The organism is Pseudomonas sp. RIT623 (assembly GCF_004519305.1).
Taxonomy (GTDB): domain Bacteria; phylum Pseudomonadota; class Gammaproteobacteria; order Pseudomonadales; family Pseudomonadaceae; genus Aquipseudomonas.
In genome coordinates, this window is record NZ_SOZA01000029.1 from 1 (window position 1) to 54,586 (window position 54,586).

At 65.4% G+C, this 54,586-nt stretch carries 53 protein-coding genes, 5 tRNA genes and 1 pseudogene (1 of these 59 cut by a window edge); 40 read left to right on the forward strand and 19 right to left on the reverse strand.

Going from position 1 to position 54,586, the window contains the following annotated elements:
* The 3 genes from E3U47_RS18170 to E3U47_RS18180 all read left to right on the forward strand — a co-directional run.
* A partial coding sequence (locus E3U47_RS18170) for an ATP-binding cassette domain-containing protein (RefSeq protein WP_134693066.1) occupies positions 1-561 on the forward strand: 561 nt, incomplete at its 5' end.
* Complete coding sequence (locus tag E3U47_RS18175; protein ID WP_134693067.1) at positions 558-1,850, forward strand: HlyD family type I secretion periplasmic adaptor subunit; 1,293 nt, start codon at positions 558-560, stop codon at positions 1,848-1,850. The genes E3U47_RS18170 and E3U47_RS18175, both read left to right, overlap by 4 nt.
* Before the next feature lie 9 nt (positions 1,851-1,859).
* Positions 1,860-3,212: a TolC family outer membrane protein gene (locus tag E3U47_RS18180; protein ID WP_134693068.1), complete on the forward strand. Its 1,353-nt coding sequence runs from the start codon at positions 1,860-1,862 to the stop codon at positions 3,210-3,212.
* Positions 3,213-3,341: 129 nt separating this feature from the next.
* Here the strand turns inward: E3U47_RS18180 and E3U47_RS18185 are convergent, their stop codons facing one another.
* Together E3U47_RS18185 and E3U47_RS18190 are read right to left on the reverse strand one after the other, a co-directional pair.
* Positions 3,342-4,541, reverse strand: a complete 1,200-nt coding sequence (locus E3U47_RS18185) for an MFS transporter (protein WP_134693069.1) — start codon at positions 4,539-4,541, stop codon at positions 3,342-3,344.
* 169 nt (positions 4,542-4,710) lie between these two features.
* The gene (locus E3U47_RS18190) at positions 4,711-5,460 is read right to left on the reverse strand and encodes a 3-oxoacyl-ACP reductase family protein (protein ID WP_134693070.1); all 750 of its coding nucleotides are present in this window, start codon (positions 5,458-5,460) and stop codon (positions 4,711-4,713) included.
* Between the two features lie 124 nt (positions 5,461-5,584).
* Here E3U47_RS18190 and E3U47_RS18195 point away from each other — a divergent pair, with 124 nt between their 5' ends.
* A complete protein-coding gene (locus E3U47_RS18195; RefSeq protein ID WP_134693071.1) occupies positions 5,585-6,514 on the forward strand; it encodes a LysR family transcriptional regulator in 930 nt (309 codons plus the stop codon).
* A gap of 7 nt (positions 6,515-6,521) precedes the next feature.
* On the opposite strand, the gene E3U47_RS18200 is transcribed toward E3U47_RS18195, so the two are convergent.
* Positions 6,522-7,004, reverse strand: a complete 483-nt coding sequence (locus tag E3U47_RS18200; RefSeq protein WP_134693072.1) for a GreA/GreB family elongation factor — start codon at positions 7,002-7,004, stop codon at positions 6,522-6,524.
* 2 nt (positions 7,005-7,006) lie between these two features.
* Positions 7,007-7,405: a hypothetical protein gene (locus E3U47_RS18205; protein ID WP_134693073.1), complete on the reverse strand. Its 399-nt coding sequence runs from the start codon at positions 7,403-7,405 to the stop codon at positions 7,007-7,009.
* A gap of 135 nt (positions 7,406-7,540) precedes the next feature.
* Between E3U47_RS18205 and earP the strand changes: the two genes are divergently transcribed.
* Positions 7,541-8,674, forward strand: a complete 1,134-nt coding sequence (gene earP / locus E3U47_RS18210) for an elongation factor P maturation arginine rhamnosyltransferase EarP (RefSeq protein ID WP_134693074.1) — start codon at positions 7,541-7,543, stop codon at positions 8,672-8,674.
* A 48-nt stretch (positions 8,675-8,722) separates the two neighbouring features.
* Positions 8,723-9,292, forward strand: a complete 570-nt coding sequence (gene efp / locus E3U47_RS18215; protein ID WP_060483780.1) for an elongation factor P — start codon at positions 8,723-8,725, stop codon at positions 9,290-9,292.
* Positions 9,293-9,420: 128 nt separating this feature from the next.
* On the opposite strand, the gene E3U47_RS18220 is transcribed toward efp, so the two are convergent.
* The 3 genes from E3U47_RS18220 to E3U47_RS18230 all read right to left on the reverse strand — a co-directional run bounded on the left by E3U47_RS18220 (position 9,421) and on the right by E3U47_RS18230 (position 11,444).
* The gene (locus E3U47_RS18220; protein WP_134693075.1) at positions 9,421-9,849 is read right to left on the reverse strand and encodes an organic hydroperoxide resistance protein; all 429 of its coding nucleotides are present in this window, start codon (positions 9,847-9,849) and stop codon (positions 9,421-9,423) included.
* 127 nt (positions 9,850-9,976) lie between these two features.
* On the reverse strand, positions 9,977-10,432 hold the full coding sequence (locus E3U47_RS18225; RefSeq protein WP_134693076.1) for a MarR family winged helix-turn-helix transcriptional regulator: 456 nt from the start codon (positions 10,430-10,432) through the stop codon (positions 9,977-9,979).
* 58 nt (positions 10,433-10,490) lie between these two features.
* Positions 10,491-11,444, reverse strand: a complete 954-nt coding sequence (locus E3U47_RS18230; protein WP_134693077.1) for a LysR family transcriptional regulator — start codon at positions 11,442-11,444, stop codon at positions 10,491-10,493.
* A 113-nt stretch (positions 11,445-11,557) separates the two neighbouring features.
* Here E3U47_RS18230 and E3U47_RS18235 point away from each other — a divergent pair, with 113 nt between their 5' ends.
* Positions 11,558-12,307, forward strand: coding sequence for a sulfite exporter TauE/SafE family protein (locus E3U47_RS18235; RefSeq protein ID WP_134693078.1), 750 nt, complete (start codon positions 11,558-11,560; stop codon positions 12,305-12,307).
* A gap of 28 nt (positions 12,308-12,335) precedes the next feature.
* On the opposite strand, the gene E3U47_RS18240 is transcribed toward E3U47_RS18235, so the two are convergent.
* Positions 12,336-13,187: a LysR substrate-binding domain-containing protein gene (locus E3U47_RS18240; RefSeq protein ID WP_134693079.1), complete on the reverse strand. Its 852-nt coding sequence runs from the start codon at positions 13,185-13,187 to the stop codon at positions 12,336-12,338.
* A gap of 96 nt (positions 13,188-13,283) precedes the next feature.
* On the opposite strand from E3U47_RS18240, the gene E3U47_RS18245 reads away from it, so the two are divergent.
* Positions 13,284-13,502 (forward strand): DUF1127 domain-containing protein, encoded by a 219-nt coding sequence (locus E3U47_RS18245; protein ID WP_031316004.1) that lies wholly within the window; start codon positions 13,284-13,286, stop codon positions 13,500-13,502.
* Between the two features lie 70 nt (positions 13,503-13,572).
* Positions 13,573-14,793 (forward strand): winged helix-turn-helix domain-containing protein, encoded by a 1,221-nt coding sequence (locus tag E3U47_RS18250; RefSeq protein ID WP_134693080.1) that lies wholly within the window; start codon positions 13,573-13,575, stop codon positions 14,791-14,793.
* Here the strand turns inward: E3U47_RS18250 and E3U47_RS18255 are convergent.
* Complete coding sequence (locus E3U47_RS18255) at positions 14,774-16,120, reverse strand: class II 3-deoxy-7-phosphoheptulonate synthase (RefSeq protein WP_134693081.1); 1,347 nt, start codon at positions 16,118-16,120, stop codon at positions 14,774-14,776. The two genes, E3U47_RS18250 and E3U47_RS18255, sit on opposite strands and share 20 nt — an antisense overlap.
* Before the next feature lie 117 nt (positions 16,121-16,237).
* On the opposite strand from E3U47_RS18255, the gene E3U47_RS18260 reads away from it, so the two are divergent.
* Together E3U47_RS18260 and E3U47_RS18265 are read left to right on the forward strand one after the other, a co-directional pair.
* Complete coding sequence (locus E3U47_RS18260; protein WP_134693082.1) at positions 16,238-16,993, forward strand: spermidine synthase; 756 nt, start codon at positions 16,238-16,240, stop codon at positions 16,991-16,993.
* 315 nt (positions 16,994-17,308) lie between these two features.
* Positions 17,309-19,019 (forward strand): annotated as a pseudogene (locus E3U47_RS18265) (DEAD/DEAH box helicase).
* A gap of 84 nt (positions 19,020-19,103) precedes the next feature.
* Here E3U47_RS18265 and E3U47_RS18270 read toward each other — a convergent pair.
* Positions 19,104-19,856, reverse strand: a complete 753-nt coding sequence (locus tag E3U47_RS18270; RefSeq protein ID WP_134693084.1) for a class III extradiol ring-cleavage dioxygenase — start codon at positions 19,854-19,856, stop codon at positions 19,104-19,106.
* A gap of 100 nt (positions 19,857-19,956) precedes the next feature.
* On the opposite strand from E3U47_RS18270, the gene E3U47_RS18275 reads away from it, so the two are divergent.
* A complete protein-coding gene (locus E3U47_RS18275) occupies positions 19,957-20,607 on the forward strand; it encodes a thiopurine S-methyltransferase (protein ID WP_134693085.1) in 651 nt (216 codons plus the stop codon).
* A 172-nt stretch (positions 20,608-20,779) separates the two neighbouring features.
* On the opposite strand, the gene htpX is transcribed toward E3U47_RS18275, so the two are convergent.
* Together htpX and E3U47_RS18290 are read right to left on the reverse strand one after the other, a co-directional pair.
* On the reverse strand, positions 20,780-21,667 hold the full coding sequence (gene htpX / locus E3U47_RS18285) for a protease HtpX (protein WP_134693086.1): 888 nt from the start codon (positions 21,665-21,667) through the stop codon (positions 20,780-20,782).
* A gap of 278 nt (positions 21,668-21,945) precedes the next feature.
* Positions 21,946-23,157 (reverse strand): pyridoxal phosphate-dependent aminotransferase, encoded by a 1,212-nt coding sequence (locus tag E3U47_RS18290; protein WP_134693087.1) that lies wholly within the window; start codon positions 23,155-23,157, stop codon positions 21,946-21,948.
* A 167-nt stretch (positions 23,158-23,324) separates the two neighbouring features.
* On the opposite strand from E3U47_RS18290, the gene msrB reads away from it, so the two are divergent.
* Together msrB and E3U47_RS18300 are read left to right on the forward strand one after the other, a co-directional pair.
* Positions 23,325-23,720: a peptide-methionine (R)-S-oxide reductase MsrB gene (gene msrB, locus E3U47_RS18295; protein WP_134693088.1), complete on the forward strand. Its 396-nt coding sequence runs from the start codon at positions 23,325-23,327 to the stop codon at positions 23,718-23,720.
* 25 nt (positions 23,721-23,745) lie between these two features.
* The gene (locus E3U47_RS18300; protein WP_134693089.1) at positions 23,746-24,234 is read left to right on the forward strand and encodes a glutathione peroxidase; all 489 of its coding nucleotides are present in this window, start codon (positions 23,746-23,748) and stop codon (positions 24,232-24,234) included.
* On the opposite strand, the gene E3U47_RS18305 is transcribed toward E3U47_RS18300, so the two are convergent.
* Entirely contained in the window at positions 24,224-26,578 is a 2,355-nt protein-coding gene (locus E3U47_RS18305; RefSeq protein ID WP_134693090.1) for a response regulator, read from the reverse strand. The two genes, E3U47_RS18300 and E3U47_RS18305, sit on opposite strands and share 11 nt — an antisense overlap.
* 108 nt (positions 26,579-26,686) lie before the next feature.
* Here E3U47_RS18305 and E3U47_RS18310 point away from each other — a divergent pair, with 108 nt between their 5' ends.
* Together E3U47_RS18310 and E3U47_RS18315 are read left to right on the forward strand one after the other, a co-directional pair.
* A complete protein-coding gene (locus E3U47_RS18310) occupies positions 26,687-27,574 on the forward strand; it encodes an ATP-binding protein (protein WP_134693091.1) in 888 nt (295 codons plus the stop codon).
* Positions 27,575-28,057 (forward strand): GAF domain-containing protein, encoded by a 483-nt coding sequence (locus tag E3U47_RS18315; RefSeq protein WP_134693092.1) that lies wholly within the window; start codon positions 27,575-27,577, stop codon positions 28,055-28,057. It abuts the gene before it with no gap.
* A gap of 123 nt (positions 28,058-28,180) precedes the next feature.
* Here the strand turns inward: E3U47_RS18315 and E3U47_RS18320 are convergent, their stop codons facing one another.
* Positions 28,181-28,948, reverse strand: a complete 768-nt coding sequence (locus tag E3U47_RS18320) for a hypothetical protein (protein ID WP_134693093.1) — start codon at positions 28,946-28,948, stop codon at positions 28,181-28,183.
* Between the two features lie 367 nt (positions 28,949-29,315).
* Between E3U47_RS18320 and E3U47_RS18325 the strand changes: the two genes are divergently transcribed.
* From E3U47_RS18325 to E3U47_RS18345, 5 genes are all read left to right on the forward strand, one after another.
* Positions 29,316-29,391 (forward strand) — tRNA-Glu (locus E3U47_RS18325).
* Positions 29,392-29,395: 4 nt separating this feature from the next.
* Positions 29,396-29,471 (forward strand) — tRNA-Gly (locus E3U47_RS18330).
* Positions 29,472-29,565: 94 nt separating this feature from the next.
* Positions 29,566-29,641, forward strand: a tRNA-Glu gene (locus E3U47_RS18335).
* Between the two features lie 4 nt (positions 29,642-29,645).
* A tRNA-Gly gene (locus tag E3U47_RS18340) sits at positions 29,646-29,721 on the forward strand.
* An 81-nt stretch (positions 29,722-29,802) separates the two neighbouring features.
* Positions 29,803-29,878, forward strand: a tRNA-Gly gene (locus E3U47_RS18345).
* Positions 29,879-29,973: 95 nt separating this feature from the next.
* On the opposite strand, the gene E3U47_RS18350 is transcribed toward E3U47_RS18345, so the two are convergent.
* Both E3U47_RS18350 and E3U47_RS18355 read right to left on the reverse strand, forming a co-directional pair.
* Entirely contained in the window at positions 29,974-30,384 is a 411-nt protein-coding gene (locus E3U47_RS18350) for a PA2817 family protein (RefSeq protein WP_134693094.1), read from the reverse strand.
* A 117-nt stretch (positions 30,385-30,501) separates the two neighbouring features.
* Complete coding sequence (locus E3U47_RS18355; protein WP_134693095.1) at positions 30,502-32,949, reverse strand: acyl-CoA dehydrogenase; 2,448 nt, start codon at positions 32,947-32,949, stop codon at positions 30,502-30,504.
* A 221-nt stretch (positions 32,950-33,170) separates the two neighbouring features.
* Here E3U47_RS18355 and E3U47_RS18360 point away from each other — a divergent pair, with 221 nt between their 5' ends.
* From E3U47_RS18360 to E3U47_RS18370, 3 genes are all read left to right on the forward strand, one after another.
* Positions 33,171-33,794: a glutathione S-transferase gene (locus tag E3U47_RS18360; RefSeq protein WP_134693096.1), complete on the forward strand. Its 624-nt coding sequence runs from the start codon at positions 33,171-33,173 to the stop codon at positions 33,792-33,794.
* 132 nt (positions 33,795-33,926) lie between these two features.
* Positions 33,927-34,859 (forward strand): ABC transporter ATP-binding protein, encoded by a 933-nt coding sequence (locus E3U47_RS18365; RefSeq protein ID WP_134693097.1) that lies wholly within the window; start codon positions 33,927-33,929, stop codon positions 34,857-34,859.
* Positions 34,856-35,635 carry an ABC transporter permease gene (locus E3U47_RS18370; protein WP_134693098.1) on the forward strand — a complete coding sequence of 260 codons (780 nt, stop codon included), beginning with the start codon at positions 34,856-34,858 and terminating at the stop codon, positions 35,633-35,635. Before E3U47_RS18365 ends, E3U47_RS18370 begins: the two co-directional genes overlap by 4 nt.
* On the opposite strand, the gene E3U47_RS18375 is transcribed toward E3U47_RS18370, so the two are convergent.
* Entirely contained in the window at positions 35,519-36,160 is a 642-nt protein-coding gene (locus E3U47_RS18375; RefSeq protein WP_134693099.1) for a DUF2062 domain-containing protein, read from the reverse strand. The genes E3U47_RS18370 and E3U47_RS18375 overlap by 117 nt on opposite strands.
* A 144-nt stretch (positions 36,161-36,304) precedes the next feature.
* Between E3U47_RS18375 and E3U47_RS18380 the strand changes: the two genes are divergently transcribed.
* The 8 genes from E3U47_RS18380 to murB all read left to right on the forward strand — a co-directional run bounded on the left by E3U47_RS18380 (position 36,305) and on the right by murB (position 43,161).
* The gene (locus tag E3U47_RS18380) at positions 36,305-38,521 is read left to right on the forward strand and encodes a DNA internalization-related competence protein ComEC/Rec2 (RefSeq protein ID WP_134693100.1); all 2,217 of its coding nucleotides are present in this window, start codon (positions 36,305-36,307) and stop codon (positions 38,519-38,521) included.
* 103 nt (positions 38,522-38,624) lie between these two features.
* Positions 38,625-39,260 (forward strand): MotA/TolQ/ExbB proton channel family protein, encoded by a 636-nt coding sequence (locus E3U47_RS18385; RefSeq protein WP_028690976.1) that lies wholly within the window; start codon positions 38,625-38,627, stop codon positions 39,258-39,260.
* A complete protein-coding gene (locus E3U47_RS18390) occupies positions 39,257-39,691 on the forward strand; it encodes a biopolymer transporter ExbD (RefSeq protein WP_134693101.1) in 435 nt (144 codons plus the stop codon). Before E3U47_RS18385 ends, E3U47_RS18390 begins: the two co-directional genes overlap by 4 nt.
* Entirely contained in the window at positions 39,691-40,701 is a 1,011-nt protein-coding gene (lpxK, locus tag E3U47_RS18395; protein ID WP_134693102.1) for a tetraacyldisaccharide 4'-kinase, read from the forward strand. Before E3U47_RS18390 ends, lpxK begins: the two co-directional genes overlap by 1 nt.
* A 33-nt stretch (positions 40,702-40,734) precedes the next feature.
* The gene (locus tag E3U47_RS18400; protein ID WP_003247142.1) at positions 40,735-40,920 is read left to right on the forward strand and encodes a Trm112 family protein; all 186 of its coding nucleotides are present in this window, start codon (positions 40,735-40,737) and stop codon (positions 40,918-40,920) included.
* Positions 40,917-41,681, forward strand: coding sequence for a 3-deoxy-manno-octulosonate cytidylyltransferase (kdsB, locus tag E3U47_RS18405; RefSeq protein ID WP_134693103.1), 765 nt, complete (start codon positions 40,917-40,919; stop codon positions 41,679-41,681). Before E3U47_RS18400 ends, kdsB begins: the two co-directional genes overlap by 4 nt.
* Positions 41,681-42,145, forward strand: coding sequence for a low molecular weight protein-tyrosine-phosphatase (locus E3U47_RS18410; protein ID WP_134693104.1), 465 nt, complete (start codon positions 41,681-41,683; stop codon positions 42,143-42,145). The genes kdsB and E3U47_RS18410 overlap by 1 nt, the downstream gene beginning before the upstream one ends.
* Complete coding sequence (gene murB / locus E3U47_RS18415) at positions 42,142-43,161, forward strand: UDP-N-acetylmuramate dehydrogenase (protein ID WP_134693105.1); 1,020 nt, start codon at positions 42,142-42,144, stop codon at positions 43,159-43,161. The genes E3U47_RS18410 and murB overlap by 4 nt, the downstream gene beginning before the upstream one ends.
* Positions 43,162-43,341: 180 nt before the next feature.
* Here the strand turns inward: murB and rne are convergent, their stop codons facing one another.
* Positions 43,342-46,581 (reverse strand): ribonuclease E, encoded by a 3,240-nt coding sequence (gene rne, locus E3U47_RS18420; protein WP_134693106.1) that lies wholly within the window; start codon positions 46,579-46,581, stop codon positions 43,342-43,344.
* Positions 46,582-47,374: 793 nt separating this feature from the next.
* On the opposite strand from rne, the gene rluC reads away from it, so the two are divergent.
* From rluC to E3U47_RS18440, 3 genes are read left to right on the forward strand one after another with little or no spacing between them, the layout of a single operon-like run.
* Positions 47,375-48,328 (forward strand): 23S rRNA pseudouridine(955/2504/2580) synthase RluC, encoded by a 954-nt coding sequence (rluC, locus tag E3U47_RS18430; RefSeq protein ID WP_134693107.1) that lies wholly within the window; start codon positions 47,375-47,377, stop codon positions 48,326-48,328.
* A gap of 3 nt (positions 48,329-48,331) precedes the next feature.
* Positions 48,332-49,021 (forward strand): HAD family hydrolase, encoded by a 690-nt coding sequence (locus tag E3U47_RS18435; RefSeq protein WP_134693108.1) that lies wholly within the window; start codon positions 48,332-48,334, stop codon positions 49,019-49,021.
* Complete coding sequence (locus E3U47_RS18440) at positions 49,014-50,000, forward strand: S49 family peptidase (protein ID WP_134693109.1); 987 nt, start codon at positions 49,014-49,016, stop codon at positions 49,998-50,000. Before E3U47_RS18435 ends, E3U47_RS18440 begins: the two co-directional genes overlap by 8 nt.
* Before the next feature lie 374 nt (positions 50,001-50,374).
* Here the strand turns inward: E3U47_RS18440 and E3U47_RS18445 are convergent, their stop codons facing one another.
* Positions 50,375-50,953 carry a nucleoside triphosphate pyrophosphatase gene (locus E3U47_RS18445; RefSeq protein ID WP_134693110.1) on the reverse strand — a complete coding sequence of 193 codons (579 nt, stop codon included), beginning with the start codon at positions 50,951-50,953 and terminating at the stop codon, positions 50,375-50,377.
* A 96-nt stretch (positions 50,954-51,049) separates the two neighbouring features.
* On the opposite strand from E3U47_RS18445, the gene E3U47_RS18450 reads away from it, so the two are divergent.
* The 5 genes from E3U47_RS18450 to fabG all read left to right on the forward strand — a co-directional run.
* Positions 51,050-51,577, forward strand: a complete 528-nt coding sequence (locus E3U47_RS18450) for a YceD family protein (RefSeq protein WP_134693111.1) — start codon at positions 51,050-51,052, stop codon at positions 51,575-51,577.
* A 13-nt stretch (positions 51,578-51,590) separates the two neighbouring features.
* Positions 51,591-51,773, forward strand: coding sequence for a 50S ribosomal protein L32 (gene rpmF, locus E3U47_RS18455; protein ID WP_134693112.1), 183 nt, complete (start codon positions 51,591-51,593; stop codon positions 51,771-51,773).
* Positions 51,774-51,776: 3 nt separating this feature from the next.
* Positions 51,777-52,787 (forward strand): phosphate acyltransferase PlsX, encoded by a 1,011-nt coding sequence (gene plsX / locus E3U47_RS18460; protein WP_134693113.1) that lies wholly within the window; start codon positions 51,777-51,779, stop codon positions 52,785-52,787.
* A gap of 148 nt (positions 52,788-52,935) precedes the next feature.
* Entirely contained in the window at positions 52,936-53,874 is a 939-nt protein-coding gene (gene fabD / locus E3U47_RS18465) for an ACP S-malonyltransferase (RefSeq protein ID WP_134693114.1), read from the forward strand.
* Between the two features lie 16 nt (positions 53,875-53,890).
* A protein-coding gene (fabG, locus tag E3U47_RS18470; RefSeq protein WP_134693115.1) for a 3-oxoacyl-ACP reductase FabG crosses the window boundary here: on the forward strand, positions 53,891-54,586 show its 5' portion. It continues 45 nt past the right edge of the window; only the first 696 of its 741 coding nucleotides appear in the window; it begins with the start codon at positions 53,891-53,893; the stop codon falls past the right edge of the window.

Consider the following 54,586-nt stretch of genomic DNA (forward strand, 5'->3'; position numbering starts at 1 on the left):
GGCCATGTCCGCCTGGATGGCGCCGAGCTCAGCCAGTGGGACCGCGAGGCCCTCGGCCCGCATATTGGCTACTTGCCACAGAATATCGAATTGCTGCGCGGCAGCATCGCCGAGAACATCGCCCGCTTCGGCGAGCTGGACAGCCATAAGGTGGTCGAGGCCGCGCGCCTGGCTGGGGTCCACGAGCTGATCCTGCGCCTGCCCCAGGGCTACGACACGCGCCTGGGCGAGGAGGGCGTCGACCTGTCCGGTGGGCAGAAGCAACGCATCGCCCTGGCCCGCGCCTTGTACGGCAACCCCAGCCTGGTGGTGCTCGACGAGCCCAACTCCAACCTCGACAGCCACGGCGAATCGGCCCTTGCCAGCGCGCTGGTGCAGCTCAAGGCCCAGGGCCGTACCGTGGTGCTGGTGACCCACCGCAGCGCGGCCCTGGCCCAGGCCGACAAGTTGCTGGTGATGAACGAAGGCCGCATGCAGGGCTTCGGGCCTGCCCGCGACATTCTCCACGCCATGGGCCAGGCCCAGGCGCAACGACCGCTGCAGGCCGGAGGTGGCGCATGAGCCGACACGAACGCGATGCCCGATTCCATGTGCGCTTGGGCTGGGCGCTGACGCTGCTCGGCTTTGGTGGCTTCATGGCCTGGGCCAGCCTGGCGCCGCTCGACCAGGGGGTGCCGGTGCAAGGCACCGTGGTGGTTTCGGGCAAACGCAAGGCGGTGCAGTCGATGGCGGCGGGCGTGGTAAGCCGGATTCTGGTCAGCGAGGGCCAGGCGGTGCGCCAGGGCGAGCCGCTGTTCCGCCTTGACGGCACCCAGGCGCAGGCCGATGTCGACGCCTTGCAGGCCCAGTACCGCATGACCCGCGCCAGCCTGGCACGTTGGCAGAGCGAGCGTGACAACCTGGCCCAGGTGCAGTTTCCCGCCGAGCTGCTGGAAGACCCCGACGCCCGTCTGGCGCTGATCCTCGAAGGGCAGCGGCAGTTGTTCGACAGCCGTCGCCAGGCCCAGGCCCGCGAGCAGGGCGCGTTGGCGGCGAGCATCGATGGCTCCCAGGCCCAGTTGGGCGGCATGCGCCGCGCCCGTGGCGACTTGCAGGCCCAGGCCGACTCGCTGCGCGAGCAACTGGACAGCCTGCGCCCGCTGGCTGGCGATGGCTACATCCCGCGCAACCGCGTGCTCGAGTACCAGCGCCAGTTGTCCCAGGTGCAGCGCGACCTGGCGCAGAACGCCGGCGAAAGCGCGCGCCTGGAACAGGTGATCGTCGAGGCACGGCTGAACCTGCAACAGCGCCGCGAGGAGTACCAGAAGGAGGTGCGCAGCCAGCTGGCCGAGGCCCAGGTCAAGGCCGCGACCCTGGAGCAGCAGCTCAACTCCGCGCACTTCGAATTGCAGCACAGCGAGATCCTGGCGCCGGCCGACGGCATCGCGGTCAACCTTGGCGTGCACACCGAAGGCGCCGTGGTGCGCGCCGGCGATACCTTGCTGGAGATCGTGCCCCAGGGCACCGCGCTGGAAGTGGAAGGGCGCCTGCCGGTGAACCTGGTGGACAAGGTGGCCTTGCAGCTGCCGGTGGACATCCTGTTCACCGCCTTCAACCAGAACCGCACGCCGCGGGTCACCGGGGAGGTGGCGTTGGTTTCCGCCGACCAGTTGATCGACGAACGCAGCGGCCAGCCGTACTACGTGCTGCGCAGCACCGTCAGCGAAGAGGCGTTGGCGCGCCTGCAGGGCCTGGCGATCCGCCCGGGCATGCCGGCCGAGCTGTTCGTGCGCACCGGCGAGCGCTCGCTGCTCAACTACCTGTTCAAACCCCTGCTCGATCGCGCAGGTACCGCCTTGACCGAACAATAAGGACGCCCAGTGAAGAAGTACCCACTGATCGGGCTGCTGGTCGCCTGTGCCTGGCTGCCGGCAGCCACCCAGGCGGCCATGGGGCCATTCCAGGTCTACGAGCAGGCCCTGCGCCGCGACCCGACCTACCTCGCCGCCTTCAAGGCCCGCGAGGCGGGCCAGGAATACCGCGCCATCGGCCGCGCCGGCCTGCTGCCGAACATCTCGTACAGCTACAACAAGGGGCGCAACGACTCCGAGGTGCGCTACCTGGGGGATTCGCGGCGGCAAAAGGAAGACCGCAACTACAACAGCATGGGCTCGACCTTCATCCTCCAGCAGCCGCTGTTCGACTACGAGGCCTATTCGAGCTACCGCAAGGGCGTGGCCCAGGCGCTGTACGCCGACGAGAGCTTCCGCGACCAGAGCCAGCAACTGCTGGTGCGGGTGATGACCAGCTACACCCAGGCGTTGTTCGCCCAGGACCAGATCGCCATCAGCGTTGCCAGCAAGCAGGCCTACCGCCAGCAGTTCCAGCAGAACCAGCGGCTGTTCGACGCCGGCGAAGGCACGCGCACCGATATTCTCGAAGCCCAGGCCCGCTATGAGCTGGCCGATGCCGAAGAGATCCAGGCGCGCAACGACCAGGACGCGGCCCTGCGCGAGCTGGGCGCGCTGATCGGCGAGCCAGCGGTGCGGGTCGAGGACCTGGCGCCACTGCGCGTCGGTTTCGCCTTGCCGGTGGTCGACCCGAGCGGCTACGAGGCCTGGCAGGAGCGCGCGCTGGCCAATAACCCGCAACTGGCCTCATCGCGCCAGGCGTTGGATGTGGCGCGTTACGAAGTGGAGCGCAACCGTGCCGGACACCTGCCCAAGGTCACCGCGTTCGCCACCTCGCGGCGCCAGGAGTCGGACAGCGGCAACACTTACAACCAGCGCTACGACACCAACACCGTGGGTATCGAGGTCAGCGTGCCGATCTTCGCCGGCGGCGGGGTGATGGCCTCGACCCGCCAGGCCAGCCGGCACCTGGAACAGGCCGAGTACGAGCTGGACGGCAACACCCGCAGTGCGCTGATCGAACTGCGCAAGCAGTACAACGCCTGCCAGTCCGGCGCCAGCCGCCTGCGCGCCTATGAGCGGGCGCTGGTGGCGGCCGAGGCGCTGGTGGTGTCCACGCGCAAGAGCGTGCAAGGGGGCGAGCGGGTCAACCTCGACGTGCTCAACGCCGAGCAGCAACTGGCCACTACTCGCCGCGACCTGGCCCAGGCGCGCTACGACTACCTGCTGGCGTGGATCAAGCTGCACTACCAGGCGGGGATGCTCAGCGAAACGCAACTGGCACGGGTGGACGAGGCGTTCATCGAGGGCAAGTCAGGCTGACCAGACATGCGCAAAACCCTGTAGGAGCGGCCTTGTGCCGCGAAAGGGCTGCGAAGCAGCCCCGGATTCCTGCATCGCTACAAAGATCGTGGGGCCGCTTTGCGGCCCTTTCGCGGCACAAGGCCGCTCCTACAGGGGAGATATCCCGGTACTCAGGCGCTTTGCACGCTTGCGCTCGGCCAGCCCCCACACCACCAGGGCCAGGGCGCCAATCACCAACCCAGCCACCACGATCCCATCCCATCCATGCACCTCGAACAACTGCGTGCCCAGCAGCGACCCCAGCGCACCGCCAATGAAATAGCAGGTGATATACCCGGCATTGAGCCGTGTGCGGGCCTCGGGGCGCAGCACGATCACCGCGTTCTGGTTGCTCACGTGCACCAGTTGCACCGCCAGGTCCAGCAGCAGCACCCCTACCAGCAAGGCCAGCAGCGAGTTTTGCGCAAAGGCCAGTGGTATCCACGACAGCAGCAGGGCCAGCAGGCCAACGGTAGTGCCCAGCGGGCCCTTGCCGCGGTCGGCCAGGCGCCCGGCCCAGTTGGCCGCCAGCGCGCCGACCGCGCCTGCCAGGCCGAACAGGCCGATCACCGCGTCAGAGTAGTGGTAGGGCGCATCGCTCAGCAGGAATGCCAACGGCGTCCAGAACAAGGCGAACAGGCTGAACGCCAGCAGCCCGAGCAACGAGCGCAGGCGCAGCACCGGCTCCTCAAGGAACAGGCGAAACACCGAGCCGATCAGCGCCGGGTACTTCAGCCCGGCGTGGCTATGGTGCTGTGGCAGGCTGCGGTACAGGGCCAAGGCGCTGAGCGCCATCAGCAGCGCCGCCAGCACATAGATGCTGCGCCAGCCGCCCAGCTCGGCCATGAAGCCTGCGGCGGTGCGTGCCAGCAGGATGCCCAGCAACAGGCCGCTCATCAGCGTGCCCACGGCGCGGCCGCGTTGATCCGGAGCACTGAGCGCGGCGGCCATGGGCACCAGCACCTGGGCCACCACCGAGAACAGTCCGGTCAGCGCCGTGCCGAACAACAGCCACGGCAGACTCGGCGCGCAAGCGCTGATCACCAGGCCGGCGGTGGCGATCAGCACCATGCTCACGATCAGCCGGCGCTGCTCGAACAGATCGCCCAGCGGCGCCAGCAACAGCAGCCCGGTGCCGTAGCTGAGCTGGGCGGCGATGACGATGGTGCCGGCGCTGGCGGTGCTCAGGCCGAACTGCTCGGCGATGCTGTGCAACAGCGGCTGGGCGTAGTAGTTGCTGGCCACGGCCAGGCCGGTGGCGGTGGCCATCAGCAGGATCAGGGCGCGACTCAGAGTCGGGGAGTTCATGGGCAGTCTCGGTGCAGGCAAGGTTGAATGGCGGCAAGTATCAGGAAGTGCCCGGCAGGATGCCAATTTATGGTTATCAACTTAACCGTGTTGACAGCAGCACGGGGCAAGCCCGCTCCCACGCGTGACTGCGCATGGGAGCGGGCTTGCCCCGCGATAGGGTGTTCGTTCAGGCCGCGAAACCACCATCGGCCAGCAGGCTCGCCCCGGTAATGTAGCCGGCCTCAGGCCCCGCCAGGTAGGCGACGAAGCTGGCGATCTCGTCCGCCTGCCCATAGCGGCCGATGGCCATCAGCGGGATCAGGCTCTCGGCGAACTCGCCACTGGCCGGGTTCATGTCGGTGTCCACCGGTCCAGGCTGCACATTGTTGACGGTGATTCCCCGCGGCCCGAGGTCACGGGCCAGGCCCTTGGTCAGGCCGACCAGCGCCGACTTGCTCATGGCATAGGGCGCGCCACCGGCGAACGGCATGCGCTCGGCGTTGGTGCTGCCGATGTTGATGACCCGTCCACCCTGGCCCATGTACTTCACCGCCGCCTGGGTGGCCACGAACACGCTGCGCACATTGACCGCCAGCAGCCGGTCGAAGTCGGCCAGGTCGAACTCGGCGACTGGCGCCACCGCCAGCACGCCAGCGTTATTGACCAGGATATCCAGGCCGCCGAAGGCCTTCGCGGTGTCGGCCACGGCCTGCTGCACGGCCTGGGTGTCGGCGCTGTCGGCTCGCAGGGCCAGGGCTTGGCCGCCGCCGCTGTTGATCTCGTCTGCCAAGGCCTCGGCGCTGGCGCTCGAACTGACATAGGTGAAGGCGACCTTGGCGCCGTCGCGGGCCAGGCGGCGGACGATGGCCGCGCCGATACCACGGGAACCGCCCTGGACCAGGGCCACCTTACCGCTGAGAGGAAGTGCTTGGGACATGCTGATCTCCTGCGTTCAAGCAAGGCCGGATGCCTTGGATGGACACAGTATCGAACGTGGATTGCATGCTGATAAGATTGTAATCGCTATATACAGAGTAAACCTTTGGTTGGTAATGAAGAATATGGAATCGTTCAGTAGCCTGGAATGCTTCGTGCGCAGTGCCGAGGTCGGCAGTTTCGCCGAGGCGGCCCGGCGTCTGTCTTTGACCCCTGCGGCGGTGGGCAAGAACGTCGCTCAACTGGAGGCGCGCCTGGGGGTGCGGTTGTTCCAGCGCAGCACGCGCAAGCTCACTTTGACCGAGGCCGGGCAGCGCTTCCTGGGCGAGGTTGGTGACAGCCTGCGTACCATCCAATATGCCATGGCCAACCTTGCCAGTGCCGAGGGGCAACCGGCAGGGCTGCTGCGGGTGAGCATGGGCACGGTGTTCGGGCGTTTGTACGTGGTGCCGCTGTTGGGCGAGTTTCTGCGCCGCTACCCGGCGATCTCGGCGGACTGGCATTTCGACAACCGCCAGGTCGACCTGATCGGCCAGGGTTTCGACGCCGCCCTTGGCGGTGGTTTCGAGCTGCCGCCCGGGGTGGTGGCACGCAAGCTGACGCCCGCGCACCGAGTACTGGTGGCCTCGCCGGGCTATCTACGGCAGCACGGGCCGATCGATCGGCCGGAACAGTTGCAGGCTTGCGCCGGCATCCTCATCCGCTCGCCGCAGACTGGCAGGGTGCGCAGTTGGCCGCTGACCAGCCGCTGGCAGGAGCAACAACCCTTGCGGCTGCCCCAGCACATGACCATGAGCGATTCGGATGCGGCCTGCGCGGTGGCTGAGCAGGACCTGGGCATCGCCCTGGTCAGCCTGCCGTTCGCCTTGCCTTACCTGACCTCAGGCCGCCTGTGCCGGGTGCTGGCGGACTGGTACGTCGACGATGGGCACATCAGCCTGTACTACGCCGAGCGCAAGCTGTTGCCGGGCAAGACCCGCGTCTTCATCGATTTCGTGGTGGAGCGGTTTGCCGAGCAGGGGCTGGCAAAGCGCTTCGACGCCTTGCAGCGATAACGCCCGATCAGACGATATCGATGATGAACTGCACCTGCGCCACCCCAGCCAGCACCAGGCGTACTTCGTCATCCACGCGCTTGCCAAGCAGTTGCTGGCCGAGCGGCGCGCGAGGCGTGATTACCGTCACCAGCGCATCTCCCTCGCCAATCTTCAAGCCGGCGCCCTCGGGACCGAGGAACAGCCTGCGCCGTAGGCCCTGCTCATCCTCCAGGGTCACCAGGCAGCCGACCTGGATCCCCCGCGCCGGGTCATACTCGCGCGGCACCAGTTGCTGGTAGGTCTGCAGCGCCTGGCGGATCTCAGCGGTGCGCCGAGCCTGCCCGGTGGCCAGGTAAGAAGCCTCGAGCCCCAGGGTGTCGTACTTGTTCTCGGCGATGTTCTCTTCGGCGGTGGCGGCCTCGTAGGCGGTCTGGGCGGCGCGGCGCAGCACCTCCATGTCGTGCTCGAGGGTGGTGACAATGCGCTGCAGCAGGGTGGCCTTGTCCATGGTCAGTAGCAGAACTCCAGCACGTTGGCCTGGCTCTTGTCGGTCGGCGCGGTGCGATTCTGCTGCAGCCAGAACTGGCATTTGGGGCTGTTCAGGTTGCGCGGGTTGCCCTGGGCGGCCTCGGCGGCCTGCTGCAATTCCTGCTTGTGCAGGATGTCTTTGTAATGTTCGAACATCAGTGCCTGGGCATCGGCCGGTGGCGCTGGAGGAGCGGTTGGCGCAGGCCGGACCTGCGCGGGAGCGGTGGCCTCGACCAGCGGTTGCACCTGCTGTGGCCACAGGTGCAGGGCCAGCCACAGGCTCACGGCGATCGCCAATGCACCGAGCCACAGGCCGAGGGCGACGCAAAGCACCAGTTGCACCGGTTTCAGGGTGATCTTCAATTCGCGGGGGCGGGGCATGGTGGCCTCCTGGCAGGCGGGGCGAGGGCGCCATTCTCGCATGCCGCGGCAGGTATTTTCAGCGCCGCGCTTTTGTTGGCCGGCATTTTTCAGCAAAATCCGCGGTCTTTTTTCCGCAGGTTACGGAACGTGGCGATGAAAACCACCTGGGACATCTTCTGCACGGTTGTCGACAATTATGGCGATATCGGCGTCACCTGGCGCCTGGCGCGCCAGCTGGCGAGCGAGCATGACCTGGCCGTGCGCCTGTGGGTGGATGACCTGCAAGCCTTCGTGCGCCTGTGCCCAGAGGCCGACAGCCAAGCCGAGCAGCAGTGGCGGCAGGGGGTCGAGGTACGCCACTGGCCGGCCACGTGGCAAGGCGCGGAGCCGGCGCAGGTGGTGGTGGGCGCCTTCGCCTGCCAGCTACCACAGGCCTATGTCGAGTCCATGGGCAAGCAGGCCACGCCGCCCTTGTGGCTGAACCTTGACTACCTCAGCGCCGAAGACTGGGTGGATGGCTGCCATGGCTTGCCGTCACCCCAGGCCAATGGGTTGCGCAAGTTCTTTTTCTTCCCGGGTTTCACCGACAAGACCGGTGGCCTGCTGCGCGAAGCTGCCTTGCTGCCCCGTTGCCAGGCGTTCCGCCAGGCGCCGGACGAGCGGGCGAGGTTCCTGGCAGGGCTGGGCGTCCGCCCCGAGGCCGGGGCGCGGCTGATCTCGTTGTTCGCCTACGAGAACCCGCAGTTGGGCAACTGGCTCGACGTACTGGCCGAAGGCGCGCAGCCCAGCCACCTGCTGGTACCTCAGGGGCGCATCCTGGGCGATCTCGGCCACTGGCTGGGCGAGGCGGACTTGGCCGTGGGGGCGCTGCATCGGCGCGGTGCCTTGACGGTCCAGGTGCTGCCTTTCGTCAGCCAGGACGACTACGACCGGTTGCTGTGGAGCTGCGATTTCAACGCCGTGCGCGGCGAGGACTCGTTCGTGCGGGCGCAATGGGCTGGCGTGCCGATGCTGTGGCACATCTACATCCAGGAAGAGAACGCCCATTGGGAAAAGCTCGAAGCATTCCTCGCCCTCTATTGCCATGGGCTGTCGGCCGCCGCCGGGCAGGCGCTGAGCGAACTGTGGCGGGCCTGGAACATGGATCGCCCGATGGGCCAGGCCTGGCAGGCACTGCAGCCGTTCTGGGAGGAAGTGCGCGAACATGCCCGGCAGTGGCAGGCCGCGCAGGCCGCTCGGCCGGACCTTGCCACGAGGCTGGTACAGTTTTACCGAAATTCGCTATGATACGCGGCCTCGATTTTTATAAATCCATCCAGATTCGGATACTTCGTAATGAAAACTGGTAAAGAACTGAAACCCGGTACCGTACTGCGGATCGACAACGACCCGTGGCTGGTTCAGAAAGCTGAGTTCACCAAGTCGGGCCGTAACAGCGCGATCATGAAGACCAAGCTGAAGAACCTGCTGACCGGCTACAAGACCGAAACCGTATACGGCGCGGACGACAAGCTGGACGACGTGATCCTGGATCGCAAAGAAGCGACCCTGTCGTTCATCAGCGGTGACTCGTACACCTTCATGGACACCACCGACTACACCATGTACGAACTGAACGCCGAAGACATCGACGCCGTTCTGCCGTACATCGAAGAAGGCATGGAAGACATCTGCGAAGCGGTGTTCTTCGAAGGCCGCCTGGTATCGGTAGAACTGCCGACCACCATCAGCCGTCAGGTTGTCTACACCGAGAACGCTGCTCGCGGCGACACCTCGGGCAAGGTCATGAAGCCTGCCAAGCTGAAGAACGGTACCGAGATCTCGGTTGCCGACTTCATCCAGATCGACGAGTGGATCGACATCGACACTCGCGACAACAGCTTCAAGGGCCGTTCCAAGAAGTAATCCTTCTTGCGACGCGCACGAAAAACCCGGCCTTGGCCGGGTTTTTTTGTGCCTGTGAACTCGCGTTGACTCGTTCCCTTGTAGGAGCGGCACAAGGCCGCTCCTACAAGGGGCAGGTTGCCTGAGTGTCAGACCGTCACATGCAAGCGCACATCCACATTGCCGCGGGTGGCATTGGAGTAAGGGCAGACCTTGTGCGCCTTCTCCACCAGCCCTTCGGCGTCGGCCTGGGCCAGGCCCGGCAGGTTGATGTGCAGGTCGATGTCCAGGCCGAAACCGCCAGGGATCTGGCCGATACCGACCTTGGCGGTGATCGAGGCATCGGCGGGCAGGGCTTTTTTCTCTTGCCCGGCAACGAACTTCAGTGCGCCGATGAAGCAGGCCGAGTAACCGGCGGCGAACATCTGCTCGGGGTTGGTGCCCTCGCCACCAGCGCCGCCCAGTTCCTTGGGGGTGCTCAGCTTGACGTCCAGCTTGCCGTCGCTGGAGCGGGATTTGCCGTCGCGACCGCCGGTGGAGGTGGCTTCTGCGATGTACAGCGGAGTGACCTTTTGCATCTTGAGCCTCGCTTGTGTTGCGCGCCGTCGGCGCTGAGTGGGTATGGATTTAAATTAACGCGCAATTATTTAGCGCGCAAGTTAAATGTTCGACCATTCATCGAACAGCCCGCTCACAGCATAGCCGTCAGAGGTGATCTTGCAGTTGCGCGCGCAGTGCCAGCAGGTCGGCTTGCAGTTTTTGCAGTTGTTCGGCGCTGTGGCCGCTGGCCTGGAGGATGCATTGAGGCACGCGGCGGGCCTCGTTTTGCAAGGCGCGGCCCTTGTCGGTCAGTTGCACCAGCACCACGCGCTCGTCCTCGCGGCTGCGGCTGCGCTTGAGTAGGCCTTCGCTTTCCAGGCGCTTGAGCAAGGGGGTCAGCGAGCCGGGGTCGGTGAGCAGGCGCTGGCTGATCTCGCCCACGGTCATGCCGTCTCGTTCCCACAGCACGAGCATGGCCAGGTATTGCGGATAGGTCAGGCCCAGGGCCTGCAGCAGCGGCTTGTAGACCTTGGTCATCAGCAACGAGGTGGAGTGCAGGGCGAAGCACACCTGGTTGTCCAGCAATAGCTCGTTGCAGGGAGCTTGGGTGTCGGCGTTCATGCAGGTCCTTGGTATCGATGAGGATGGAAATCTAGCACGCCAAAGCTTGGTGCGCTCACTACCAGCGCAGCTCGCTTCTCAGGGCCAGGTCCCACGGTGGTAGCGGACTGAATCGGCTCTTGAGGAATTCGAGCAGCAAACGGCTGCGAGAGTTCGTTTCGTGTTCCAGGCGCAGGGCATAAATGCCGCTGGTTTCGGGTTCGGGCAGGCCGCCTTGGCAAAACAGCGGGAGCAATTCGCCACGCAGCAGGTAGTCGCTGATCAACCAGGTGGGCAGGTGGGCCACGCCCAACCCTGCGAGGGCACCGAACAGCAGGGTCTCGGCGTTGTTGGCGGCCATGCGCATGCGGGCGGGGCGGTATAGCCGGGTCTGGCCGTCGACGTTGAAGCGCCAGGCGAACGGCGGCGCCAGGCCATCCCAGTCCAGACCATCGTGGCCGGGCAACTCGCTGGGGCAGGCCGGCACCCCGCGGCTAGCCAGGTAGGCAGGGCTGGCGCAGGCGATGCGCACCATGTAGGCCAGGGGCGTGGCCACCAGGCGGGTGTCGGCCAGGGGGCCGGCGCGCAGCACCAGGTCGACTTCGCCCAGGTGGCTGCCGTGCAGGTCGACGAAGCTGTCGATCAGGCGCAGTTGCACGTCGAGCCCGGGGTAGGCCACCAGGAAGTCGGCAATGGCCGGCGCCAGGTGGCGCCGGCCAAAGGCGGCGGGGGCGTCGATGCGAATCAGCCCTTCGGGGGCATTGCTCAGCGACACCGCCTCGGCCCGCGCCAGGCGTAGCTCTTCGATGATACGCCGGGCCCGCTCGGCGAACGCGTTGCCCGCCGGAGTTGGCCGCACGGCATGGGTGCTGCGCGAGAACAGGCGGCTGCCCACGGCGCTTTCCAGGCTGTCGATGCGTCGGGCCACGGCGGATGGGGTCAGCGGGTGGCGACGGGCGGCGGCGGAGAAACTGCCGGTTTCCAGCACGTCGAGAAACAGGCTCAGTTGTTCGGTGAGGATATTGGGGGTCATAGGGGTGCTTATGCAGATTACGCACAGCCATTGTGCGCTGCTGTGCGTTTCCCCGCTAGCCGCGACTGGGTAGCATGCCGCTCATTCTCTGAAAACAGGCGGATGAGGCCCGGATGATCGAGTGGTTGATGTATATCGTGTTGGGCGCGGCACTGGGCACCCTGGGTGGCCTGTTCGGTATTGGCGGCGGGTTGATCGCGATTCCGGCGCTGGGGGTGTTGTTCGGTCTTGACCAGCAGTTGGCCCAGGGCACGGCGCTGGTGATGGTGGTGCCCAACGTGCTGTTGGCGTTGTGGCGCTATCACCAGCGCAACCGCATCGAGCTGCGCCATGCCGTGCCGTTGTCGTTGTGCAGTTTCGTGTTCGCCTGGCTGGGGGCGATCTGGGCTGTCGGGATCGATGCCCAGTCGATGCGCCTGTATTTCGTCGGTTTTCTGGTGGTCCTGGCGGTGTGGAACGTGGCGCGGATGTTCCTGCCAGTGAGGCCGCCGAGCAACCAGCTGCGCTATCCGTGGCCATGGCTGGGCGTGTTGGGCAGCTTTGCCGGGACCATGGGCGGGCTGTTCGGCGTGGGCGGGGCGGTGGTGGCGACGCCGATTCTCACCTCGGTGTTCGGCACCACCCAGGTGGTGGCTCAGGGCCTGTCACTGGCGCTGGCGGCGCCGAGCACCCTGGTGACGCTGCTGACCTATGGACTGCACCAGAGTGTTGTCTGGAGCGTCGGCATCCCCTTGGCGATCGGCGGGTTGCTCAGTATCAGCTGGGGCGTGAAGCTGGCCCATGCGTTGCCGGAGAAGGTGCTACGAGCGATGTTCTGCGGCTTCCTGGTGGTGTGCGCGGTGATGCTCGGGTTCGAGCTGTAGTATCCAGGGGCCACAAGGCGGCCCCTGGTCATTTGAACCCTTCGATGATGTATTCGGCCATGCAGTCGGTGATGGGGGAATGCTGCTGGTCGTTGCGCAGCAGCATCACATTGGCCATGTGCAACTGTGGCAAGCCGTCTTCTTCGCCGAGAATGCGCAGTTGCCCGCCGACCAGGCTGTGCAATTGCGCGGTCACCGCCAACCCCGCGGTGACGATGGCGAAGATCGCCGCCAGGCTGGGGCTGGTGTAGGCGATGCGGTACTCGATGCCCTGGCGCTCCAGGGCGTTGCAGGTCCAGGCCCGGCAGAAGCAGTCGGTATTGAACAGCGCCAAGGGCATCGGTCGCTGCTCCTGGGGGCAGAAACCCTCGGCGGCGGCCCATACCAGGCGCTCCTGGCGCAGCAACTGGCCGACTTCATTGCCCGGCTCGCGGGTGACGATGGTCAGGTCCAGGTCCTGGCGCAGCATCAGTTGCTTGGACGAGTCGCAGTGTACCTCGACATGGATCAACGGGTAGGCCTGGGCGAAGCGGGTGAGGATGCTGGGCAGGTAGCGCATGGCGTAGTCGTCCGGCGTGCCGATGCGTACCACCCCGACCATGTGCGGCATGCGCAGGGTGTTGAACACCTCGCCATGCAGCTTGAGGATGCGCCGGGCATAGCCCAGCAGCACCTGGCCTTCGGCGGTCAGGCGTACCTGGCGGCCGTCGCGCTCGAACAGCTGGCGCTGGAGGATGTCTTCCTCCAGGCGTTTCATCTGCATGCTGACCGCCGACTGTGTACGGTTGACCACCTCGCCGGCACGGGTGAAGCCGCCTTGCTCGGCGATGGCGACGAAGGTGCGCAGCACATCGGCATCGAGACTCTGATACTGGGACATGGCATCAATCTCCTAGATGCACGGCATCAGAAACATTCGTTGGATTGATCTTAAGCCTGGGCAGAGACTGGAGCCATCCACAAGGAGGGCGTCATGATGAAAGGTCATTTCAACGTAGCTCACCAACCGGCCGCATCCCTGGGCCATCTGTGGCACGACGCCAGCGGGCTGGTGCTGCGCTGGTTCGAACTGCACCGCCAGCGCGACGAGCTGGCGCGCCTGAGCGATGCCACGCTGCACGACCTGGGGTTGTCGCGGGCGGATATCCAGCAGGAGGCCGACCGGCATTTCTGGGAGGACCCGTTGCGTAAATGAAGGTGGCGACAATCGCGGGCTTGCCCCGCGATTGCGTCTTTACTGTCTGGATACCAGACGGAGCCACCTTATGTCCTTCAGCCTGTCCCTCGCCCAGGCCCGCCGCCTGGCCTTGTCCGCCCAGGGTTTTGGCAAGTCGCCCGCGCGCCCGCCGACCCTCGCCAATCTCAAGCGCATGCTCCAGCGCCTGGGCGTGGTGCAGATCGACTCGGTCAATGCCCTGGTGCGCTCCCATTACCTGCCGTTGTTCTCGCGCCTTGGCGACTATCCAGCCGACCTGCTGGACCAGCTCGCCTGGGGCAAGCGCCGCCAGCGGCGGCTATTCGAATACTGGGGGCATGAGGCCTCGCTGCTGCCGTTGGAGCTCTACCCGCTGATGCGCTGGCGCATGGCCCACGCCGCCGACGGCAAGGGCATCTACCGGCAACTGGCGACCTTTGGCCGTGAGCGGCGCGAGGTCATCGACCGGGTACTGGCCGCCGTGCGCGAGCGTGGCGCGCTGGGTGCAGGCAGCCTGTCGACCCGCGAGGAGCGCGCCGGCCCCTGGTGGGACTGGAGCGAAGAAAAGCACGCGCTGGAATGGCTGTTCGCCGCTGGCGAGGTCACCGTGGCCGGGCGTCGCGGTTTCGAGCGCCTGTACGACCTGCCCGAGCGGGTGCTACCAGCGGAAATCCTAGATCAGGCCCAGCCCAGCGAGGCGGAAGCGCACCAGGGCTTGCTGCTGCACGCCGCCGGCGCCCTGGGCGTGGCCACCGAACAGGATCTGCGTGATTACTTTCGCCTCTCGCCGCTGCAGAGCAAGGCCGCCCTGGCGGTTTTGCTCGAGGACGGGCGCCTGCAGGCTTGCGCCGTGCAGGGCTGGAAACAGCCGGCCTATGTCGCGGGCGTGCCACGGATTCCCCGCCGCATCGAAGCCAGCGCCTTGCTCTCGCCGTTCGATTCGCTGGTCTGGGCGCGCGAGCGTACCGAGCGCCTGTTCGATTTTCGCTATCGCCTGGAGATCGACACCCCGGCGCACAAGCGGGTGTACGGCTACTACGTGCTGCCGTTCCTGCACGATGGGCGCATCGCCGCGCGCCTGGACCTGCGCGCCGAACGCACCCACGGGCGCCTGGCGGTACATGCAGTGCACGAAGAGGCGCAGGAGCTGGGCGAGACGGGCTACCTGGCGCTGGCGGCCAGCCTGTTGCGTATGGCCAACTGGCTGGGCCTGGCACAGGTGCAGCTCAACTGCCCCCGCGCCGAGGGCAGCCGGCTGCGTCAGGCCTTGCTCAGCGGCGCACCTGCTTGAGGGTTTCGGCGATCAGGAACGCCAGCTCCAGCGACTGGTCGGCGTTCATGCGCGGGTCGCAATGGGTATGGTAGCGGTCGGACAGGCCGTCTTCGGTGATCGGCCGCGCGCCGCCGATGCACTCGGTGACGTTCTGCCCGGTCATCTCGATATGGATGCCGCCGGCATGGCTACCCTCGGCCTGGTGCACCTGGAAGAACTGCTTCACTTCGTCGAGGATCTGCGCGAAGTCGCGGGTCTTGTAGCCGCTGCTGGCCTTGATGGTGTTGCCGTGCATCGGGTCGGAGCTCCACAGCACCTGCCGGCCCTCGCGTTCGACGGTGCGGATCAGCCCCGGCAGGTGGTCGCCGACCTTGCTGGCACCCATGCGCACGATCAGGTTCAGGCGGCCGGGGTCGTTGTCCGGGTTGAGCACGTCGATCAGGCGGATCAACGCTTCAGGGTCCATGCTCGGGCCGACCTTGACCCCGATCGGGTTGTGCACGCCGCGCAGGAACTCGACATGGGCGCCGTCCAGCTGGCGGGTGCGGTCGCCGATCCACAGCATGTGCGCCGAGCAGTCGTAGTAGTCGCCGGTGAGGCTGTCGCGACGCACGAAGGCTTCTTCGTAGTTGAGCAGCAAGGCTTCGTGGGCGGTGAAGAAGCTGGTTTCGCGCAATTGCGGTGCGCTGTCCAGGCCGCAGGCGCGCATGAACGCCAGGGTTTCGTCGATGCGGTTGGCCAGTTGCTGGTATTTGTCGGCCAGGGCTGAGTTGGCGATGAAGTCCAGGTTCCACTTGTGCACCTGGTGCAGGTCGGCGAAGCCGCCCTGGGCGAAGGCGCGCAGCAGGTTGAGGCTGGCGGTGGCCTGGTGGTAGGCCTGCAGCAGGCGCTCGGGGTCGGGCACGCGGCTGGCGGCGTCGAAGCCGATGCCGTTGACGATGTCGCCACGGTAGGCGGGCAGGGTGATGTCGCCGATGGTTTCGTCGTTGGCCGAGCGCGGCTTGGCGAACTGGCCGGCCATGCGCCCGACCTTGACCACCGGGCAGCCGGCGGCGAAGGTCATGACGATGGCCATCTGCAACAGCACCTTGAAGGTGTCGCGGATCTTCGCCGCGGAAAACTCGGCGAAGCTCTCGGCGCAGTCGCCGCCTTGCAGCAGGAATGCCCGGCCCTGGGTGACCTCGGCGAACTGCCGGCGCAGCTCGCGGGCTTCGCCGGCGAATACCAGCGGCGGGTAACCGGCCAGGGTCTGCTCGACCTTGAGCAGGTGCGCGGCGTCGGGGTAGGTCGGTTGCTGCTGGATCGGCAGGGCGCGCCAGCTGTCAGGGCTCCAGGGTCGGGTCATCACAGGCTCTATCTATAGTGTCGGTTCGGGCGTGCCTGTCATGGTAACGCTGGCGACGTGCTTGTTGCACCACCGGCATTGGCGGACAATGCGCGTTTTGCGCGGGCAGGTGGCGGGATGGCGACGGAGCGGGAAGAGCGGCTGCTGGCACGGGTCGAGGATGCCTTTGGCGTCATCAGCGTGTACGAGGTGGAGGACTACCGCTTCCTCGAGTTCGGCGACGCCATCGAGCAGAGCTGTACCTTCACGGCCGACCCCAGTTGGCTGGAGTACGACTATACCCGCGCCATGCTGGTCGGCGCACTGTGCCATGCGCAGCCCGAGAGCGCGTTGTTCCTGGGCCTTGGCGCCGGCACCCTGACCCAGGCATGCCTGAAGTTCCTGGCGCTGGAGGACGTCGAGGCCATCGAGCTGCGTCCGGATGTGCCGCGCCTGGCCATGGAGTTCATGGGCCTGGACGACGACCCACGGCTGTACGTGCGGGTGGGCGATGCCCTGGAACTGCTGCCCACGGCCGAGAAGGCCGATTTGCTGTTCGTCGACCTGTATACCGACCATGGCCCTGGCGTCGGGCACCTGGCCTGGGGGTTCCTGGAGCGCTGCCAGCAGCAGCTCAACCCCGGTGGCTGGCTGGTGATCAACCAGTGGGCCGGCGACGATGGCCGGCCGTTGGGGGCGGCGTTGTTGCGAGGCCTGTACCACCGGCATTACTGGGAGTTGCCGGTGAAGGAGGGCAATGTGATCCTGCTGGTGCCGGCGGACCTGGAGCAGAGCCTGGATATCGATGCCGTGCGGGCGCGCGCCACAGCGCTGGCGCCGCAGTTGGGGTATGCGCTGGAGTACCTGATCAAGGCCATCCGCCCGGCGACCTGATGTAATCGCCCAACGCGATCCCTGTGGACGCGACACAAGGCCGCGTCCACAGGGAAACGATTCAGCCTGGATCCAATGTGGGTCGTCACTGTCGAAATATTTCTCACAATTCACGGCTATTTCGGGTATAGTACGCGCCGGTCTTTTAGCGGACCTCAAAATCAGGTGGTGCAAATCCTCCGAATCCAGCTTCGGCTGCATGTCCGCTAGGCGGACCCTCTCACACGTTTCTTTTTCAATCGTTTTCGCAAATCCCCGCCGCCAAAGCTGCCTGGGTGACCTTCGGGTCTTTCAAGGCATGTGCAGCTTTGGAGCATGGGTCTTTGCGGATGCACCTAGAGGCAGACCCATGACCCAGGAAACCGGCGGATTCGCCGCTCTCGATCTCAACCCGAATATCGTTGCTGCCGTCCTGGCTACCGGCTATGAAGAGCCGTCGGCCATCCAGCAACAGTCGATCCCGATCATCCTCGCCGGTCACGACATGATCGGCCAGGCGCAGACTGGCACCGGCAAGACCGCTGCCTTCGCCCTGCCGATCCTCAACAAGATCGACGTGAGCAAGCGCGAACCGCAAGCCCTGATCCTGGCGCCAACCCGTGAGTTGGCGCTGCAAGTAGCCACCGCCTTCGAAACCTACGCCAAGCAGATGCCGGGCGTGAACGTGGTGGCCGTGTACGGTGGTGCCCCGATGGGCCCACAGTTGCGTGCCATTCGCAATGGCGCCCAGATCGTCGTCGCTACCCCTGGCCGCCTGTGCGACCACCTGCGCCGTGACGAGAAAGTCCTGTCCACCGTGCAGTACCTGGTGCTCGACGAAGCGGACGAAATGCTCAAGCTCGGCTTCATGGACGACCTGGAAGTGATCTTCAAGGCCATTCCCGAGTCGCGCCAGACCGTGCTGTTCTCCGCCACCCTGCCGTCGTCGATCCGTTCGATCGCCGAGCGTCACCTGCGCGAGCCCAAGCACGTCAAGATTCAGAGCAAGACCCAGACCGTCACCGCGATCGACCAGGCTCACCTGATGGTCCACGCCGACCAGAAGATCCCGGCCGTGCTGCGCCTGCTGGAGGTCGAAGAGTTCGACGCGCTGATCGCCTTCGTGCGTACCAAGCAAGCCACCCTGGACCTGGCCTCCGCCCTGGAAGCCAAGGGCTACAAGGCTGCCGCGTTGAACGGCGACATCGCCCAGAACCAGCGTGAGCGGGTGATCGACTCGCTCAAGGATGGCCGCCTGGACATCGTCGTCGCCACCGACGTCGCCGCCCGTGGCCTGGACGTACCGCGTATTACCCATGTGTTCAACGTTGACATGCCGTACGACCCAGAGTCCTACGTGCACCGTATCGGCCGTACTGGCCGTGCCGGTCGCGAAGGTCGTGCACTGCTGCTGGTCACCCCGCGTGAGCGCCGCATGCTGCAGGTCATCGAGCGTGTGACCGGGCAGAAGGTCGCCGAAGCCCGCCTGCCGAACGCCCAGGCCGTGCTGGACGCGCGCATCAAGAAGCTGACCAACAGCCTGGCCCCGCTGGTGGCCGACGCAGAGGCCAGCCATGGCGATCTGCTCGACCGTCTGACCGAAGCCCTGGGTTGCAGCCCGCGTGCCCTGGCCTCGGCCCTGCTGCGCAAGGCCACCAACGGCCAGGCGCTGGACTTGGCCTCGGTTGAGCGTGAACAGCCGCTGGTGCCGACCTACACCCCGCGTGAGCGTGGCGAGCGTACCGAGCGCGCCGAGCGCCCTGACCGTGGTGATCGCGAGCGTCGTGCGCCGATGCCGCTGGCCGAAGGCCGCGTGCGTTGCCGTACCGCCCTGGGTGCCCGTGACGGCATCGCGGCCAAGAACCTGCTGGGGGCGATCCTCAACGAAGGTGGCCTGGCCCGTGACGCCATCGGTCGTATCCAGGTGCGCGACAGCTTCAGCCTGATCGAGCTGCCGGAAGAAGGCCTGGAGCGTCTGCTGTCCAAGCTCAAGGACACCCGTGTGGCCGGCAAGCAGCTCAAGCTGCGTCGCTACCGCGAGGACTGATCCTGGCGCTGCAATGAAAAATCCCCGGCCCGTGCCGGGGATTTTTTTTGCCTGTCTATCAGCTGATCATGCTCCCGGCAATCTTCAGTCGAACCGATAGATATCCATCCCCAGCGCCCCCAGCGTGAACCCCTGATGCACGATGCCAAACCGTGCCCCGGCACCCATGGCAAAGAACAAGGGCAGCAAATGTTCGTCACTGGGATGGTTGCGCGCAGCAAACGGCGCCTGTCGACGATAGTCCAGCAGCGCTTTCTCGTCCCCCGCCTCCATCCGTTCCACCACCCAGTCGCGAAACGCCAGTGCCCAAGGTTCGACCGCATCCGGCCCAGCATGCCAGTCCAGTTCGCCCAGGTTGTGGGTGATGCTACCCGAACCGAGCAGCAGGATGCCTTCCTCGCGTAGTGTCGACAGCGCTTGGCCAACCTTCAGCTGCAGGGCGGGGCCGGCCTGGCTGGGCAGCGACACCTGGATCACCGGGATGTTGGCTTCTGGATACATCAGTGACAGCGGCACCCAGGCGCCGTGGTCGAATGGCCGCTGCGTATCCAGCCGCGCGCCCAGGCGCTCGGCGACCTGTCTGGCCAGTTCCGGCGCGCTGGGCGCGGGGTACTGCACGGCATACAGGGCCGGCGGAAAACCATGGAAGTCGTGCCAGGTCTGCGGCTGTGGGTTGCCCATTACCAGCAGCTCGCGGCTTTCCCAATGCGCCGACACCACCACGATTGCCTTGGGGTGGGGCAGGGCGCGGGCCAGCCCGGCCAGTGCCGGGCCGCTGGCGCCGGGTTGCAGGGCAAGCATGGGGGAGCCGTGGGAGATGAACAGGCTGGGCAGCATGGCGGGATCCTGAGGGGGTAAGATGCCCCATCTTCGGTCAGCCAAAGATCGAGATCCAATATAAGTTTCCATAAGCTTTTATCGAAAAACCGGAGGAATCATGGAGCCAGCGTTCTGGCACAAGCGGTGGGCGGATAACCAGATCGGTTTTCACCAGCCCCAGGTGAACCCTTACCTGCAGGCGCATTGGCCGACGTTGGCGCTGGCGCCTGGCGCGCGGGTGCTGGTGCCTTTGTGCGGCAAGAGCCTGGACATGCTCTGGCTGGCCGCGCAGGGGTATCAGGTGTTGGGGGTGGAGCTATCGCGCCAGGCGGTGGCGGATTTCTTCACCGAGCATGGGTTGCAGGTGCAGGTGACTCGGCACGGCGCGTTCGAGAGCTGGCGCAGTGATGAGGTGGAGATCTGGTGCGGGGATGTATTCGCCTTGCGTGCCGAGGACCTTGCCGATTGCCCGGGTATCTATGACCGCGCGGCCTTGATTGCGCTGCCGCCTGAAATGCGCGAGCGGTACATGGCGCTGCTGGGCGAGCAATTGCCGAAGGCGTGTCGTGGCTTGCTGGTGACCCTGGATTACGACCAGGCGTTGATCGACGGGCCGCCGTTCTCGGTGGCGGATGCCGAAGTGCGGGCAGGGTTTGCCGGGTGGCAGGTCGATGAGGTTGAAGGGCGGGAGATTCTTGGTGAGAGTCCGAAGTTTCTGAAGTCGGGCGTTGAAAGCCTGGTAGAGCGCGTCTATCGGCTACGACGCTAAGCTGGCTTCGACCCTGTAGGAGCCGGCATGCCGGCGAACACCGGCATGGCCGGTGCCATCCTGCGCGGCGCCGGGTTTGCCAGCAAGCTGGCTCCTACAGGTATTGCAGGCCGAGGAGCGACATGGGCGCAAAAAGGGCGACCGAAGTCGCCCTTTTTCGTAGCTGCCAGGATCAACCGCGACGGCGCAGTGCGTCGATACGGTCTTCCAGTGGCGGGTGGCTCATCAGCAGGCCGGCCAGCCCGTGCTTGAGGCCGCCATTGATGCCGAAGGCCTTCATGGTGTCGGGCATGTGCACCGGCAGGCCTTGCTCCGAGCGCAGGCGCTGCAGGGCGCCGATCATCGCGTTGGTGCCGGCCAGGTGGGCGCCGGCTTCGTCGGCGCGGAACTCACGGCGGCGCGAGTACCACATGACGATGATGCTGGCGAGGATGCCCAGGACCAGCTCGGCGACGATGGTCGCGACGAAGTAGGCGATGCCGTGGCCTTCTTCGTTCTTGAAGATCACCCGGTCGACGAAGTTGCCGATGATACGGGCGAAGAACATCACGAAGGTGTTCACCACGCCTTGCACCAGGGCCATGGTGACCATGTCACCGTTGGCCACGTGGCCGATCTCGTGGGCCAGCACCGCGCGCACCTCGTCGGGCGAGAAACGCTCGAGCAGGCCCTGGGACACGGCCACCAAGGCATCGTTGCGGTTCCAGCCGGTGGCGAAGGCGTTGGCCTCGTAGGCCGGGAAGATACCCACCTCGGGCATCTTGATGCCGGCTTCACGGGACAGCTCCTCGACGGTCTGCAGCAGCCACTGCTCGTGACGGGTGCGGGGCTGGCTGATGATCTGGGTGCCGGTGGTCATCTTCGCCATCCACTTGGAGATGAACAGCGAGACCAGCGAACCCGCAAAACCGAACACGGCGCAGAAGACCAGCAGCTGGCTGAGGTTGAGGTCAACCCCGTTGGCTGCCATGAACCCGTTGAAGCCGAACAGGCTCAGGGTAATGCTTGCAACCAGCACCACCGCGAGGTTGGTGGCTACAAACAACAGAATGCGCATCATGGTTGTTACGTTCTCCTGACGGATGAGTTCGTTGCGTACTGCGGGGTATATAAGGGGGAGGCCACGCCGATTCAACCGGGGGACTATTTCAAACTGTGTACGCGGGGAAGTATGGCAGAGGATGCCGCAGGGGCTGTGAGGCAGAGCGTTGCAGGATGTAAAGGTCCCGTTGGCTGATCGGCGTAGGAGCCTTGCCGGCGAACACCGGTGTCGCCGGTGCCCTGCACCGCGGCGCTTGGTTCGCCAGCAAGGCTGGCTCCTACGGTTGGCCCTGGCGCTTACTGCGAATAAGTGCGCAGGAAATTGCCGATCCGGCCGATGGCCTGCTCCAGGTCGTCGACCCGCGGCAGGGTGACCACGCGGAAGTGGTCTGGCCACGGCCAGTTGAACGCCGTGCCCTGGACGATCAGCAGCTTCTCCGAGAGCAGCAGGTCGAGGGCGAATTTCTCATCGTTGAGGATCGGGCAGACCTTCGGGTCGATGCGCGGGAAGGCATACAGCGCGCCCATCGGCTTCACGCAGCTGACCCCGGGGATGTCGTTGAGCAGCTCGTAGGTGCGGTTGCGCTGCTCCAGCAGGCGGCCTGGCGGCAGCACCAGGTCGTTGATGCTCTGGTAGCCGCCCAGGGCGGTCTGGATCGCGTGCTGGGCCGGCACGTTGGCGCACAGACGCATGTTGGCCAGCATGTCGATGCCTTCGATGTAGCTCTGGGCGTGGTGCTTGGGCCCGGAGATGATCAGCCAGCCGGAGCGGAAACCGGCCACCCGGTACGACTTGGACAGGCCGTTGAAGGTCAGGCACAGCAGGTCCGGGGCCAGTGACGCGGTGCTGATATGCACGGCCTCGTCGTAGAGGATCTTGTCATAGATCTCGTCGGAGAACACCACCAGGTTGTGCTGGCGCGCCAGTTCCAGCATGCCTTGCAGCAGCTCGCGGGAGTACACCGCGCCGGTCGGGTTGTTCGGGTTGATGATCACCAGGGCCTTGGTGTTCGGGGTGATCTTGGCCTTGATGTCGTCAAGGTCGGGGAACCAGTCGGCCTGCTCGTCGCACAGGTAGTGCACCGGCTTGCCGCCGGCCAAGCTCACCGCGGCGGTCCACAGCGGGTAGTCGGGAGCCGGGATCAGCACTTCATCGCCGTTGTTGAGCAGCGCCTGCATCGACATCACGATCAGCTCGGACACGCCGTTGCCCAGGTAGATGTCCTCGATGGTGACGCCTTCGATTTCTTTTTGCTGGCAATACTGCATCACTGCCTTGCGCGCGCTGAACAGGCCCTTGGAGTCGCTGTAGCCCTGGGCGGTCGGCAGGTTGCGGATAACGTCCTGGAGGATCTCGTCCGGCGCTTCGAAACCAAACGGCGCCGGGTTGCCGATGTTCAGCTTGAGGATGCGGTGGCCTTCCTCTTCCAGGCGTTTGGCGTGCTTGAGCACGGGGCCGCGAATGTCATAGCAGACATTGGCGAGCTTGTTCGATTTGCTGAACTGCATGATGAGATCCCGAGTGAGAATACGCACCGCCCTTTATCGAAAGGTTTGAAAGGGCGGGAAGCGGGTGCCAGACTTGCTGCCTTGCACACGAAGCCAACTAATATACGTGCCACCCGCGCCAGGGAAAAGCCAGCGCGAGGTGAAATTCAGCCTGCCGAGGTTCCACCATGCAAAAGATCGACAAAACCCTGGACGAATGGCGCGCCATGCTCGACCCGGCCCAGTATCAGGTGTGCCGCCTCAAGGGCACCGAACGGCCGTTCAGCGGCAAGTACAACAGCGAGCGCCGCGACGGCATCTACCATTGCATCTGCTGCGACCTGGCGCTGTTCGACGCCAAGGCCAAGTTCGATTCCGGCTGCGGCTGGCCGAGTTTCTATGAGCCTATCGAGGCCGCCGCGATGATCGAGATTCGTGACACTTCCCACGGCATGATTCGCACCGAGGTCACCTGCGCCCAGTGCGATGCCCACCTCGGCCATGTGTTCCCCGACGGCCCGCCACCGACCGGGCTGCGCTACTGCATCAACTCGGTGTGCCTGGACCTCAAGCCCCGCGACTGACCCCGTCACCGAAGGAGCGCTAATCATGGCCGATCCACTGCTGGACATCCCCTGTGTCACCCTGGGCGGCGAGCACAAGAAGCTCGGTGATTTCCCCGGCAAGGCGCTGCTGGTGGTCAACACCGCCAGCCAGTGTGGCTTCACCCCCCAGTACAAGGGCCTGGAGCGCCTGTGGCAGGAATACCGCGAGCAGGGCCTGGTGGTGCTGGGCTTTCCCTGCAACCAGTTCGGCAAGCAGGAGCCGGGCGATGCCCGCGAGATCGCGCAGTTCTGCGAGCTCAATTTCGGCGTGAGCTTCCCGCTGTTTCGCAAGGTCGAGGTCAATGGCCCTGGTGCCCACCCGCTGTTCGCCGAGCTCAAGCGTCGCGCCCCAGGGCTGCTGGGCACGCAGAAGATCAAGTGGAACTTCACCAAGTTCCTGCTCGACCCGGCCAGCGGCCAGGTCACCCGCTTTGCCCCGACCACCAAGCCCGAAGCGCTGAAGTCGGCGATCGAACCTTTGCTCAGCCGCTGAGCGGCACCCAGTGGTCGATCAGCGCCAGTAGCTCCTCGCGGCGAAACGGCTTGGCCAGATAGTCGTTCATGCCCGCGGCGCGGCAGCGTTCGCGCTCCTCGGGCATGGCATTGGCGGTCAGCGCGACGATCGGCAGCTCTGGCCAGCGCCCGCCCTGGCGGATGCGCCGGCTGGCCTCGTAGCCGTCCATCACCGGCATGTTGCAGTCCATCAGCACCAGGTCGAAGTCCTCCTGTTCCAGGCGCTCCAGGGCCTCGCCGCCATGGGCGGCGACCTGCACCTGGCAGCCGAGCTTGCCGAGCATGCCCTTGGCCACCAGCTGGTTCACCGGGTTGTCTTCCACCAGCAGCACCCGCGCGCGGCGCTCCAGGGTCGCCGGTACCTCGTGGGGCAGGGGCGCGCTGGGCTCGCCCAGGAGGGTGCGGCGCAACGTCTGGTACAGCGCGTTGCGCGCCAGGGGCCGGGCCAGCTGGTGCAGCGGCGCCAGTTGCGTGGCCTGCTCGCTGGGCAGGAAGTTGCCGTAGGCGGTCACCAGCAGGATTGGCGCGAGGATGGTCGGGCGCAGGTCGAGCACATGGTCGAGGTCGTCGGTGATCAGCAGGTCGACCGTGCTGCCGGCCAGTTCGGCGGCATTGTCATGGCGGGTGTAATCCAGCCCCCAGCGCGGCAGCAGTTGTCCGAGCAGCTCGGCCAGGCCGCTACCAGCGTTGCCCAGGGCCACCACGCGTCCGGCCAGTGGCGCCGGCGGGATGGCCTCGGTGTGGGCGGCCAAGGGCAGGTCGGCGCTGAAGCGGCTGCCAAAACCGGTCTCGGAATGGATGGTCAGGTGCCCCTGCATGGCCTTGCACAGGTTGCGCGTCAGGGTCAGGCCCAGGCCGGTGCCGCCGTATTGGCGGGTGATGCCGGCGCCGGCTTGGGTGAACGGCTGGAAGATCCGCGCCTGGGCCTCTTCGGGGATGCCGATGCCGGTGTCGCAGACCTCCAGGCGCACGCCGCCGACAATGCACGACAGGCGCAGGTCGACGCGGCCGAAGCGGGTGAACTTGAGGGCGTTGGACAGCAGGTTGCTGACGATCTGGCGGACCCGGGTCGGGTCGCCGAGCACCGTGCTGGGGAAGTCCGGGGCGATCAGGCAGGTCAGCTCGACGCTGGGCGCGGCATTCTGCGATAGCAGGTTGGCGGTGTCCTCGACCATCGCCCCGAGGTCGAAGGCAATGCGCTCGAGCTCCAGTTGCCCGGCATCGAACTTGGACAGGTCGAGGATATCGTTGAGCAATTCCACCAGCACCTTGCCCGAGTCGTGGGCGATCGACAGCTGCTGGCGCTGTTCGGCGGCCAGGCCGCTGTCCAGGGCCAGGGCGATCATGCCGAGCATGCCGTTGAGCGGGGTGCGGATCTCGTGGCTCATGTTGGCCAGGAACGCCGCGCGGGCCTGGGCCATGTCCAGGGCGCGCTGGCGGGCCTCGTCCAGCTCCTGGTTGGACAGGCTCAGGCGGCTGTTGCTGGCCTTGAGCTCGTCGGTGCGCGCCGAGACGATGTCTTCCAGCTCGTTGAGGTACTGGGTCAGGCGGTTCTCGGCGGCGCGCCGTTGCTGGATCTCGGTGGCCATGCTGACGAACTGCTGATTGGCGACCCGCACCAGCACGCCGATCTCGTCGTTGTCGTGGCCCTTGGGGCAGTCGAGGCGGGTTTGCCGCGGGGTGCGCGCGTCGTTGCCGCTGAGCGCGCCGATCACCGTGACCAGGGGCTTGGTCAGCATCAGGTAGAACAGCGCCAGGAGGATGCCGGTGAGCACCAGGCTGCGGGCGAAACCGTTGACCAGGGTGACTCCGGCGCGGTCGAGAAAGCGCCCGCCGAAGGCGTAGGTATCGACGTCCAGGTACAGGGTGCCGAGGTATTCCTTGGGCATGTGGGCGAGGAACAGGCGGTCGCGGAACTGGCGTTGCTCGCCGAACAGGAAGTCCGACAGCGGCCGGTAGCGGCTCTCCAGGCGTGGACGCTGGACATCGGCCAGCACCGTGTCATTGTTGTCGATCAACTGCGCGCGGATCACCGCCGGCGATTGCAGCAGGCCGCCGGTGAGCTCCTGGGCAAGCTCGGTGTCGATGTTGTAGGCAATGCGCGAGGCCGTGTCATGGCTGATCTTCATCAACGCCTGAATTTCACGGTTGATGGACGCGTCTTCGCTGGCATAATCGATGCCGATCTGGATGAGACTGAGCAATGTTCCCAGGATGAAGCCGACCAGGACTGTCAACCGGGCTTGCTTGTATGACAGGCGATTGGTGAACTTGATATCCATGGGTCCCAAGCCGGTTACTTGCTCCGTGCGCTGCGCAAGCATAGCCGATCAGCCCTGGCTGCTGGCGGGTCTGTCTGTTCATTTCAGTTGAGCGTGAATCTAAGGGCCGCTTTGCGCGCCCTGACAAACTGAAATTCACTAGGAGTCGTCATGGACGCCCGACTTACCGCTTTTCTCGACCGCGCCGAATCCGTGCTTGCGCGTCTGGAACCCTTGTTGCCCGCGCAACGCCCGAACATCGACTGGGGCCATACCCTGGCTGCCCGCTGGCAGCGCGATGGCCGCAGCGGCTATCTGATGCCGTTGGAGGTCAGCCTGGATATCCGCCTGACCGACCTGATCGGCGTCGACCAGCAGCGTGACCAGCTGGGCCGCAATACTCACCAGTTCATCAGCGGCATGCCGGCCAACCACGCCTTGCTGTGGGGCTCGCGTGGCACCGGCAAGTCGTCGCTGGTGCGCGCGCTGCTGGCCGAACACGCAGGCCAGGGCTTGCGCCTGATCGAGATCGAGCGCGATCACCTGGCCGACCTGCCGCGGGTGGTCGAGCAACTGCAAAAGCTCGAGCAGCGTTTCATCCTGTTCTGCGACGACCTGTCGTTCGAGGCCGGGGAGGGCGACTACCGGGTGCTCAAGAGCGTGCTCGACGGCTCGCTGGAACAGGCGCCGGACAACGTGCTGCTGTACGCCACCTCCAACCGTCGCCACCTGGTACCGGAAAAACAGAGCGACAACGAAAACTGGAAGATGGTCGATGGCGAGCTGCACCCCAACGAGGCGGTGGAGGACAAGATCGCCCTGTCCGACCGTTTCGGCCTGTGGCTGTCGTTCTATCCGTTCTCCCAGGAGCACTTCCTCAACGTGGTCGAACACTGGATCGGCCAGCTGGCGCGCCCAGCCGGGCTGCGCTGGCAGCGCACCGAAGAGCTCGACATCCTCGCCGTGCGCTGGGCCACCGGCCGCGGCAACCGTAATGGCCGCTGTGCCTATCAGTTCGCCCGCTACTGGGTCGGGCTGCAATTGCTGGAGCAGAAATAAATGATCGACCTCAATGCCAGTGGCAAGGGCCTCGACGGCTACGACCTGCTGGCTGCGCAAGTGCGGGCGTTGTTTGCCGACGAGCGCGACTTCATCGCCAATGCCGCGCAGTTCTCGGCGTTTCTGTTCAGCCAGGTCGAGGACTTGAACTGGGCGGGGTTCTACCTCAATCGCAACGAGGAGCTGGTGCTCGGCCCGTTCCAGGGCCAGGTGGCGTGCGTGCGCATTCCATTCGGCCGGGGCGTGTGCGGTGCCGCGGCGGCGAGCCGGCAAACCCAGCGGGTCGAGGATGTGCATGCCTTCCCCGGGCACATCGCTTGCGACAGCGCGTCCAACAGCGAGCTGGTGATTCCGCTGGTGAAGGGCGGTCGGCTGATTGGCGTGCTTGATCTGGACAGCCCGAAACTGGCGCGTTTCAGCGAGGCCGACCAGGTGGGGCTGGAGCGCTTGGTCGAGGTGTTCCTCGAGTTGAGCGACTGCTGAAAATGAAGAAGGGGCCTGCAAAGGCCCCTTTCTTTTTGTTTGCTCCTGTTCGCCGGCAAGCCGGCTCCTATACGCTATCTGTAGGAGCCGGCTTGCCGGCGAACAGGCCTTGGCCTCGCTCGATCAATCGTAGATGACCTTCTTCTTCCAGGTTTCGTCCTCGTCGGTCTTCAGGCCCTGGGTCAGCGCGTTCTGGTCGTTCTCCGCCGGCTCCATCTGGTCCAGCACCTGGGCGTTGGCGCGGTTCAGCAGTTTTTCCAGGTAAGTCAGCTGCTCTTCATACTGCTTGGGCTCGGGTTGCTTGCGCAGGTATTGCACGCCACGCTCGAAGGCCAGTCGCGCCTGGCCCGGCTGGTTCTGCTGCAGGGCCTGCTGGCCCAGGTTGTTGAAGAACTCGATGTGCAGCAGCACCAGGATATGGCGGATCTCCTTGACCCAGTACTTGCCTTCGTTGGTGGCCAGGAAGCCTTCCTGGGTGGCGCGCACGATCTGGTTGTGCAGCAGCTCCAGCAGGAAGCGCACATCCTTGGCCTTGGCTTCGGTATGGATCGGCGAGGGCGGGTTGTTCACCGGGATACGCTCGGCCTGGCTGATCAGCCCCTCGAGCTCGGCGATACGCGCCTTGAGGTCGCCGCTGTGCTTGTCCAGTGCCAGCTGGCGCTGGTTGAGGTTCAGCTCCAGGCGGGTCAGCAGCAGCTTGAGGGCCGGGGTCATGAACTGGCCGGGGAAGGTTTCGGTGATCTCGCCACAGCGGCGCAGGCGATCGGCCAGTTCGACTTTCAAGCGTGCGCGCTCGAGCTTGCTGTTCTCGACCACGTTGTTGAGGTAGCCGATCACGATCAGTAATGCGATGCCCGCCACGATAAGCAGGGTGATCAGAAGTGGTGTCACCGTTAACGCCTCATGAAGAAGTTTTGCATCTGGTAAAGAGTGTAGTGAGTTCACCTGGGGGCGAACAGTGCAGCCCGGCGGAACTCGCGCGCTCGCGCCTTATTTCTATGTCGGCAGGGCTGCGCGAATCTACAGTTGATGGCACATGGCTATGAGCTTGCCGAGGCCGTGTCAGAAAATCAACGCCAATCCCCGGACACATCCTGCACCACCCCCTGTGGCAACGGGAAGTCATTGATTTAAATAAATTTCTACAAAGGGGTTGACGACCCTGCAAGGCATCCATAGAATGCGCGCCACTTGCAGCGTAAAGCACACAGCGAAACGCGGCAGGGAGTGAAAGCAAGCATGCAAATGCGAGCAGCGTGTCCCCTTCGTCTAGTGGCCTAGGACACCGCCCTTTCACGGCGGTAACAGGGGTTCGAGTCCCCTAGGGGACGCCATATTGCGGGAATAGCTCAGTTGGTAGAGCACGACCTTGCCAAGGTCGGGGTCGCGAGTTCGAGTCTCGTTTCCCGCTCCAGTTTCTCCGGCACTGTTTAACAGCAGGGCAGGAAAAGAAAATCCAGTCTGAATCGTGAGGTTCATGTGCTGGTACGCTGAAAAGCGTCGGCTTAGTCCCCTTCGTCTAGTGGCCTAGGACACCGCCCTTTCACGGCGGTAACAGGGGTTCGAGTCCCCTAGGGGACGCCATATTGCGGGAATAGCTCAGTTGGTAGAGCACGACCTTGCCAAGGTCGGGGTCGCGAGTTCGAGTCTCGTTTCCCGCTCCAGTTTCAATGCATCGTTTGATACGGTGCCGGTGGTGAAGGTCTTCAAGGCGCTTCACGCCAAATGCGGTAAAGCTTCACCCTGCGGGAATAGCTCAGTTGGTAGAGCACGACCTTGCCAAGGTCGGGGTCGCGAGTTCGAGTCTCGTTTCCCGCTCCAAATCGAAAACGCCACTTCGTTAGAAGTGGCGTTTTTTTTCGCCTCGATTTTACTGGCTACAGCGCAAGGGCGGGGCAGGCCCCGCCCATCAAGCCTCAGTGCTGGGTGCCGGTGTCCGGCTGGCTCAGCAATTGCTTTTCCAGGTTCCAGTCGAATGGTTCGTCGTTCTGCTGCGCTTCGTAGCGGCGCTCTTCCAGGGTCTGGTACAGGTTCAGCTCTTCGTCCGGCATGAAGTGCAGGCAGTCGCCGCCGAAGAACCACAGCAGGTCACGGGGCACCAGGTGGGCGATCTGTGGGTAGCGCTGGATCACCTGGCAGATCAGGTCCTGACCCAGGTACTGGCTTTGCAGTGGATCCTGCGGCAGCAGGGTCAGTAGCTCGTCGAAGCGCTCGAGGAACAGGGCGTGGCTTTCCTCCGGTACCTGTTCGGCCTCACCCAGCGCGGCCAGGATGGTGCGCAGGTGGTGCAGCAACTGCAGGTGGTATTGCAGGTGGGGATTGGCCATGGGGCGGTCCTCGGGATGGTTGAAACGGGCGCGGAGTATACGCCGGTTTTACCTGGGCTGGCAGCGGCGCCGGCTATGCCGACCCGCTGCCACAACTCAAGACCTGCCCCGCGATCATCAGCGGATGATGCCTTGCGCGCCAGCCAGTTGCGCCTTGTCGAACGCGTCTACATCGATCACCGCTCGGCGTGCCCGCTCGGCGGCGTGCAGGCGTTGGCCCTCGTCGGCCTGCAACACGCCAGCGGCCACCGCCGCGTCGATCGGCGATTGTCCCGCTGCTGCGCGCACCTTGCCTTCCTTGACCGCCTGATGCAGCACCTTGTGCAGCGAGGCCGCGTCGTCCAGCAAATCGCTGGCCCGTTGCAGTGCCGCCACCGGGTCGCCGTCGGCCTGTGGGCGGAAGCAGCCGGTGAGCAGTTCCTCCAGCGCCGGATCGCCCTGGCGTCGACCGATCAGCTCGGCCACCTCGGCATCCAGGGCGTCGCTCGGGCCGGTGTGACGGCGACCGAACGGGAACACCAGCACACGCAGGGCGCAGCCGATGAAACGGTTGGGGAAATTGTCGAGCAGCGCGGCGAGGGCATTCTCTGCCTGGCCCAGGCTTTCCTCCAGGGCCCAGCGCAACAGCGGGCGCATGTGCTCGGGCGAGCCGAGGTCGTGGTAGCGCTTGAGCGCGGCGCTGGCCAGGTACAGGTAGCTGAGCACGTCGCCCAGGCGTGCGCTGAGGCGCTCGCGGCGCTTGAGCGTGCCGCCCAGCAGCATCATCGACAGGTCGGCCAGCAGGGCGAAGGCCGCCGCCTGGCGGTTCAGGGCGCGGAAATAGCCCTGGCTCAGGGCATCGCCCGGCACCTTCTCGAAATGCCCCAGGCCCAGGCCCAGCACCAAGGTGCTGGCGGCGTTGCCGGCGGCGAACAGGATGTGCTGCAGCAGCAGGCCGTCGAACTCCTTGAGCGCCTGGTCGCGGTCCTCGCGCCCGGCCAGGGCCATTTCCTTGAGCACGAACGGGTGGCAGCGGATAGCGCCCTGGCCGAAGATCATCAGGTTGCGCGAGAGGATGTTCGCGCCCTCGACGGTGATGAAGATCGGCGCTCCTTGCCAGTTGCGCCCCAGGTAGTTGTTCGGGCCCATGATGATGCCCTTGCCACCGTGCACGTCCATGGCGTGCTGGATGCATTCACGACCACGCTCGGTGAGGTGGTACTTGAGGATCGCCGACAGCACCGAAGGCTTTTCGCCCAAGTCCACCGCGTTGGCGGTGAGCAGGCGCGCGCTGTCCATCAGCCAGGCGTTGCCGCCGATGCGCGCCAGGGATTCCTGGATGCCCTCGAAGGCTGCCAGCGGCACGTTGAACTGCTCGCGGATGCGCGCGTACTGGCCTGTGACCAGGCTGGTGTACTTGGCCGCGCCAGTGCCCACGGCCGGCAGCGAGATCGAACGGCCCACCGACAGGCAGTTCATCAGCATCATCCAGCCCTTGCCAAGCATGGCCTGGCCGCCGATCAGCAGGTCCAGCGGCACGAACACGTCCTTGCCGCTGTTGGGGCCGTTCATGAACGCCGCGCCCAGCGGCAGGTGGCGCTTGCCGATCTCGACGCCGGGGGTGTCGGTGGGGATCAGCGCCAGGCTGATGCCCAGGTCTTCCTGGTCGCCCAGCAGGTGGTCCGGGTCGTAGGCCTTGAAGGCCAGGCCGAGCAGGGTGGCGACTGGGCCGAGGGTGATGTAGCGTTTTTCCCAGTTCAGGCGCAGGCCGATGACCTCCGCACCCTGCCACTGGCCCTTGCAGACGATGCCGGTGTCGGGCATGGCGCCTGCGTCGGAGCCGGCCAGCGGGCCGGTGAGGGCGAAGCAGGGGATCTCTTCGCCGCGGGCCAGGCGCGGCAGGTAGTGGTTGCGCTGTTGATCGGTGCCGTAATGCAGCAGCAGCTCGGCCGGGCCCAGGGAATTGGGCACCATCACCGTGGAGGCCAGGTCGCCGCTGCGGGTGGCCAGCTTCATTGCCACCTGGGAGTGGGCATAGGCCGAGAAGCCTTTGCCGCCGTATTCCTTGGGGATGATCAGGGCGAAAAAGCCGTGCTGCTTGATGAAATCCCAGGCGCTGCCTGGCAGGTCGAGGTCCTGGCCGATCTGCCAGTCGCTGACCATGGCGCAGAGCTGCTCGGTGGGGCCGTCGATGAATGCCTGTTCTTCCTCGGTGAGCTTGGCGGCGGGGTAATCGAGCAGGGTGTTCCAGGCCGGGCGGCCGCTGAACAGTTGGCCGTCCCACCAGACCGTGCCGGCGTCGATGGCTTCGCGTTCGGTCTGCGACATTGGCGGCAGGGTGCGCTGGAACCAGCCGAACACGGGGCCGCTGAAGACCTGGCGGCGCAGATCGGGCAGGGCGAAGAAGGCCACCTTGACGGCGATCACCAGCCAGATCAGCGCCAGCAGCCAGCCGGGCGCACTGCTGAAGATGCCCATGAGCAGGGTGTAGGCGGCCATTGCCGCGAGGATCTGCAGCGGCGCCAGGCGCCGGTGCGTGAGATACGCGGCGCCGAGCACCAGCACCACCAACCACAACAGCAACATAATCCTTCCTCCTTGGAAGCGGGGGCGTATGGCCAACCCACAGAGCTTAGACGCACCGCAGCGGATGGCCTGCCTAGGAAGTGACAGGACGGGGCGCTGGGAGTTCGTTCGGTGACTGTCGATGGATCCGGGGGCTGCGCAGCAGCCCCCCGGTTTCACTGGCACCCTCTGCCGCGTGGAGTAGACTGTCCGACTTCCCGCATTCCATTAAGGACGTTGCCATGCTGAAGATCTGGGGCCGCAAGAACTCGAGCAATGTGCGCAAGGCGCTGTGGATCGCCCACGAACTGGGCCTGAACTTCCAAGCCATCGACGCCGGCGGCGCCTTTGGCGTGGTCAACGACCCCGACTACCGTGCCCGCAACCCTAACGGCCTGGTGCCCATGCTCGAAGATGGCGACCTGGTGCTGTGGGAGTCCAACGCCATCGTGCGCTACCTGTGCGCCGAGTACGGTGCAGAGCAGGGCTGGTACCTCGACGACCCGCGCCAGCGCGCGGTGGCCGACAAGTGGATGGACTGGACCACCTCGTCCCTCGCCGGCCCGTTCCGCCCGCTGTTCTGGGGCCTGCTGCGCACCCCTGAAGAGCAGCGCGACTGGGTGGCGATCAATGCCGCGCACAAGCAGTGCGCCGAGCTGCTGAGCATCGCCGACGCCGCCTTGGCCAAGCAGCCGTACCTGTCCGGCGAGCAGATTGGCATGGGCGACATCCCTCTGGGCAGCTTCATCTACGCCTGGTTCGAAATGCCCATTGAGCGCCCAGCCATGTACCACCTCGAGGCCTGGTATGAGCGCCTGAAACAGCGCCCCGCCTACCAGGCGGCGGTGATGACCGCGCTGACCTGAGGGTGCTTCGATAGTCATTATCAATAGATGTGACTGTACTTGTGCGGCCAGCCCTTGCACCATGGCCGCACGCACTGCGCCAGTGACTTTGCCTGGCGTGTCCTGAACCTTTTTATCGGTACCTGACCCGCTATGAGTTCCGCCCTGTCCATCCGACAGCTGACCAAGACCTACGGCAACGGTTTCCAGGCCCTCAAGGGCATCGACCTGGACGTCTCCGAAGGCGACTTCTTCGCCTTGCTCGGCCCCAACGGCGCGGGCAAATCCACCACCATCGGCATCCTCTCGACCTTGGTGAACAAGACCAGCGGCACGGTCAACGTGTTCGGCCACGACCTGGACCGCGAGCCCGCGGCGCTCAAGCGCTGCCTGGGCGTGGTGCCCCAGGAGTTCAATTTCAACCAGTTCGAGAAGACCTTCGACATCGTCGTGACCCAGGCCGGCTACTACGGCATCCCGCCCAAGCTGGCCAAGGAGCGCGCCGAACAGTACCTGACCCAACTCGGCCTGTGGGACAAGCGCGACGTGCAGTCGCGGTCGTTGTCCGGCGGCATGAAGCGCCGGCTGATGATTGCCCGGGCGCTGATTCACGAGCCGCGCCTGCTGATCCTCGACGAGCCGACCGCCGGGGTGGACATCGAGCTGCGCCGTTCGATGTGGAGCTTCCTCACCGAGCTCAACCAGAAGGGCATCACCATCATCCTCACCACCCATTACCTCGAAGAGGCCGAGCAGCTGTGCCGCAACATCGGCATCATCGACCACGGCACCATCGTCGAGAACACCAGCATGCGCCAGCTGCTGGGCAAGCTGCATGTCGAGACCTTCGTCCTCGACCTGCGCCATGACCTGCCCGCGGCGCCTGAGCTGCAGGGTTACCCGTGCCGGCTGATCACCCCGCACACCCTCGAGGTACAGGTCGACAAGGACATCGGCATCACCGCGTTGTTCGGCCAGTTGGCATTGAAGAACATCGAAGTGCAGAGCCTGCGCAACAAGACCAATAGACTCGAGGAGCTGTTCGTGTCCCTGGTGGAAAAGAACCTGTCGAAGGTGGCCGTATGAGTGTGGAACTGCGCACCAACTGGGTCGCCCTGAACACCATCGTCTACCGCGAAGTGCGCCGCTTCCTGCGCATCTGGCCGCAGACCCTGCTACCGCCGGCGATCACCATGGTCCTGTACTTCGTGATCTTCGGTAACCTGATCGGCCGGCAGATCGGCGACATGGGTGGCTTCACCTACATGGAGTACATCGTGCCGGGGCTGATCATGATGTCGGTGATCACCAACTCCTATGGCAACGTGGTGTCGAGCTTCTTCGGCAGCAAATTCCAGCGCTCCATCGAGGAGCTGATGGTCTCGCCGGTGTCGCCGCACACCATCCTCGTCGGCTATGTGCTGGGCGGCGTGCTGCGCGGGTTGGCGGTGGGGGTGATCGTGACCATCCTGTCGATGTTCTTCACCCACTTGCAGGTGCATCACCTGGGGGTGACTGTCGTCGTGGTGTTGCTGACCGCGACCATCTTCTCGCTGCTGGGCTTCGTCAACGCCGTGTTCGCGCGTAACTTCGACGATATATCGATCATCCCGACCTTCGTGCTGACGCCGCTGACCTACCTGGGCGGGGTGTTCTACTCGATCAACCTGCTACCGCCGTTCTGGCAGACCGTGTCGCTGGCCAACCCGGTACTGCACATGGTCAACTCGTTCCGCTACGGCATTCTAGGGGTGTCGGATATCAGCATTGGCACCGCGATCAGCTTCATGCTGGTGGCTACTGCCGTGCTCTATGCGCTGTGCGTGCGCCTGCTGGTCAGCGGCCGTGGCATGCGCGCCTGAGCCCTGGGCGGCCGAGCAGCGACACTGGCGCCGGCGCCATTGCCGGCCCACCCACCAGCGCCAGTAGAGCATGGTGGTGAAGTAGGCCAGCACGCCGAGCACCACCCCACACACCACCGAGCCCAGCAGGAACGGTTGCCAGATCGTCGCCAGCTGGTCGGTGACCCAGTCGACGGTGATCTCCTCCGGCAGGGTGCGCGGCGGCACCTGCATCAGCCAGGCGCCGGTCATATAGGTCACGAAGAACACCGGTGGCATGGTCAGCGGGTTGGTCAGCCACACCAGGCTCACCGCGATGGGCAGGTTGCCACGTACCGGGATGGCCAGCGCGGCGGCCAGCAGCATCTGCATGGGGATGGGGATAAGCGCGGCGAACAGGCCGACGCCCATGGCCCGCGCCACCGAATGTCGATTCAGGTGCCAGAGGTTGGGGTCGTGCAGCAGCGTGCCGAAAAAGCGTAAGGACTTGTGTTCCCGGATGCTGGTCGGGTCCGGCATGTAGCGTTTGAACAGACGGCGCGGCATGTGGGCTCCCGGCGGGGTTGAAGGGCGTCAGTATGCCTTGATTGAAGCGCAGCCTCGTTCAGAGTTTGTGACAATTGATTAGCAGGATTTCCCTGCCAATCGACTAAGCCTCAGGGGCGTTTTTTGCTTCTGGAGCTCTATCTCATGCGCACAGGGATGCTGGCGTTCGCCCTCGGGCTGTTGAGCCTGGGTTTTCTCCCGGCGTTGCCGCCGGACGGATGGTTGTGGCCCTTGCTGGTGCTGGCCCTGGCGTGCCTGCGCAGCCGGGGCAGGGTGCTGGGCTGGTGGCTGCTGGGGCTGTGCTGGGCGTGCTGGTCGGCGCAGCAGGCGCTGGATGCGCGCCTGGCTCCGGCACTGGAGGGGCGCACCCTGTGGCTGCAAGGGCAAGTGGTGGGGTTGCCGACGCGTACCGAGCGGGGTGTGCGTTTCGAGCTGGAACAGCCCAGCTCGCGCCGGGCGGCCTTGCCGCAGCGTCTGCAATTGAGCTGGTTTGCCGGCCCTGAGTTGCGCGCTGGCCAGCGCTGGCGCCTGGCAGTCAACCTGCGCCGGCCCGCAGGCCTGCTCAACCCCCATGGCCCGGACCGCGAAGCCCTGCTGCTGGCGCGGCGTATCGGCGCCACCGGCACGGTCAAGGCGGGCGAGCGCCTGGACGCGGCGCCGCCCGGTTGGCGCGATGCCTTGCGTGAGCGGGTGCTGGCGGTGGATGCCCATGGACGCGAGGCGGCGCTGGTGGCGTTGCTGCTGGGCGATGGCGGTGGCATGGCGCGCCAGGACTGGCAGGTCTTGCAAGCCACCGGCAGCGTGCATCTGTTGGTGATTTCCGGGCAACACATCGGGTTGCTGGCCGGCCTGGTGTATGGCCTGGTGGCGGGGCTGGCACGCCTGGGTGCCTGGCCCTCGCGTCTGCCCTGGCTGCCTTGGGCCTGTGCCTTGGCGCTGGCTGCGGCGCTGGGCTACGGCTGGCTGGCCGGGTTCGGTGTGCCGGTGCAGCGCGCCTGCCTGATGCTGGCGGTGGTGCTGCTCTGGCGCCTGCGCTTTCGCCACCTTGGCGCGGGGTTGCCATTGTTGCTGGCGCTGCTGGGGGTGTTGCTGGTCGAACCGCTGGCCAGCTTGCTGCCCGGCTTCTGGCTGTCGTTCGCGGCGGTGGCGGTGCTGGTGCTGTGTTTTTCGGCGCGTTTGGGCGCCTGGCGCCCGTGGCAGGCCTGGACCCGCGCCCAGTGGGTAATCGCCGTGGGGCTGCTGCCGTTGCTGCTGGCCCTGGGGCTGCCGATCAGCCTGACGGCGCCGCTGGCCAACCTGCTGGCGGTGCCGTGGATCAGCCTGGCGGTATTGCCGCTGGCCCTGCTGGGCAGCGCGTTGCTGTGGCTGCCTGGGCTGGGGGAGGGGCTGTTGTGGTTGGCCGGGCTGGCCCTGGATGGTTTGTTCCGTTGCCTGGCGTGGGGCGCGCGGCAGGTGCCCGCCTGGGTGCCCGAGCCGTTGCCGCTGTGGGCCTGGTTGCTGGTCGCGTTGGGCGCGCTGTTGGTCCTGCTGCCCCGTGGCGTGCCCCTGCGCATGCCGGGTGTGGTGCTGTTGCTGGCGTTGTGGGTGCCGCGCGAGCAGGTGCCCCATGGCCAGGTGCAGGTGTGGCAACTGGATGTGGGCCAGGGGCTGGCGGTGCTGCTGCGCACCCGCCAGCACGCCCTGTTGTATGACGCCGGGCCGGCCCTGGGCGACAGCGACCTGGGTGACAGCGTGGTGCTGCCGACCTTGCGGCGGTTGGGGGTGAAGCAGTTGGACCTGATGCTGATCAGTCATGGTCACGCCGATCATGCCGGCGGGGCCGCGGCGGTGAGGCGGGGCCTGCCGGTCAAGCGGGTGATGGTGGGTGAGGTCGCCGGGCTGGAGCCGGCGCAGCGCTGCGCCAGTGGCCAGCGCTGGCAATGGGATGGCGTCGATTTCGAGCTATGGCAGTGGGCGCAGGGCGGGTCGAGCAATGATCGATCTTGTGTGCTACGGGTGGTGGCCAATGGCGAGCGCCTGTTGTTGGCGGGCGACATGGAGGCCGGGGCGGAGCGGGCCTGGCTGGCGGCTGGCGGGGACCTGCGCATCGACTGGTTGCAGGCGCCGCACCATGGCAGCCGTACGTCGTCCACGGCACCGTTCATCACGGCGCTGGCACCGCGTGGGGTGTTGATCTCGCGGGGGCGCAGCAATGGTTTCGGGCATCCGCATCCGCAGGTGCTCGAGCGCTATCGGCGGCACGGGGTCAGCATCCATGACACGGCGCTGGAGGGGGCGTTGCGGTTGATGCTGGGTAGCCAGGGTGGGGTGCAGGGGGTGCGCAAGGAGCGGCGGTTCTGGCGTGAGGTTGACGAGGGCTGAGCCGACGCGATTATCCGGGCCGACCTTTTCCCTGACCTCCGGCAGATGAGCGCCCCGCGTGCCTATGGTAGAGTGGCGGCCTTTTTCCGAGGGGATGCTTACTGTGTGGGAATTGGTCAAGTCTGGTGGCTGGATGATGCTGCCGATCATCCTGAGCTCGATCGCCGCCATGGCGATCGTCGTCGAGCGCCTGTGGACCCTGCGCGCCAGCCGTGTCACCCCGCCGCACCTGCTCGGGCAGGTATGGATGTGGATCAAGGACAAGCAACTGACCAGTGACAAGCTCAAGGCCTTGCGCGCCGATTCGCCGCTGGGCGAGATCCTCGCCGCGGGCCTGGCCAACTCGCGCCATGGCCGCGAAATCATGAAAGAGTGCATCGAAGAGGCTGCCTCGCGGGTCATCCACGAGCTCGAGCGCTACATCAGCACCCTCGGCACTATCGCCGCCATGGCTCCGTTGCTGGGTTTGCTGGGCACAGTGCTGGGCATGATCGACATCTTCAGCGCCTTCATGGGCTCGCAGATGACCGCCAACGCCGCGGTGCTGGCCGGGGGTATTTCCAAGGCCCTGGTAACCACCGCGGCCGGCCTGATGGTCGGTATCCCGGCGGTGTTCTTCCACCGCTTCCTGCTGCGTCGCATCGACGAGCTGGTGGTGGGCATGGAGCAGGAGGCGATCAAGCTGGTGGAAGTGCTGCAGGGCGATCGTGAAGTGGAAGTGGCCGGGGGCAAGGCGTGAAGTTCCGGCGCAATCGTCAGCGCGAGAACGTCGATATCAACCTGGCGTCGTTGATCGACGTGGTGTTCGTGCTGCTGCTGTTCTTCGTGGTCACCACCACCTTCACCCGCGAGACCCAGTTGCGCGTCGAGCTGCCCGAGGCCAGCAGCGCCGTGGCGGCGCAGCCCGATGACGGCAAGCTGATCGAGATCACCATCAGTGCCGAAGGTGTGTACTCGGTGAACAACCACCTGCTGCCCAAGAGCGACCTGGCGACCCTGACCGAGGCGATCGAGAAGGAGTCCGCTGGCGACATCACCCTGCCGCTGGCGATCAGCGCCGATGGCAAGACCCCGCACCAGGCCGTGGTCACCGCAATGGATGCGGCCGGCAAGCTCGGCTTCAGCAAGTTGCGCATGACCACCGTCGAGGCCGCGCAGGGTAACCCCTGATGGCCTTCGCCGACCGTCTGCTTGCCGCCTGGTATGCCGGGCACCCGGCACTGGCCCTGCTGCGCCCGCTGGAGGCCCTGTACCGGCGGGTGGTGACGCGCAAGCGCGCGCGTTTCCTCAGTGGCCAGAGCGCCAGCTATCGCGCCCCTGTGCCGGTGATCGTGGTGGGCAACATCACCGTGGGCGGCACCGGCAAGACGCCGATGATCCTCTGGCTGATCGAGCACTGCCGCCGGCAGGGGCTCAAGGTTGGCGTGGTCAGCCGTGGCTATGGGGCCAAGCCACCCCAGTACCCTTGGCGCGTCAGCGCCGATCAGCCGGCTGGGCAGGCCGGTGACGAACCCTTGCTGATCGTTCAGCGCAGCGGTGTGCCGCTGATGATCGACCCAGACCGCTCTCGCGCGGTGCAGGCGTTGCTGGCCAGCGATGCGCCGGACCTGATCCTGTGCGACGACGGCATGCAGCATTACCGCCTGGCCCGCGACCTGGAACTGGTGTTGATCGATGCCGCCCGTGGCCTGGGCAACCGCCGCTGCCTGCCGGCCGGCCCTCTGCGCGAACCCGCCGAGCGCCTGGGCGCGGCGGACGCGGTGCTGTTCAATGGCGCCGAGGCTGACCGCGACGGCGGCTTTGCCTTGCGCCTGCAGCCGTCGGCGCTGATCAACCTGCGCAGCGGCAAGCGCCGCGAGCTCGACCTGTTTCCCGCTGGCCAGGCGCTGCACGCCGTGGCCGGCATTGGCAACCCGCAACGTTTCTTCAACACCCTGCTGGGGCTAAACTGGCAGCCGGTGCCGCACCCCTTTGCCGACCATGCGCCGTACAGCCGCGAAGTGCTGTCGTTCAGCCCGCCGCTGCCGTTGGTGATGACCGAGAAGGATGCGGTGAAATGCCGGCCGTTCGCTGCCGACGACTGGTGGTACCTGGCGGTCGACGCCGTACCCTCGCAGGCGTTCGTCGCCTGGTTCGACGCCGAGCTCGATCGCCTGCTGCCTGGCCGCCTCAGGCCCTGAGCCTTTTTCAATTTCCGTTTCAAGGAAGCTCCCATGGACACCAAACTGCTCGATATCCTGGCCTGCCCGATCACCAAGGGCCCGCTCAAGCTCAGCGCCGACAAGACCGAGCTGATCAGCAAGGGCGCGGGCCTGGCCTACCCGATCCGCGACGGCATCCCGGTGATGCTGGAAAGCGAGGCGCGCACCCTGACCGACGACGAGCGCCTGGACAAATGAGCCTGGACTTCACCGTGGTGATCCCCGCCCGGCTGCGCTCCACGCGGCTGCCGGGCAAGCCATTGCTGCCGATCGCCGGCAAGCCGATGGTCCAGCATGTGTGGGAACAAGCGCGCAAGAGCGGTGCCGCGCGGGTGGTCATCGCCACCGACGATGCCGGCATCGTCGAGGCCTGCCAGGCGTTCGGCGCCGAAGTGCTGCTGACTCGCGCCGACCATGAGTCGGGCACCGACCGCCTGGCCGAAGTGGCCACCCAACTGGGCTTGGCCGCCGATGCCATCATCGTCAATGTGCAGGGCGACGAGCCGCTGATTCCGCCGGTGATCATCGACCAGGTAGCGGCCAACCTCGCCGCGCACCCCGAGGCCGGCATCGCCACCCTGGCCGAGCCGATCCACGCTCCGGAAACCATCTTCAACCCCAATGCAGTGAAGGTCGTGAGCGATAAGCACGGCCTGGCCCTGACCTTCAGTCGCGCCCCGCTGCCTTGGGCCCGCGATGCCTTCGCCGCGGACCGCGAGCGCATGCCACAGGATGTGCCGTACCGTCGCCATATCGGCATGTACGCCTACCGCGTGGGCTTCCTCCAGGACTTCGTCGCCTGGGGCCCGTGCTGGCTGGAGCAGACCGAGTCGCTGGAGCAACTGCGTGCCCTGTGGCATGGCGTGCGCATCCACGTTGCCGATGCCATCGAGGCCCCGGCCGTGGGCGTGGACACCCCTGAAGACCTGGAGCGCGTACGGCGCTTGCTGGAGGCTTGATGCGCGTCCTGTTCGTCTGCCTCGGCAATATCTGCCGTTCGCCCACTGCCGAGGGCGTGCTACGCCATCAGTTGCAGGCTGCCGGGCTGGCTGAAGCGGTGCACGTGGCCTCGGCCGGCACCGGCGACTGGCACGTGGGCAAGGCCCCCGACAGCCGTACGTGCAAGGCTGCGCTGGCGCGTGGCTACGACCTCTCGCGCCAGCGCGCGCAGCAGGTCAAGGCGGCGCATTTCAACGAGTACGACCTGATCCTGGCCATGGACAAGAGCAACCTCGGTAACCTGCAGGCCCTGCGCCCGCATGCGGCCAGTGGCGAGCTCGACCTGTTCCTGCGCCGCTACGGCGCGGCCCTGGACGAAGTGCCAGACCCTTACTACGGCGGCGCCGAGGGCTTCGAGCAGGTGCTTGACCTGATCGAGGCGGCCTGCCGCGAGCTGGTCGTGGAAATCAAGGGGCGGCTATGACGGCGCATTGGCAAGAGCGGGTGTCGCTCAAGCCCTACAACACCTTTGGCATCGATGTCAGTGCCCGCTATTTCACCCAGGCCCATGACGACGACGAGGCCCGTGATGCGTTGGCCCAGGCCGCCGAGCGGCAGGTGCCGGTGCTGGTGATCGGCGGCGGCAGCAACCTGTTGCTGTCCCGCGATGTCGAGGCCCTGGTGCTGCACATGGCCAGCCGTGGTCGACGCTTGCTCAGCGACGATGGCGAGCGCGTGGTGGTGGAGGCCGAGGCCGGCGAGCCGTGGCATCCGTTCGTGCAGTGGAGCCTTGCGCAAGGCTTGTGCGGGCTGGAGAACCTCAGCCTGATCCCCGGCACGGTGGGCGCCGCGCCGATGCAGAACGTCGGTGCCTATGGCGTGGAGATCAAGGACGTGTTCGCCGGGTTGACCGCGCTGGACCGGCAGACCGGTGAGCTGCGCGATTTTTCCCTGGAAGCGTGCGCCTTTGGCTACCGCGATAGCGTGTTCAAGCGCAATCCCGGACGCTGGCTGATCCTGCGCGTGCGTTTTGCCCTCAGCCGTTCGCTGCATGCCCATCTGGACTATGGTCCGGTGCGCCAGCGTTTGTTGGAGCAGGGTGTCGAGCAACCGACGGCCAAGGCGATCAGCGAGGCGATCTGCAGTATCCGCCGGGAAAAACTGCCGGACCCGGCCGAGCTGGGCAATGCCGGAAGCTTCTTCAAGAATCCGGTGGTGTCGGCGGCGCTGGTTGAGCGGATTCGTGCGCAGTATCCGAGCGTGGTGGCTTACCCACAGGCCGATGGCCAGGTGAAGCTGGCGGCCGGCTGGCTGATCGAGCAGGCGGGGTGGAAAGGCTATCGCGATGGCGATGCCGGCGTGCACCGTTTGCAGTCGCTGGTGCTGGTCAATTATGGCCAGGCGAGCGGGGCGCAGTTGCATGGGCTGGCGCAGCGTATCCAGGCGGATATCCTCGAGCGGTTCGGGGTAGCGCTGGAGATGGAACCGAACCTGTACTGACCAGTGCCAGCACCGCGTGGGCTGGTAGGCCGGCAAGGCCGGCTGCTGCAGGGTGGGGTGATTTGAGGTAGGAGCCAGCCTTGCTGGCGAGCCAGGCCAAAGATGTACTTGATACGACAGCGGCAAAGAAAAAGCCCCGCCAGTTCGCACTGGCGGGGCTTTTTCATTCAGCCGTTGCTATCAACCGTGCTGAGGCTTGTGCTCATCGGCGGTTTCCAGCGCTTGTGCCGGGGCTGCTTCGGCAGCGGCCTGGGCAGCAGCGGCGGCTGCGGCTTCGGCTTCACGCTTGCGGCGACGCACTTCACGCGGGTCGTTCGGCGCGCGGCCGTTGGACAGCATGACGGTAGCGGGCTCGACCGGCGCTTCGACCGGGGTCTGCTCGGCAACCACTGGAGCAGGCTCGGCGACTGGCGCTTCGACGACTTCAGGCTGGGCTTCGGCCACCGGAGCAGGCTGCTCGGCAATGGGGGCCTCGACTTCGGCCGCTTCGACAACCTGGGCCTGCTCGATCTCGCCGGCTTCAACCACAGGGGCTGGTTCGACCACTGCAGGTTCAGCAGGGGCTGGGACAGCGGTAGCAGGCTGCTCGGCGACGGCTTGCTCGATCACTGGATGTGGCGCGACTTCAACCACGGGCTCGATGCTTGGCTCGACGACGACGACCGGCTCGCTGACAGGTTGCTCGACCGCCGGGGCGATTTCGACCTGCTCGGCTTGTTCGGCGACCACCTCGACGGCTTCGACCTGGGTTTGCTCGACCACCGCGGTGGCGCGCTCGGCCTGCTGGTTGGCTTCGGCGTCGGCTTCGGCGCTGATGTTGCTGGTGGCAACGGCGGCGGTGACGGCGATGCCAGCGGCCAATTCGGCACCCAGCTCGGTGGCCTGGTGCTGCTGTGGCTGCTGCTCTTCGCCGGCGTCTTCGTCGCCGCCTTCGATCAGCTCGCCATTGGCGTTGCGCTGGCGCTCACGACGGTTGCTGCGACGACGCTGGCCACGGGAGCGGCGGCGTGGACGCTCGCCATCGGCGCCTTCCTGCTCGTCCTGCAGCAGCTCTTCGTTCGGCAGCTGCTCTTCGACCAGCTCGGCGGCCTGTTCGGCAACCTGCTCGTCAGGGCGCGGCTGGCGCTCTTCGCGCGGCGGACGTGGCTGGCGTTCTTCACGCGGGGCACGCTCTTCGCGTGGCGCGCGCTCTTCACGCGGTGCGCGTTCTTCACGCGGTGCGCGTTCTTCACGTGGCTGGCGTTCTTCGCGCGGGGCGCGCTCTTCGCGTGGTGCACGTTCTTCGCGGGCCACGCGCTCTTCGCGTGGCTGGCGTTCTTCACGTGGGGCGCGTTCTTCGCGGGCTACGCGCTCTTCGCGTGGCTGGCGTTCTTCACGGGCGACGGCAGGGGTGGCGTCCAGCGGCTCGCGCAGTTCACGCACGCGCTCTTCGCGGTTGCCACGGCGGTCTTCGCGCGGCTGGCGTGGCTGACGCTCTTCGCGTGGGGCGCGTTCTTCACGTGGAGCACGCTCTTCGCGAGGGGCACGTTCTTCACGCGGAGCACGTTCGCTGCGCTCTTCGCGCGGCTTGCGGTCTTCGTCGCGGCGACCATTGCGGTTGCGGCTCTGCTGGCGACCGTTGCGGCGCTCCTCGTTGCGCGCAGGGCGCTCGGTGGCAGGCTTCTCGGTGCTCACTGCAGGGGCGGCGGCAGGTTCGTCCTTGCCGGCGAACAGGCTGACCAGCGACTTCACCAGGCCTTTGAACAGGCTTGGCTCGGCAACGTGCTGGACCGGCGCGACCGGCGCGGCTGGCTGCTCTTCGACCGTGCTGGGCTGCGGCGCGTTGGCGCGGGCCGGCGCGGTTTTCACCGCGGCTTCCTGGCGCACCAGGGTGCGGGTGGCGGTCGGCTGCGGCGCTTCTTCGGTTTCGGCGGCGGCGATCTCGTAGCTGGACTGGTTGCTCAGCACTTCCGGGTTGTCGTCGCGCAGGCGCTGGACTTCGAAATGCGGGGTTTCCAGGTGATCGTTCGGCAGGATGATGATGCGCGCGCGAGTGCGCAGTTCGATCTTGGTGATCGAGTTGCGTTTCTCGTTGAGCAGGAAGGCGGCCACCGGGATCGGCACCTGGGCGCGCACCTCGGCGGTGCGGTCCTTCAGGGCTTCTTCCTCGATCAGGCGCAGGATCGCCAGCGACAGCGACTCGACGTCACGGATGATGCCGGTGCCCGAGCAGCGCGGGCAGACGATGCCGCTGCTTTCGCCCAGCGACGGGCGCAGGCGCTGGCGCGACATCTCCAGCAGGCCGAAGCGCGAGATGCGGCCCACCTGCACGCGGGCGCGGTCGGCTTCCAGGCATTCACGCACGCGCTCTTCGACGGCGCGCTGGTTCTTCGCCGGGGTCATGTCGATGAAGTCGATGACGATCAGGCCGCCGATATCACGCAGGCGCAGCTGGCGGGCGATTTCCTCGGCCGCTTCCAGGTTGGTCTGCAGCGCGGTTTCCTCGATGTCGCTGCCCTTGGTGGCGCGCGCCGAGTTGATGTCGATGGAGACCAGGGCCTCGGTCGGGTCGATGACGATCGAGCCACCGGATGGCAGGTCGACGACGCGCTGGAAGGCGGTCTCGATCTGGCTTTCGATCTGGAAGCGGTTGAACAGCGGCACGCTGTCTTCGTACAGCTTGACCTTGCTGGCGTACTGCGGCATCACCTGGCGGATGAAGGTCAGGGCTTCTTCCTGGGCGTCGATGCTGTCGATCAGCACTTCGCCGATGTCCTGGCGCAGGTAGTCGCGGATGGCGCGGATGATGACGTTGCTTTCCTGGTAGATCAGGAACGGCGCGGTGCGATCCAGCGAGGCTTCCTTGATGGCGGTCCACAGCTGCAGCAGGTAGTCGAGGTCCCACTGCATTTCTTCGCTGCTGCGGCCCAGGCCCGCGGTGCGCACGATCAGGCCCATGTCGCCTGGAACGGTGAGGCCGTTCAGCGCTTCGCGCAGCTCGTTGCGCTCCTCGCCTTCGATGCGGCGGGAGATGCCGCCGGCGCGCGGGTTGTTGGGCATCAGCACCAGGTAGCGGCCGGCCAGGCTGATGAAGGTGGTCAGGGCGGCGCCTTTGTTGCCGCGCTCTTCCTTCTCGACCTGGACGATGACTTCCTGGCCTTCGCTCAGCACTTCCTTGATGTTGACCCGGCCTTCAGGGGCTTTCTTGAAGTATTCGCGGGAGATTTCTTTCAGCGGCAGGAAGCCGTGACGTTCGGAGCCGAAGTCGACGAAGGCGGCTTCAAGGCTGGGCTCGATCCGGGTGATCTTGCCTTTGTAGATGTTGGCCTTTTTCTGCTCACGGGCACCGGACTCGATGTCCAGGTCGTAGAGGCGTTGGCCGTCCACCAGGGCTACACGCAACTCTTCGGGTTGAGTTGCGTTAATCAGCATTCTTTTCATGTTGTACCGTCGGTTTCCGGGCTGCCGGAAACGGCGTTCGGCACACACGACTTCTCATGGTCGGTGCCTAGGTGCGCAAAGGGTGGCGGGCCACCCCCGTGTCTGGCGACGTTCGGCACCAGCCGGTTGCCCAGCCTGCCGTTGTCGCGACGACGCGTCCTGTTTCATGGTGCCAAAAGGCCTGTCGAGCTCTTCGAACGTGATCCGAATCAACCGAGCGGGCCTGGTGCACTCAGTCAGGAGGAGGAATCAACCGGTCGTCCGTGGACGCCACGAGGGCGTCTGCTCAGGACCTTGTCCGCTCATTGCCCGTGCATCGGGCGCTGGCTGGACGCGGTGCCACACGGTCCGAGGGCTGTGCATCTCCACCCTGCACGTATCCCTTGAAAATTCGGGTGCTGCCGCGCGCTGAATCCGCAACGGGTTGCATTTTTCGCCAGCCCATACCGGGCTGGCGCCATAACATGTCCAAGGCAGGTATTTCCGGAGCACTTTGCCCAAATGCGCGGAGACGACGGTGGCGGGCAGAGGTACGGCGAAAAGAAGCGGGTAAGCAGGTGAAACACCGCACTTGTCGTTTTTTTTCGGTCTTCTCTACACAGCGCTGGTGGCGATTCCAGGCATTCATTAAACTGGCGAACGCTCCGTAGGACGGCCTCGCGTCCTCGGAATTGCGATGGTCAGGGCCGGCGTAGAGCCTGTTGCCGCTGGCCTGCCGCTTTTGGCGGCGTTCGCGACTATAGCAGTAATGATTAAGTGCTTCAATTCCATAAAAAATTGTTATGATCCCGCCATGACGACCAATACCCCCCCGACTTCCGGCGTTCAGCTGATCGAAGTCCCGCCGGAGCTTGCCGGCCAACGCATCGACAATTTCCTCATCACGGCCCTCAAGGGCGTGCCCAAGACCCTGGTCTACCGCATCCTGCGCAAGGGCGAGGTGCGGGTCAACAAAGGTCGGATCAAGCCTGAGTACAAGCTGCAGGCCGGCGATATCGTGAGGGTACCGCCCGTCCGGTTGCCGGAGCGCGACGAACCGGCGCCGGTCGCCCAGGGGCTGTTGCAGCGCCTGGAAGCGGCCATCGTCTACGAAGACAAGGCGCTGATCGTGATGAACAAGCCGGCCGGCATCGCCGTGCATGGCGGCAGCGGCCTGAGCTTCGGGGTGATCGAGGCACTGCGCCAGCTGCGCCCAGACGCCAAGGAGCTGGAGCTGGTGCACCGCCTGGACCGCGACACCTCCGGCCTGCTGATGATCGCCAAGAAGCGCAGCATGTTGCGCCACCTGCATGCTGCCCTGCGCGGCGATGGCGTGGACAAGCGCTACATGGCGCTGGTGCGCGGCCACTGGCCGACCTCGAAGAAACAGGTCAACGCGCCTTTGCTCAAGAGCAACCTGCGCTCCGGCGAGCGCATGGTCGAGGTCAACGACGAAGGCAAGGAGGCGCTGACGATGTTCCGCGTGCTGCGTCGCTTCGGCGAATTCGCCACCATCGTCGAGGCGCGGCCGATCACCGGGCGTACCCATCAGATTCGCGTGCACACCTTGCACGCCGGACACATGATCGCCGGTGACAGCAAGTACGGCGACGAGGATTTCACGCGCGAGATTCGCGAACTGGGCGGTAAACGCCTGTTCCTGCATGCCTACCAGCTCACCGTGCCGCTGCCCGACGGCGGCGAGCTCAAGCTCGAGGCGCCAGTGGACGAGGTGTGGGCCAAGACCATCGAGCGGCTGGCGTCCTGAACCATGGGTAAACCTTATGACCTGCTGATCTTCGACTGGGACGGTACCCTGGCCGACTCCATCGGGCGGATTGTCGAGGCCATGCATGCTGCCGCCGAGCGCGCCGGTGAAGCGCCCTGCAGCGATGCGGCGGTCAAGGGCATCATCGGCCTGGCGCTGAGCGAGGCGATCGGGCTGTTGTATCCGCACCTGGACGAGGCGCAGGTCCAGGTCTTGCGCCAGCATTACGCCGACGTCTACATGGCCCTGGACCAGCAGCCCTCGCCGTTGTTCGAGGGCGTGGTCGAGTCGCTGGAGAGCTTTCGTGCCGAGGGCTACCGCCTGGCGGTGGCCACCGGCAAGGCCCGGCGTGGCCTGGATCGGGTGCTCAAGGCCAACGGCTGGGAAGGCTACTTCGATATCACCCGCGCCGCCGACGAGACCCGCGGCAAGCCGCATCCGCTGATGCTCGAGGAAATCCTCGGTCATTGCCGGGTCGAACCCAGGCGGGCACTGATGGTCGGAGACTCGGCCTTCGACCTGCAGATGGCCAGCAATGCTGGCATGCACTCGGTGGCAGTGGGCTATGGCGCCATGCCGTTGCAGGCGCTGGCCGAGTTTGGCCCGCAGTTGTGCATCGAGCATTTTTCCCAACTGCGCGAATGGCTTGCCAGTTCGCGCATAGCAATTTCCAAGGTAGGTGAACATGGCTGACGAATGGAAAGCACCTGAGTCCGAGGAGGGTGGCGAGGAGCGCAAGAGCTGGAAGCTGCTCGAGAAGACCTTGCTGGCGGGTGTGCAGGAGCAGCGTCGGGCGCGGCGCTGGGGGATCTTCTTCAAGCTGCTGACCTTTGTTTACCTGTTCGGCATCCTGGCGCTGTTCACGCCGTTGATGGATGTCGACAAGGCCGCCTCGCGCAGTGCCAGTCATACCGCGCTGGTCGAAGTGCGCGGTGTGATCGCCGATCAGGAGCCGGCCAGCGCCGACAATATCGTCAAGAGCCTGCGCGAAGCGTTCAAGGATCCAAAGACCAAGGGCGTGGTGATGCGCATCAACAGCCCAGGCGGCAGCCCGGTGCAGTCGGGCTACATCTACGATGAAATCCGCCGCCTGCGCGCCGAATACCCGGCGATCAAGCTGTATGCGGTAATCGCCGACCTGGGGGCTTCCGGGGCCTATTACATTGCCAGTGCCGCTGACGAGATCTATGCCGACAAGGCCAGCCTGGTCGGTTCCATCGGTGTCACCGCCGCCGGCTATGGCTTTGTCGGGACCATGGATAAGCTTGGGGTGGAGCGTCGTACCTATACGGCGGGCGAGCACAAGGCGTTTCTTGATCCGTTCTCGCCGCAGAAGCCCGAGGAGACCGCGTTCTGGCAAGGTGTGCTGGATACCACGCACCGTCAGTTCATCGCCATGGTCAAGCAGGGGCGCGGCGAGCGCTTGAAGGACAAGGATCACCCGGAGCTGTTCAGCGGGCTGATCTGGTCCGGCGAGCAGGCCAAGGCGCTGGGGTTGGTGGATGGGCTTGGCAGCGCCAGCTATGTCGCCCGCGATATCATCGGCGAGAAGGAATTGGTGGACTTCACCGTACAGGAGTCGCCGTTCGATCGGTTCTCCAAGCGCATTGGCGCCAGTGTGGCCGAGCGCCTGGCGCTGTATATGGGGTTCCAGGGGCCTTCGCTGCGTTGAGCTGAGTCGTATCGCTCAAGGTGTTCGGCGTTGGAGTTGCAGTGTCTATGAGGTCGAGCGCCGCAAGGCCGCTCCTACATTTGTTGCAACGTACCAAGCCTGTCAGGCCATGGTTGTCCGCCTTGGTGCCTGTCTTGAGACGGGCGGAGCGGCAGAGGTGCCCACACTGAAGCCGCGTCGTGCAAACAAGGCGGACCCGGTAATGGCGCAGGATTGACTGGCCCGAAACAGATGTAGGAGCGGCCTTGCGTCGCGATGCGCCGCGTGGGCGGCGCTCGATCTGATAGGCGCTGCAAGGGTTACGTCGGGCACTTGTTGGGTCCTGGCTCAGTCTATAGCTCCCGCGCCCAGCGACCTTGTAAAAGGCCTGATCCTCAAGGCACCTGCACACCTTCCTTGTGCAGCATGTCCACCAGCCGAATCAATGGCAGCCCGATCAGGCTCGTGGCATCACAGCCGTGGGTGCTCTGGAACAGGCTCACTCCCAACCCCTCCGCCTTGAAACTCCCGGCGCAGTCCAGTGGCTGCTCGGCCGTCACGTAGCGCTCCACGCGCTCCCGATCCAGCTCGCGCATCGTTACGGTAAACGGCACGCAATCGACCTGGCAGTGGCCGGTGGCGCTGTTCAGCAGTGCCAGTCCGGTGAGGAAGGTGACCTGCTGCCCGCTGGCCTCCAGCAGTTGCTCGCAGGCGCGTTCGAAGGTGTGGGGCTTGCCGAGGATCTGCTCGCCCAGTACCGCCACCTGGTCGGAGCCGATGATCAGGTGGTTGGTGTGGCTGACGACCAAGGCTTCGGCCTTCTGTCGGGCCAGGCGGCGGACCAGCTCGACGGCGGGCTCGCCATCGAGGCGCCGTTCGTCAAGGTCGGGGCTCGCCCAGGTGAAGGGCAGGCGCAGGCGGGTGAGCAGTTCGCGGCGGTAGGGCGAGCTGGAAGCCAGTAACAGGGGAAGCATGGTAGACTCCTGGGCAATTGACCCGAATTCTAACATGCGAGATGCCACCTAATTTCCTTTGACAGGGAGGGGGTGCATCCCTAGAATGCTGCGCCTATGTTGAATGACCCGATTCCACCTCACGTTGACCCGCGCAAATTGGCTGATCGTGGCGTAACCCTCGAAGGTTCGCTGCAGCTCGCTGATTTGGAAAGACTCTGCGACCCGCTTTCCGACAATGTCGGTACGGTGCAGGCGAAGTTCGATTTTGAACGAGATGAACAGCACGTCGTGGTTATCCACAGTGAGCTGGATGTCGAGGTCAAGATGGTTTGCCAGCGTTGTCTTGAGCTGGTCACCCTGCCGATCCACAGCGAATGTACATACGCCGTGGTGAAGGAGGGTGCGAACACCCAGTCGTTGCCGAAAGGCTATGACGTGCTGGAACTGGGCGAAGATCCTTTGGATCTGCAGGCGCTGATCGAGGAAGAGCTGTTGCTCGCCCTGCCGATCGTGCCTGCTCATCATCCGGAAGAATGCCAGCAGCCGGCGGGACTCGATGAGCCCGAGCCGAGCAAGGACGAGGTATCGCGGTCCAACCCGTTCAGTGTATTGGCGCAGTTAAAGCGTGACCCAAACGTTTAGGAGTTAATCAATTATGGCTGTTCAGCAGAACAAAAAATCCCGCTCTGCCCGTGACATGCGCCGTTCGCACGACGCCCTGTCGGCCGAGGCCCTGTCGGTAGAGAAAACCACCGGTGAAGTACACCTGCGTCACCACGTATCGCCAGAAGGCGTATACCGTGGTCGCAAAGTGATCGACAAGGGCGCCGACGAGTAATCCTTGTCCGCTCAGATCATCGCGATCGACGCAATGGGCGGGGACTTCGGTCCCCGCAGCATTGTCCAGGCTAGCATTGCCTGCCTTTCGGCTACTCCCTCGCTGCACCTGACCCTCGTCGGTCAACCCTCCCTCCTTGAAGATCTTGTCAGCGGCCTTGCGGCTGCGGATCGCGCGCGCCTGCAAATTGTCGCGGCCAGCGAAGTGATCGGCATGGACGAGCGGCCATCGCAGGCGTTGCGGGGCAAGCCTGATTCGTCGATGCGCATCGCCCTCGAACTGGTGCGCGATGGCAAGGCTCAGGCCTGCGTAAGTGCCGGCAATACCGGCGCGCTCATGGCCTTGTCGCGTTTCGTGCTCAAGACCTTGCCCGGTATCGATCGCCCGGCGATGGTGGCGGCGATCCCGACCCAGGCCGGCTACTGCCAGTTGCTTGATCTCGGCGCCAACGTCGACTGCAGCGCGGACAACCTCTACCAGTTCGCCGTGATGGGCTCGGTGGCCGCCCAGGCCCTGGGCGTGCATCGGCCGCGGGTGGCGCTGCTCAATATCGGTACCGAGGACATCAAGGGCAACCAGCAGGTCAAGCTGGCCGCCAGTCTGTTGCAGAACGCCCAGGGGCTGAACTACATCGGCTTCGTCGAGGGTGACGGGTTGTACCGTGGCGAGGCGGACGTGGTGGTGTGCGATGGTTTCGTCGGCAATATCCTGCTCAAGTCCAGCGAAGGCCTGGCCACCATGATCGCTGCGCGCGTCGAGGCGTTGTTCCGTGGTGGCCTGTTGGCCAGGGCGGCTGGGGCCATGGCCATGCCGCTGCTCAAGCGTCTGCAGGCCGATCTGGCGCCGGCGCGGCATAACGGCGCGAGTTTTTTGGGCTTGCAGGGCATCGTCATCAAGAGCCATGGCTCGGCGGGCGTGCAGGGTTTGCAGAGTGCGATCCAGCGGGCGCTGATCGAGATCCAGGAGAACCTGCCGCAGCGCCTGCACGGGCGTCTCGAGGACTTGTTGCCGTGATGCGGCCAAAACAGGTCTTAGGCATATCCGCGATGAAGTGCTTAAATGTGACCGCTTGGTCCGCCGTTCCATCCAAGCTTTCAGATTGCGCGTCTGGCCCGCGGCCTGGCGCACCCTATCCGACGACAAGATCATAAGGGCTTGTTCAATGTCTGCATCCCTCGCATTCGTCTTTCCTGGTCAAGGTTCCCAGTCGCTGGGCATGCTCGCAGAGCTGGGCGCCGAAAAACCGGTAATCGTCGAGACCTTCAAGGAAGCGTCCGAGGCCCTGGGCTACGACCTGTGGAAACTGGTCCAGGAAGGCCCGGAAGAACAACTCAACCAGACCGACAAGACCCAGCCGGCCATTCTGACCGCCTCCATCGCCCTGTGGCGCCTGTGGCTGGAAGAGGGCGGCGCGCAGCCTGCCTTCGTTTCCGGGCACAGCCTGGGTGAATACAGCGCCCTGGTCGCCGCTGGCAGCCTGTCGCTCAAAGATGCCGTACGCCTGGTCGAGCGCCGTGGCCAGCTGATGCAGGAGGCCGTACCTGCCGGCCATGGTGCCATGGCCGCCATCCTTGGCCTGGACGACGCCGTGGTGGTCGAGATTTGCGCCGCAGCCGCCGAAGACGAAGTGGTCAGCGCGGTGAACTTCAATTCGCCGGGCCAGGTGGTCATCGCCGGCAACAAGGCTGCGGTCGATCGTGCCATCGAGCTGTGCAAGGCCAAGGGCGCCAAGCGTGCCCTGCCATTGGCGGTCAGCGTGCCATCGCACTGCGCCCTGATGAAGCCGGCCGCCGAGCGCTTCGCCGAGTCGGTCAACGCCATCGAATGGAAAGCGCCGCAGATCCCGGTGGTGCAGAACGTCACCGCGGCCATCGCCGCCGACCTCGATGCCCTCAAGCAGGACCTGCTGGCGCAGCTGTACCAGCCGGTACGCTGGGTCGAGTGCGTGCAGGCCCTGGCTGCGCGCGGCGCGGTCAACCTGGTCGAGTGCGGCCCGGGCAAGGTCCTGGCTGGCCTGAACAAGCGTTGCGCCGACGGCGTGACCACCTACAACCTCAACACCCCAGACGCCGTCGCCGCCACCCGCGCGGCGCTGGCTTGAATTCGGAGAAGCTTGCATGAGCCTGCAAGGTAAAGTTGCACTGGTCACCGGCGCCAGCCGTGGTATCGGCCAGGCCATCGCCCTCGAACTGGGCCGCCAGGGCGCCATCGTCATCGGTACCGCCACCTCGGCCTCGGGCGCCGAGCGCATCGCCGCCACCCTGAAAGAGCACGGCATCCAGGGCACCGGCATGGAACTGAACGTGACCAGCGCCGAGTCCGTCGACAAGGTGCTGGGCGCCATCGGCGAGCAGTTTGGCGCGCCAGCCATTCTGGTCAACAACGCCGGTATCACCCGCGACAACCTGATGCTGCGGATGAAAGACGACGAATGGTTCGACGTGATCGATACCAACCTCAATAGCCTGTACCGTCTGTCCAAGGGCGTGCTGCGCGGCATGACCAAGGCCCGTTGGGGCCGTATCATCAGCATCGGTTCGGTGGTGGGTGCCATGGGCAACGCCGGCCAGGCCAACTACGCCGCCGCCAAGGCCGGCCTTGAGGGCTTCAGCCGTGCCCTGGCCCGTGAAGTGGGTTCGCGCGGCATCACCGTCAACTCGGTGACCCCAGGCTTTATCGACACGGATATGACCCGCGAGCTGCCAGAAGCGCAGCGCGAGGCCCTGCAGAAGGAAATTCCGCTGGGTCGCCTGGGCCAGGCCGAGGAGATCGCCAAGGTGGTTTCCTTCCTGGCTTCCGACGGCGCAGCCTAC

Coding starts and splice junctions, on each gene's coding strand:
- E3U47_RS18260 (WP_134693082.1), top strand. CDS start 16,238: ATGGCGACGGAGCGGGAAGAGCGGCTGCTGGCACGGGTCGAGGATGCC.
- E3U47_RS18230 (WP_134693077.1), bottom strand. CDS start 11,444: ATGACCCCCAATATCCTCACCGAACAACTGAGCCTGTTTCTCGACGTG.
- E3U47_RS18350 (WP_134693094.1), bottom strand. CDS start 30,384: ATGGCCAATCCCCACCTGCAATACCACCTGCAGTTGCTGCACCACCTG.
- E3U47_RS18270 (WP_134693084.1), bottom strand. CDS start 19,856: ATGCTGCCCAGCCTGTTCATCTCCCACGGCTCCCCCATGCTTGCCCTG.
- E3U47_RS18190 (WP_134693070.1), bottom strand. CDS start 5,460: ATGTCCCAAGCACTTCCTCTCAGCGGTAAGGTGGCCCTGGTCCAGGGC.
- murB (WP_134693105.1), top strand. CDS start 42,142: ATGACGGCGCATTGGCAAGAGCGGGTGTCGCTCAAGCCCTACAACACC.
- E3U47_RS18195 (WP_134693071.1), top strand. CDS start 5,585: ATGGAATCGTTCAGTAGCCTGGAATGCTTCGTGCGCAGTGCCGAGGTC.
- E3U47_RS18290 (WP_134693087.1), bottom strand. CDS start 23,157: ATGCAGTTCAGCAAATCGAACAAGCTCGCCAATGTCTGCTATGACATT.
- E3U47_RS18250 (WP_134693080.1), top strand. CDS start 13,573: ATGTCCTTCAGCCTGTCCCTCGCCCAGGCCCGCCGCCTGGCCTTGTCC.
- E3U47_RS18175 (WP_134693067.1), top strand. CDS start 558: ATGAGCCGACACGAACGCGATGCCCGATTCCATGTGCGCTTGGGCTGG.
- htpX (WP_134693086.1), bottom strand. CDS start 21,667: ATGATGCGCATTCTGTTGTTTGTAGCCACCAACCTCGCGGTGGTGCTG.
- E3U47_RS18275 (WP_134693085.1), top strand. CDS start 19,957: ATGGAGCCAGCGTTCTGGCACAAGCGGTGGGCGGATAACCAGATCGGT.
- E3U47_RS18205 (WP_134693073.1), bottom strand. CDS start 7,405: ATGCCCCGCCCCCGCGAATTGAAGATCACCCTGAAACCGGTGCAACTG.
- E3U47_RS18445 (WP_134693110.1), bottom strand. CDS start 50,953: ATGCTTCCCCTGTTACTGGCTTCCAGCTCGCCCTACCGCCGCGAACTG.
- E3U47_RS18220 (WP_134693075.1), bottom strand. CDS start 9,849: ATGCAAAAGGTCACTCCGCTGTACATCGCAGAAGCCACCTCCACCGGC.
- E3U47_RS18245 (WP_031316004.1), top strand. CDS start 13,284: ATGAAAGGTCATTTCAACGTAGCTCACCAACCGGCCGCATCCCTGGGC.
- E3U47_RS18400 (WP_003247142.1), top strand. CDS start 40,735: ATGGACACCAAACTGCTCGATATCCTGGCCTGCCCGATCACCAAGGGC.
- E3U47_RS18360 (WP_134693096.1), top strand. CDS start 33,171: ATGCTGAAGATCTGGGGCCGCAAGAACTCGAGCAATGTGCGCAAGGCG.
- efp (WP_060483780.1), top strand. CDS start 8,723: ATGAAAACTGGTAAAGAACTGAAACCCGGTACCGTACTGCGGATCGAC.
- E3U47_RS18410 (WP_134693104.1), top strand. CDS start 41,681: ATGCGCGTCCTGTTCGTCTGCCTCGGCAATATCTGCCGTTCGCCCACT.
- E3U47_RS18380 (WP_134693100.1), top strand. CDS start 36,305: ATGCGCACAGGGATGCTGGCGTTCGCCCTCGGGCTGTTGAGCCTGGGT.
- rluC (WP_134693107.1), top strand. CDS start 47,375: ATGACGACCAATACCCCCCCGACTTCCGGCGTTCAGCTGATCGAAGTC.
- kdsB (WP_134693103.1), top strand. CDS start 40,917: ATGAGCCTGGACTTCACCGTGGTGATCCCCGCCCGGCTGCGCTCCACG.
- E3U47_RS18450 (WP_134693111.1), top strand. CDS start 51,050: ATGTTGAATGACCCGATTCCACCTCACGTTGACCCGCGCAAATTGGCT.
- E3U47_RS18315 (WP_134693092.1), top strand. CDS start 27,575: ATGATCGACCTCAATGCCAGTGGCAAGGGCCTCGACGGCTACGACCTG.
- E3U47_RS18370 (WP_134693098.1), top strand. CDS start 34,856: ATGAGTGTGGAACTGCGCACCAACTGGGTCGCCCTGAACACCATCGTC.
- lpxK (WP_134693102.1), top strand. CDS start 39,691: ATGGCCTTCGCCGACCGTCTGCTTGCCGCCTGGTATGCCGGGCACCCG.
- E3U47_RS18305 (WP_134693090.1), bottom strand. CDS start 26,578: ATGCTTGCGCAGCGCACGGAGCAAGTAACCGGCTTGGGACCCATGGAT.
- earP (WP_134693074.1), top strand. CDS start 7,541: ATGAAAACCACCTGGGACATCTTCTGCACGGTTGTCGACAATTATGGC.
- E3U47_RS18355 (WP_134693095.1), bottom strand. CDS start 32,949: ATGTTGCTGTTGTGGTTGGTGGTGCTGGTGCTCGGCGCCGCGTATCTC.
- E3U47_RS18310 (WP_134693091.1), top strand. CDS start 26,687: ATGGACGCCCGACTTACCGCTTTTCTCGACCGCGCCGAATCCGTGCTT.
- E3U47_RS18185 (WP_134693069.1), bottom strand. CDS start 4,541: ATGAACTCCCCGACTCTGAGTCGCGCCCTGATCCTGCTGATGGCCACC.
- rne (WP_134693106.1), bottom strand. CDS start 46,581: ATGAAAAGAATGCTGATTAACGCAACTCAACCCGAAGAGTTGCGTGTA.
- E3U47_RS18225 (WP_134693076.1), bottom strand. CDS start 10,432: ATGAACGCCGACACCCAAGCTCCCTGCAACGAGCTATTGCTGGACAAC.
- E3U47_RS18235 (WP_134693078.1), top strand. CDS start 11,558: ATGATCGAGTGGTTGATGTATATCGTGTTGGGCGCGGCACTGGGCACC.
- E3U47_RS18300 (WP_134693089.1), top strand. CDS start 23,746: ATGGCCGATCCACTGCTGGACATCCCCTGTGTCACCCTGGGCGGCGAG.
- fabD (WP_134693114.1), top strand. CDS start 52,936: ATGTCTGCATCCCTCGCATTCGTCTTTCCTGGTCAAGGTTCCCAGTCG.
- E3U47_RS18365 (WP_134693097.1), top strand. CDS start 33,927: ATGAGTTCCGCCCTGTCCATCCGACAGCTGACCAAGACCTACGGCAAC.
- E3U47_RS18435 (WP_134693108.1), top strand. CDS start 48,332: ATGGGTAAACCTTATGACCTGCTGATCTTCGACTGGGACGGTACCCTG.
- msrB (WP_134693088.1), top strand. CDS start 23,325: ATGCAAAAGATCGACAAAACCCTGGACGAATGGCGCGCCATGCTCGAC.
- E3U47_RS18375 (WP_134693099.1), bottom strand. CDS start 36,160: ATGCCGCGCCGTCTGTTCAAACGCTACATGCCGGACCCGACCAGCATC.
- E3U47_RS18440 (WP_134693109.1), top strand. CDS start 49,014: ATGGCTGACGAATGGAAAGCACCTGAGTCCGAGGAGGGTGGCGAGGAG.
- E3U47_RS18255 (WP_134693081.1), bottom strand. CDS start 16,120: ATGACCCGACCCTGGAGCCCTGACAGCTGGCGCGCCCTGCCGATCCAG.
- E3U47_RS18240 (WP_134693079.1), bottom strand. CDS start 13,187: ATGTCCCAGTATCAGAGTCTCGATGCCGATGTGCTGCGCACCTTCGTC.
- E3U47_RS18200 (WP_134693072.1), bottom strand. CDS start 7,004: ATGGACAAGGCCACCCTGCTGCAGCGCATTGTCACCACCCTCGAGCAC.
- rpmF (WP_134693112.1), top strand. CDS start 51,591: ATGGCTGTTCAGCAGAACAAAAAATCCCGCTCTGCCCGTGACATGCGC.